The following is a 57,671-nucleotide window of genomic DNA, read 5'->3' on the forward strand; positions in this document are numbered from 1 at the left end:
CGCGCCAGACCGCCCGCATCTCGTCGTGAACCTCCGCGGCCGGCTCGGCACCCGCGGGCGCGCCCAGTGCCCAGGCGCCTCCGCCGGCGGCGGAGAGAAAAGCGCGCCGACTCCACATCGCTGTCATCGCATGCTCCTCGTCTGATCCTCACGGACTCGCACGGTCACGCCGGTCCACGTGCGCCGGCCCTCACCTCACTCGACGTGCTCGCGGTAGCGCTCGATCACCTCCCGCAGCACCTCCGAGCCCTCACGGGCCCACAATCGCGGCTGGAAGATCTCCACCTCGATCGGTCCGCGGTAGCCCGCCTCGTCCGTCAACGCGCGGAAACCCCGAAGATCGACACAGCCGTCGCCCAACTGCCCCCGTCCGCACAGCACCCCCTCGGGCAGCGGGGTCACCCAGTCGGCCACCTGCACGGACACGATCCGGCCGGTCGCGCCGGCCCGCCGCAACTCCGCGGGCAGCCGCTCGTCCCACCACAGGTGGTAGGCGTCCACCACCACCCCGACCCGCTCCGAGGGGAACTGCTCGGCGATGTCCAACGCCTGACCCAGGGTGGACACCACGCACCGATCCGACGCGAACATCGGATGCAGCGGCTCGATCCCCAGGCGCACCCCGTGCCCGGCCGCCCAGGGTGTGAGTTCCCCCAGCAGATCGACGATCCTCCCGCGCGCCCCCGACAGGTCCCGATCGCCCGCCGGCAGACCCCCCGAGACCAGGACCAACGTCTCCGCACCCAACGCGGCCGCCTCCTCCACGGCCCGCCGGTTGTCTTCGAGTGCCGCCGCCCGCCCCGCAGGATCGGCGGCCGTGAAGAACCCGCCACGACACAGCGAGCTGACCCGCAGCCCCGCCCCGGCGACAAGCTTCGCGCTCTCGCGGACCCCGAACCGCCGCACGGGGTCCCGCCACAGCCCCACCGCGCCCACCCCGGCCGCCGTGCACCCCGCCACCAGTTCGGGCAGGGACCACTGACGGATCGTCTCCTGATTCAGGCTGAAGCGGGCGGGAGCAGGCGCCCGGCTCACGACGTCACCCCGTGCACCGCAAGCAACTGCCGCATCCGCGTCGCGGCAAGTTCGGGCTCGGGAAACAGCCCCAGCAGGTCCGCTCTCTCATAGGCCGTGGCCAAGTGGGGGAGCGATCGGGCCGATTGCAGACCGCCCACCATCGTGAAGTGATCCTGGTACCCGGCCAGCCAGGCCAACAACACCACCCCCGTCTTGTAGTGGTGCGTCGGTGGGGCGAACAGGTGACGCGCCAGCGCCACCGTCGGATCCAGCAACCGCCGGAAGCCCTCGGGATCGCCTCGATCGAGGGCGAGCGCCGCCCGCGCCGCGATCGGCGCGAGGGGATCGAACACCCCCAGAAGCGCGTCGCCGGTCCGCACCCCGTTCCCGGCGATCAGTTCCGGATAGTGGTGGTCGTCGCCGGTGTAGCAGCGGACCCCCTCTGGCAGCCTGCGGCGGATGGCGACCTCCCGGCCCGCGTCCAGCAGCGAGACCTTGATCCCGTCCACTTTTTTCGGACATTCCGCGATGATCTTCAACAGGACATCCGCGGCCTGGTCCACGTCTTCATGGCCCCAGTAGCCGACGAGCCGGCTATCGAACATCGGCCCCAGCCAGTGCAGGACCACCGGCCCGGCACTCTGGCGCAGCAGCCCCCCGTACACCTCCAGATAGTCCTCCGGGCCGCGGGCCGCGCGCGCCAAGGCGCGGGACGCCATCAGCACCGGCTGAGCGCCGCAGGCCTCGACGTGCGCCAACTGTTCCTCGTACGCCGCGGTGATCGCCGCCAGGGAATGGGCCCCGTCCGGGGACAACTGGTCCGTGCCGGCGCCGCACAGGATCCGACCGCCGACCGCCCGGGCCTCGGCGGCCGAGCGGCGGATGAGTTCCGCGGCCACCGGCCAGTCCAGTCCCGCGCCCCGCTGCGCGGTGTCCATGGCCTCCGCGACCCCGAGCCCCTGGGACCACAGCCGGCGCCGGAAGGCCAGGGTGGCGTCCCAGTCGACCGCCGGACCGGCTTCGGCCGACGCGGCGAGCGGATCGGCGACCACGTGGGCCGCAGCGTAGAACACCCTGCTGTGGGCCGGCCCGCAGACCAGCGGTTCGAGCGGGGCCGCGTTGGGACGGTGGAGGCGGATCCCGCCGTCCGCGGAAGGGAGTCGAACGGCGTTCACAGGGCCACCTCCGGCACCGGCAGCCGCCGGCCCTCCACGGCGGAGGCTCTCCCGAGTTCGGCGAGTTGCACCCCACGCGCCCCGGCCAGCAGGTCCCAACGCCAGGGCTCGTCCCGCACCACATGGCGCAGGAACAACTCCCACTGTGCCTTGAAGCCGTTGTCCGCAGGACTGTTGTCGGGGACTTCCTGCCACTGGTCGCGGAAGTCCCCCGTCTCCGCCAGATCCGGATTCCACACCGGCTTGGGCGTCGCGGCACGGTGCTGGATCCGACACCCGCGCAAGCCCGCGACGGCGGAGCCGTGCGTCCCGTCCACCTGGAACTCCACCAACTCGTCACGGTGGACCCGGACGGCCCAGGAGGAGTTGATCTGCGCCACCGCGCCGCCCTCCAGCTCGAAGATCCCGTACGCCGCGTCGTCCGCCGTGGCCTCGTACGGCTTGCCCTCCTCGTCCCAGCGGCGGCCGATGTGGGTACGGGTGAGGGCCTGTACGGTCTCCACCCGGCCGAACAGCTCGTGCAGCAGATAGTCCCAATGGGGAAACATGTCGGCGACGATGCCGCCCCCGTCCTGTGCCCGGTAGTTCCAGGAGGGGCGTTGCGACGGCTGCCAGTCGCCCTCGAAGACCCAGTAGCCGAACTCGCCCCGCACGGAGAGGATCTCCCCGAAGAATCCGCCCTCGATCAGTCGCTTCAGCTTCAGCAGGCCCGGCAGGAAGAGCTTGTCCTGCACCACCCCGTGCTTGACGCCGGCCGCCGAGGCCGACCGGGCCAGCTCCAGGGAGGAGGCGTAGGTGAGGGCGGTCGGCTTCTCGCAGTACACGTGTTTGCCTGCCGCGATGGCCTGCCGGATCGCGCTCTCGCGGGCGGCGGTCACCTGCGCGTCGAAGTAGATCTCCACCTCGGGATCGGCGAGCACGGCTGCCAGATCGGTGCTGACGTGCTCCAGACCGTGCCGGTCGGCGATGGCTCGCAGCGCGGCTTCCCGGCGCCCCACCAGGATCGGCTCCGGCCACAGCACCGTCCCGTCCCCGAGGTCCAACCCGCCCCGCTCGCGCAGGGCGAGCAGGGAGCGGACGAGGTGTTGCCGGTATCCCATCCGCCCCGTCACGCCGTTCATGGCGATCTTGATCGTCCTGCGTGAGGTCGTGCCGTCCATGGTTCCCTCCTGGGTTGTGTACGTGCCTCCCGCCGGCGAAAGGCGGAGAAAAAGCGCCGGAAAGAAAGCGCTTTCACTCCGATCAGGCTAGGACGGGAAGGCCGCCGGCAGCAAGACTCTTTCGAGTGATAGAAAGCGCTTGCTGAATCGGGCACTATGGAGATCCACACGACGGATGGGCCACCGGCCCGGGGCGAGAGCCCGAAGCAGAGGGAGGTGTACGACATGGCGGTGACCCTCGCCGAGGTCGCGGCACACGCGGGTGTATCGCCCGCCACGGTCTCGCGCGTACTGAACGGCGGATACCCGGTGGCCGGCGGCACCCGGACACGGGTGGAACAGGCCGTCGAAGACCTGGGATACATCGCCAACGGCCCCGCCCGGGCGCTCGCGGCCGCCACCTCGGACCTCGTCGGGGTCCTCGTCCACGATGTCGCCGACAGCTTCTTCGGGATCATCGCGGGATCCCTGCAAAGCGCCCTCGCCCCCACCGGCCGAGAGGGCGCCCGCCGACTCGCCGTCGTATGCAACACCGAGGGCGCGCCCGAAGCCGAACTCGCCTACCTCGCCCTGCTGGAGGGCCAGCGCGCCGGCGGGGTCGTCCTCACCGGCGGCGCGGTCGAGGAACCGGAACACACCACCGCACTCACCGCCCGGCTCACCAGGATGGCGGCCGCCGGAGCCCCGGTGGTGCTGTGCGGGCGCCCGCCCCTGCCCGTCGCCGCCGGACTCCCCGTCGCCACCGTCATGTTCGACGACCACGGCGGCGCGTTCCGACTGGCCGAACACCTGCTGACCCTCGGCCACCGCCGCATCGCCTACGTCGCCGGCCCAGCCGGGCTGAGCACCACACGCGAGCGGCTCGACGGGCACCGGGAGGCCCTGCGAAGACACGACCCCGCCCTGCCCGAGGCCTGCGCACCCCTCACCGTGCACGCCGGCTTCGAGCGCTCCGCCGGCTATGACGCCACCCGCGAACTGCTGCGCCGAGGCGAGCCGTTCACCGCCGTCGCGGCGGCCAACGACACCGTCGCCACCGGCGTCGTCGCCGCTCTCAGGGAGTCGGGTCTGCGAATCCCCGAAGACGTCTCCGTCGCCGGGTTCGACGACCTGCCGTTCTGCGTTGACACCGCACCCGCGCTCACCACGGTCCGGCTGCCGCTGCGCGATGCGGGGGTGCTCGCCGCCCACCTCGTCACCGGACGCCGGGCCCTGCCACCGGGGGGCATCACGACCCTGCCCGCCGAGCTCATGGTCCGAGGATCCACCGCCCCGCCACCGACCGAAGGGAGCCGCCCGTGAAATACGCCTTCTCCACGCTCGGCCTGCCCGGCACCCCGCTGGGCACGAGCGCCGCACTCGCCGCCGCCCACGGGTACGACGGACTCGAACTGCGCGCCCACCCCGAGGAGCCCCTGCATCCCGATACCCCGGGCAGCGACCGGGCCGAGGCCCTGCGCACCATCACCGCCGCCCGTGTCACCGTTCTCGCCGTCGCGGGCTACGCCAAGGTGGCCGCGGCGGGGGAGGACGCCCCGGTCCTCGCCGAGCTGAAGTCCCTGATCCGACTCGCCGCCGACGTCGAGGCCCCGTACGTGCGGGTCTTCCCCGGAGGGGGCGACCTGCCCGAACCGGACGCCGACGCCAACGCCGTCCGCCGACTGCTGAGTGCTGCTCCGTTCGCCGAGCGACACGGGGTACGGATCCTGCTGGAGACCCACGACTCGCACCGTACGGCGGCCGCCGTCGCCCGGGTGCTGGACCGAGTGGCGCGGCCGGGCGCGGGAGCGCTGTGGGACGTACTCCACACCTGGCTGGGACGGGAGCGGCCGGCCCGGTCGCACCGAAGCCTGGGCGGGCACTTGGGCTACGTCCAGGTGAAGGACGTGGCATCGGCGGAGGACCTCACCCCCCTCGGGCTGGGAGCCGGGGTGCTGCCCCTGGCCGAGGCGGTGGCCTGCGCACCGCCCGACGGGTGGCTGTGTTGGGAGTACGAGAGACGCTGGTACCCGGGTGCGGCCGAGCTCGCGGGACAGCTGGAGCAGGGGCGCGCGTACCTGGGGCGGCTGGTGGCCCATGGCGGTCAGGCGGAGTAGGCGAGGCGGGTCGGATCGACTGGGTGGCGGAAGCCGAGCCCGCGGGCGTACCGCTCCAACTCCTCGACGGCGGTGGCCGCGAGTCGGTCCAGCTCCCCGCCGAGGGAGCCCGCGATGTGGGGGGTGAGCAGCACGTTCGGCAAACTGAACAGGGGAGAGGAGGCGGGCAGGACCTCGGGCTCGGTGTGGTCGAGTACGGCGTGCAGCCGTCCGGCGACCAGTTCCTCGGTGAGCGCCGCGGTGTCGACGAGGGAGCCGCGGGCGGTGTTGACAAGGGTCGCGCCGTCCGGCATCAGGGCCAGCCGGGAGGCGTCGAGGAGGTGGTGGGTCCGGGGCAGGGCCGGAGCGTGCAGGCTCACCACGTCGCTACGGCGCAGGAGCGTGTCCAGTGCGCAGGTCTCGGCGCCGAGCGCGGCCAGTTCGACCGGATCGGCGTACGGGTCGTGGACGAGCACCCGGAGGTCGAAGGGGCGCAGCAGCTCCAGCACGCGGCGGCCGATGAGGGACGCCCCGACGATGCCGATGGTGCGGCGGTAGTTGCCGACGGCGGGGTAGCGGCGCAACAGGTCGATGGGCGCCCGGGCGGCGCGGTAGGCGTGCGCGGATTCGAGGACCCTCTTGTTGGTGAACAGGATCGCGGCCAGCGTGTACTCCGCCACCGGCACCGCGTTGGCGGCGGCGGCGCTGGAGACGAGCAGGCGACGTTCCCAGCAGGCGTCGGTGACATGGTGTTTGACGCTGCCGGCGGCGTGGACGACGGCCCGAAGTCGCGGCATCCGCTCCAGCGCGGCCGCGTCGAGGAGCGGACAGCCCCAGCCGGTGAACAGGACCTCGACCTCGGCGAGGCGCCGGTCCAACTCGGGATCCGGATGGGCGAAGTCCGTGAGGAGGAGTTCGGGGTCCACGTCCGCGACCCGGACGAGTTCGGGTAGGACCCGGCCGCTGAGGACGGCGGCACGGGTACCGGGGCTCATGGCGAGCACCGTGGTGGGGCGAGGGGGAGAGAGGGGGGTGTGGGTCACTTGACGGCTCCTGCGGTGAGACCCGAGCGCCAGAAACGCTGGAGGCCGAGGAAGGCCAGCACGAGCGGTATGACGGCGACGAGTGAACCGGTGATCACCAGGGGGTAGAGCTCGGGCTGCTGGTAGACGCTGCGGTTCCACATGAACAGACCCAGACTCACGGGGTAGAGCCGTTTGTCGTTCAGCATGGTCAGCGCGCCGTAGAAGTTGTTCCAGATCGCCGTGAAGGTGAACAGGAAGATCGTCACAAAGCCGGGCCACAGCATGGGGAACGACACGTGGGTGAACACCCGCAGTTCACCCGCGCCGTCGACACGGGCGGCGGCCAACACCTCGTCGGGGACGTACCCCTCGGCGAAGACCCGGGCCAGGTAGACGCCGAAGGGGTTGACGAGGGCGGGTACCAGATAGGCCCAGTACGTGTTCACCGCGCCGGCGGCCGAGGCCATCAGGTAGAGCGGCAGTTGGAGCACGGTGGCCGGGACGAGGACACCGGCCAGGACGACGCCGAAGAGCTTCTCCTTGTGCCGGAAGGAGTAGGCGTGGAAGGCGTGGCCGCAGGCCACGCTGATCAGGGCGGAGACGGTGGAACCGACCACCGTGTAGAGGAGGCTGTTGCCGAGCCACCTGCCGAAGATGCCGTCGTCGTGGGTGAAGACCTCGGCGAGATTGGTGAGGAGGTTGAACTCGCCGAAGGCGAAGGGGTCGGTGGCGAAGAGGTCCCGGCGGTTCTTGGTCGCGGCCAGGACCAGCCAGACGAGGGGCATCAGGGTGTAGGCGGCGACGAGGAGGAGAACCGCGTTGACGACGGTGCGGGAGAGCGTGGGGCGGGAGGGAGTGGTGCGGGAGGGGGTGGAGTGAGGGAGCGTCGCGCGGCCGGCCGGAGGTCGCCGGGTCGCGCGTGGGGAACCTTCGGCGCGCCGGGCGGGGACGAGGGGGGTGGTCATGCGGACCTCCAACGATTGCCGAGCTTCGTCACCACGTAGGAGGCGGCGCCGGCGACCAGGGCGAGCAGCAGGGCACTCGCGGCCGCGAGCCCGTAGTCGTGGCCCTTGAACGCGGCGCTGAAGATGTACATGGTCGGAGACCAGGACTCGCCCATCTCGGTGGCGCGGAGCTGCAGCAATTGCGGGGCGTCGAAGAGCTGGACGGCGCCGACACAGGTGAACAACACGGTCAGGACGAGGGTGGGGCGGATGCTGGGCACCTTGACCTGGAAGGCAGTGCGTACGGCGCCGGCGCCGTCCATCGTGGCGGCCTCCAGCGTCTCGCGGGGGATGGCCTGGAGCCCGGCAAAGAAAATGATCATGTTGTAGCCCATCCACTGCCAGGCCGAGATGTTGACCACGGACAGCAGGGCCTCGTCGCGGCCGAAGAAGTTCCACGACAGGTCGACGGTGTCGAGGGCGTCGACGACGGGGCTCAGTCCCGGTGTGTAGAGGTAGAGCCAGATCATCGCCGAGATGAGCCCGGGTACGGCGTGCGGGAGGTAGAACGCGATCTGGAAGAAGCGCTTGGCGTGGGCGAGCGCGGAGTCGAGGAGCAGGGCGAGGAGCAGGGCGCCGCCGACCATGAGGGGGATGTAGAGGAGGCAGTAGACGGCGACGTTGCGGAAGGACGCGAGGAAGAGGGGGTCGGCGAGGGCCTCCGCGTAGTTGCCGAGCCCGCTGAAGACCCGGCGGGTGCCGCCGAATCCGAGGCCGGACTGCTCGTCGCGGTAGAGGCTCAACCAGGCGGCGTAGCAGACGGGTGCGACGGTGACGAGGGCGAAGAGGACGAAGAAGGGGGCCATGAAGGCAGCCGCGGCCCGCCGGCCGGTGCGAGGAAGCTTCCCGGTACGGGAGCGGCGGTGCGCAGTGTTCGGCGGATGCGCGTCCGCGACCGTGCGCAGGTTCCGGGACGAGACCGGGGCCGCTGACGGAGGTGTGTCCGGACGGGCCGACGTTCTCGGGGGTGAGGACGCGTCCGCAGGGAGGGGCGTGTGCGGGCGGGGCATCAGTCGGCCAGGCCCAGGCCGCGGTCCTTGATCGCCTTCTCGGCGGCAACCTGCCCCTCGGACAGAGCCTTCACGAGGTCCGGCCCGGCGGCGTTCTGCGCCGAGTTGACCTGGAGGTGCGCGGGCCCCCAGGTCCAGCCCGGCAGGATCGTCGCCGCAGCCTCGCCCGCGAGGGCGTACGGGTTCTGCCCGTCGAAGTACGAGGCGTCGAACAGCTTGGCCGCCTCGGCCCGCATCTCCGGGTTGGCGGGCAGTGCGCTGCTCGGGGCTTTCAGCGAGCTGAGGCGGGCCTTGATCGCCTCCGGCTCGGTGGTCACCCACGTGATGAACTCGGCAGCCGCCTTCGTCTGCTTGCTGCCCTTCGGCACGATGTAGGAGGTCCCGCCGTACATTCCGGTCGCCGGTGTGCCGTCCCACGTCGGCAGTGGTGCCACGCCCCACTTGCCCTTCAGGTCGGGGTAGTTCGCGAGGAGCGTGCCTGCTGTCCAAGCGGCGCCGACGATGGTCGCGACCTGCCCGGACGAGCGTTCCTTGGCCTCGCCCTCGCCCCACAGCGGGGTCTTGGACGCGAGCCCGGACGCCATCAGGCCGTTCCAGTACTCCGCCACCTTCTTCGAGGCGGGGTCGTTGATGGCAACCTTCCACTGGTCGCCTTCGACCCCGTACCACTTCGCGCCCGCCTGCCAGGCGAGGCCGGCCAGCACGGCGGGGTCGCCGCCGCCGAAGTTCGTGATCCGCACGGAGGGATCGGCCCGGTTGATCTTCTCTGCGGCGGCCTTGTACTCGTCCCACGTCTTCGGCACGGTCACCCCGTGCTTCTCGAAGATGTCCTTCCGGTAGAAGAGTTCGAGGGGCGTCACGTCGAAGGGCACCGCCCAGGTCTTGCCGCCCAAGGTCACCAGGGACTGCACGGCCTGCGGGAACTTCTCCCCGACGAGCTTCCCGGAGGTCCCGGTGAGGTCCTCCAGATTCCCGCCGCTCGCGAACTCCGGGAGCGCGGAGTAGTCCATCGTGGCGATGTCGGGAGCGTTGCCGCCCTTGACCGCGTTCGCCAGTTTCGCCGCGCCGTCCGGCCCGCCGGGGATCGCCGAGAACGCGACCCGGATGTTCGGGTGCGTCTTGTTGAAGGCGTCGACCGTCTGTTGCGCGCCCGCCGACGAGGACCAGTACGTGACGGTGACCGGCCGGTCCGCCGTACCGGGCCCCCCCGCCGAACCGGCAGCGCCGGCGGCCCGCCCGTCACCGCCGCCACAGGCGGTGACGAGAAGGGCCAGGGAGGCGATCGAGGCCGTGAGGGCGAGTCGGGGCAGACGCGAACCGAGGCCGCGAGAAGCGGTACCACCGGAACCGGCCGCACCACCGGAACCGGCCGCACCACCGGAACCGGCCGCACCACCGGAACCGGCGGCCGCACCACCGGAAGCGGCGGCACGATCGGGAGCGGCCGGGTGACCCGAACGATCAGGGCGACCCGAACCCGAACGATCAGGGTGAGCGGAACGAGCAGGGCGGAGGAAGCTGCGCGACATGATTCGGCTCCTACGGGCACGACCGCCGGTGGCGGCGGATGGGCGAACGCGGCTCATCTTTTGGACGAACACGCACACCGTCAAGAGCGAACGCGCAACTCGATCGAAACGATCGTCAGAGGAGGGGTCGGTCGCCCTTTATGGGCGAATGGTCAGCCGGGGCAGCAGCTCCAGATGTTGACGAGGGGCCTCCTCGGCCCCGTCGGCTCCGCCCGCACCCACGCCCACGCCCGCACCCACGATCACCCCCGCACCCGCACCCGCACCCAAGTCCGCGCCCGTCCCCCTGACACCCCCCGCCGCTCCGAAGGCCAGCCGGTCCAGCAGCAACCCGGCTGCCCGGGCCCCCACTTCCCGCTTGGCCGGTGCCACCGCCGTCAGCGGTACGTCCGCCAGCCCCGCGACCTCGTCGTCGTACGTGATCACGGCCAGGTCCTCCGGCACCCGCACCCCCCGCGCCTGCAGCCTCGGGATCAGCATGATCGCGTCGGTGTCGCTGTGGATCAGGGCGGCGGTGACCCCGCGCGTCGTCACGGCCTCGTACAGGTAGTCCAGGGCCCGGGCGAACCGGTCGGCCACCGACAGGGGGTCGCTCGCGGCCGGCGGCCACGGCGGCGCCGGCTCCAGCCCGAGCGCGCTGACGGCGGCCTCGTACCCGGCGCGCAGGCGAGCCGTCGTCGGGGTCTCCTGGCAGGCCAGGGCGATCCGCCGGTGTCCCGAATCGACCAGGTGCCGCACCGCCCGGGCCGCTCCGTGCGCGTGGTCCGACACCACCCGGTCCAGCGCGGCCGCCGGATGGCCGGGCGGGGCCCACCGCTCCACCAGCACCGTCGGCACCGGCAGTTCCGCCGTCCAGGCCCCCTCGCCCGGCCCGGCCGAGCCGGTGTCCCAGTTCGGGGTCAGCAGCAGCCCGTCCGCGCCCGTGGAGAGCAGCCGGTCGGCCTGTGTCCGGTCCTCGCCCGGCAGGTACCGGGTCAGGCCCACGGTGAGCCGCGCCCCCCGCGCCTCGACCACCTCGCGGGCCCCGCGCACGACGTCGGCGTAGTAGTACTCGGTGGTCGGTACCACCATGCCGACCACCCACCCCTCGCCCCCGGCGGCAGCCAAGCCCTCCCGCCGACCCTCGCGCAACCCCTCGCGCCGGCCGGTGGGCGCCGGGGACTGCTCCACCCGACTGATCATTCCGTGCATCCGGTGGATCTCGCCCCGGGCGGCCATGGCCTCGATGTCCCGTCGCAGGGTCACGGGGGAGATGCCGAGCTCCCGGGCCAGGTCCGTGACGCGTACGCTGCCGCGCGCCCGGACGAGCGCGCGCACCTGGGCCTGGCGCTGGTCCACGTGTGCTCTCAAGGTGTCCCCCTGTATGCCGATCCGCCATCCATGCGTCACCTCATCATAGTGAGCCGAAACGATCGAATCGATCGCAAGCGTTCAATTGGTCATTGACGGCGTGCACAAGGCGTTCATATATTCGGCGGCGTTCCCCATCTCGCGTCATCTCGCGCTACGGCACCTCGCGTCACGGCATCTCACGTCACGGCATCTCGCCCCACCGCATCTGGCGCCCCCGGCCTCTCGCCCCTCGCCCGCCCTCTCGCCCGGCAATCCACCGCAGCATCTCGACACTCTCGGGAGTCAGCGCATGCTCACGTACGACCAGGACGGATTCCGACGCGCGGACCGCCCCCATCGCGTCATCTCGGGAGCCCTGCACTACTTCCGGGTCCACCCCGACCTGTGGAAGGACCGGCTCGTCCGGCTCCGCGCCCTCGGGGTCAACACCGTGGACACGTACGTCCCCTGGAACTTCCACGAGACGGCCCCGGGCAAGGCCGACTTCACCGGGTGGCGCGATGTCGGCCGGTTCCTGGGCATCGCCCGGGATCTCGGCCTCGACGCGATCGTCCGCCCCGGTCCTTACATCTGCGCCGAATGGGACTTCGGCGGCCTGCCCGCCCGCCTCCTCGCCCTGGACGGCCTCCATCTGCGGTGCTCGGACCCCCGTTTCCAGGCCGAGGTCGACGGCTGGTTCGACGCCGTCGTTCCCGCCCTGCTGCCGCACCTCGCGAGTCGGGGCGGGCCGGTGGTCGCGGTGCAGATCGAGAACGAGTACGGCTCGTACGGCAACGACGCCCGCTACCGCTCCCATGTGGAACGGGGGTTGACCGAGCGGGGAGTGGACTGCCTGCTGTTCACCGCCGACGGGCCCGAGGACGCCATGCTCCAGGGCGGCACGGTGCCCGGTCGCCTCGCCACCGCCACCTTCGGCGCCCGACCCGCCGAACGCCTGGAACATCTGCGCCGCTACCAGCGGACCGGCCCACTCGCCGCGATGGAGTTCTGGATCGGTTGGTTCGACCACTGGGGCGAGGAGCACCACGTCCGCACCGTCGAGGACGCCGCCGCCTCCCTCGACGAGCTGCTCGCCACCGGCGCCTCCGTCAACCTCTACATGGCGCACGGCGGGAGCAACTTCGGCTTCTGGGCCGGCGCCAACCACACCGGTTCACGCCCGGGTGACCCCGGCTATCAGCCGACCGTCACCAGCTACGACTACGACGCGCCCATCGGGGAGGCCGGCGAACTCACCCCCAAGTTCCACGCCTTCCGCGAGGTCATCGGCCGCTACGCGCCCCTGCCCGACGGTCCGCTGCCCGCCCCGCCGCCCCGGATGACACCCGCCCTGGCGACCCCCGCCGGCGGCGCTCCGCTCCTCGCGCACCTCGACCCGCTCGCCGGCCCGCCGGTGCTGCGCGCGGCGCCGGAGCCGATGGAGAAACTGGGTCAGGACCACGGTCTGATCCACTACCGCACCACGATCACCGGCCCCCGCTCCGCCATGCCCGTGCGGATCGACGGCCTCGGGGACCGTGCGTACCTGTTCGCCGACGGGAGTCCGCTCGGCGTCCTCGACCGCAACGCTCCCGACGAGGGGCTCGACCTGGCCGTCGGGGACGCCGGCGTGGTCCTCGACGTGCTCGTGCGGGCGCAGGGCCGCGTCAACTACGGCCCCCTGCTCGACGACCGCAAGGGCATCGGGCGCGGCGTCCGCCACGGTCACCAGCAGCTCTTCGAGTGGGAGATACGGCCGCTCCCGCTGACCGACCTCGGCGCACTGCGATGGTCGGACGTCCCGCCGGGAGAGGGCCCGCCGGGAGAGGGCCTGCCGGGGGAGTGCCTGCCGGGGGAGTGCCTGCCGACCTTCCACCGTTTCACCCACCACCTCGACGCGGCACCCGCCGACGGGTTTGTCGACGTGTCGACCTGGGGGACCGGCCTGATCTGGCTGAATGGGTTCCTGCTCGGTCACTACGACTCCCCGCGCGGTCCGCAGCGCACGCTGTACGCACCGGCCCCCCTGTGGCGGACGGGCGACAACGTGATCGTCGTCCTCGAACTGGAACGGCCCGGCACCGAACTGTTGCTGCGCGACCAGCCCGACCTCGGCCGCCCCACGGTGGTCACCCTCCAGTGAGAGAAGGTCCGCACGTGAAGCGCACCAGCGCCCGCCTCGCCGACGGTCGCGAGATCCTCTACTACCACGACGACGCAGACGACGGGGCGGACGACAGGGTTGACGACGGGGCGGAGGGTGGGGCGGGCGACAACGCGGAGGGCGGCCACCACGCCTTCCCCGACACCCGCCCCCTCGACGCCTCCGCGAGCGTCACCACCTCCGAGGTGCGCCGCGACCCGCTGCTCGGGGACAGCGTCGTCATCGCCTCCCACCGGCAGGGCCGCACCCACCTTCCGCCCGCCGACGCCTGCCCGTTGTGCCCCTCCACCGAGGACCGTGCGAGCGAGGTTCCGGCGCCCGACTACGAGGTGGTCGTCTTCGAGAACCGCTTCCCCTCCCTCGCGGGCGACACCGGCCGCTGCGAGGTCGTCTGCTTCACCCCGGACCACGAGGCCTCCTTCGCCGAACTCGACGAGCGGCGCGCGGCCCTGGTCCTGGCCGCCTGGACCGACCGGACCGCCGAACTCGCCGCCCGCGAAGGGGTCCGGCAGGTCTACTGCTTCGAGAACCGCGGCACCGAGATCGGCGTCACGCTCGCCCACCCGCACGGGCAGATCTACGCCTTCCCGTTCGTCACCCCGCGCACCACGCGCATGCTCGCCACCGTCGCCGCCCACCGCGCCCGCACCCGCACCGGCGACGGCACCCACACCCACACCCACACCCGCGATGGCGACGGTGGAGTCAACCTCTTCGAACAGGTCCTGGCCGAGGAGCGGGCCGACGGCCGCCGGGTGGTCCTCGAAGGGGAACACTGGACCGCCTTCGTTCCCTACGCCGCGCGTTGGCCGTACGAGGTCCACCTCTATCCGCACCGCAGGGTGCCCGATCTGCCGGCGCTCGACGAGGCCGCCCGCGCCGAGTTTCCCCGCGTGTACCTGGAGTTGCTGCGCCGCTTCGACCGGCTGTTCGGGCGGGCCGACCCGACCCCGTACATCTCCGCGTGGCACCAGGCCCCGACGGGCGAGGGCCGGGACGACTTCGCCCTCCACCTGGAACTGTTCACCGTCCGGCGGACCGCCGACAAGCTGAAGTACCTGGCGGGGACCGAGTCCGGGATGGAGGCCTTCATGAACGACGTCCGACCGGAGGACGCGGCCGCGCGGCTGCGGGAAGTGGCGAGCCGGTGAGCCGGGTGGCCCAGGAGTTCCTGGACCTGTACGGGTATCCGCCCGAGGGCGTCTGGGCGGCCCCGGGCAGGGTCAACCTGATCGGCGAACACACCGACTACAACGACGGGTTCGCCCTGCCCTTCGCGTTGCCGCACCGTACCGAGGTGGCGGTGGCCCGCCGCGCCGACGCGACCCTCGGGTTCCACTCCGCCGACGTCCCCTCGGGCGTGGTCGCTCTCGACCTCGCCGCCCTCGACCCGGCGCACCCGCCGCGCGGGCGGGACGGTTGGGCGGCCTACCCGGCCGGGGTGGTGTGGGCCCTCGTGGACGCCGGTTTCCCCGTCGGCGGCGTGGACCTGCACGTACGGTCCGACCTGCCGACCGGAGCCGGCCTGTCCTCCTCCGCCGCGCTGGAGGTGGCGACCGCCCTGGCCCTGGCCGAACTCCACGAACTCCCGCTCACCCGGCCCGAGGTGGCCGCTCTCGCCCGGCGCGCCGAGAACGCGTACGTCGGGGTGCCGTGCGGGGTCATGGACCAGCTGGCGTCGGCCTGCGCCACCGACGGTCACGCCCTGCGGCTGGACACCCGCTCGCTGGAACAGCGGCACATCCCCTTCGACTGCGCGGTGGCCGGGCTGCGCCTGCTCGTCGTCGACACCCGCGTCAAGCACGACCTGGCCGACGGGACGTACGCCGAGCGCCGCGCCACCTGCCACCGGGCGGCCCACTCCCTCGGGCTGCCCGCTCTGCGCGACCTTCCGTACGAGGACCTGGACCGGGCCCTGGCCGGCCTGGCCGATCCCTCGACGCGCGGACGCGTCCGGCACGTGGTCACCGAGAACGCACGGGTGCTGCGGGTGGAGGAGTTGCTGCGGGCCGGGCGCCTGCGCGAGACGGGGCCGCCGCTCACCGAGGGGCACGCCTCGCTGCGCGACGACTACGAGGTCTCCTGTCCGGAACTGGACCTGGCCGTGGCCACCGCGAACTCGGCCGGCGCGTACGGATCCCGGATGACCGGCGGTGGCTTCGGCGGCTCCGCCCTGACCCTGATCGACGCCGACGCGGAGGCGGAGGTGACCCGCGCGGTGACGGAGGCGTTCGCGCGGGCCGGCTTCACGCCGCCACGTGTCACCCGGGCCGTGCCGTCGGCGGGAATGAGCCGCGTGCTGTAGCGGGCCTGTTCGTCCGGCAGCGGCCGTCCGCGCAGGTCCACCACCGTCACGGCGCTCCTGGGGTAACTTCCAGTGGATCACGTGCAATCGCGAGAGTGGAGAAACGATCCCATGCGTCATGGCTCCCTGGGCAGTTCAGGTCTGCGGGTCTCCGCGGTCGGCCTCGGCTGCAACAACTTCGGTGGCCGCCTCGACGCCCGCGCCACCCGCGCCGTCATCGACGCCGCCCTCGACGCCGGCATCACCCTCCTCGACACCGCAGACATCTACGGAGGCCAGGGCGGCTCCGAGACCCACCTCGGCCAGGCCCTCAAGGGCCGCCGCGACCAGGTCGTGCTCGCCACCAAGTTCGGCTACGACGGCGTGGACATGGGATACGGGCCCGCGGCCGGGTCCCGCGGCGGCCGCGCGTACATCCGCCGCGCCGTCGAGGCGTCGCTGCGCCGGCTGGAGACCGACCACATCGACCTCTACCAGTTGCACAGCCCGGACCCCGACGTCCCCATCGCCGAAACCCTCGCCGCGCTCACCGAACTCGTCACCGAGGGCAAGGTCCGCTACATCGGACACTCCAACCTCAGCGGTTGGCAGCTCACCGAAGCCGCCCACGTCGCCCGGGAGATCGGCGCCGCGCCCTTCGTGTCGGCGCAGAACGAGTGGTCGCTGCTCCAGCGGTCCGCAGAACGGGAACTCGTACCGGCCGCCCTGCACCACGGCGTCGGTGTGCTCCCGTACTTCCCCCTGGCCAACGGCCTGCTCACCGGCAAGATCCGGCGCGGCGCGCCCGTCCCGTCCGGTTCGCGCCTCGAAGGCCGTGACGCCTACCTCACCGACGAACGCCTGGACACCGTCGAGGCCTTGGCCGCCCTCGCCGAGAAGTACGAGCGAACGGTCCTGGAACTCGCCATCGGCTGGCTCTGCGCCCAGCCGGGCTGCGCATCCGTCATCGCGGGGGCCACCTCCGCCGAGCAGGTACGGGCCAACGCGGCCGTCGCCGACCGTCCGCTGGAGGCCGCGCTGCTCGCCGAGATCGACGCCATCGACGCCATCGGCGCCACCGGCACGGGGGCGCGGTGAGCGCCACCGCGCTCCGCTGCGCCGTCCTCGACGACCACCAGGGCGTGGCGACCGCCTCCGCCGACTGGTCCACGCTCGCGGACCGGGTGGAGGTCGTCACCTACCCGGACCACCTGGACGACGAGGACCGGCTCGCGGCCCGCCTGGCCGACTTCGACATCGTCGTCACCCTGCGCGAACGGGTCCGCTTTCCGGCCTCGTTGCTCGACCGGCTGCCCCGCCTCGCCCTGCTCGTCGCGAGCGGCATGCGGAACTCGGTCATCGACTACGCCGCCGCCGAGCGAAACGGCGTGACCGTGTGCGGCACGGGCAGTTCCTCCGCCCCGCCCGTCGAACTCACCTGGGCCCTGCTGCTGGGCCTGGCGCGCGGCATCGTCCCCGAGAACGCCGCCCTGCGCGCCGCAGGACCGTGGCAGCAGACCCTCGGCGCCGATCTGTACGGGCGCCGGCTCGGCCTGCTCGGTCTCGGGAAGATCGGCGGCCGGGTGGCGCGGATCGGCCTCGCCTTCGGCATGGAGGTGACGGCGTGGAGCCAGAACCTCACGAGGGAACGCACCGACGAGGTGGGGGTGACCCTCGCCGCGTCCCGGCGGGAACTGCTCGCGGAGAGCGACTTCGTGTCCGTCCACCTCGCGCTGGGCGACCGCACCCGCGGCCTGGTCGGGGCGCCGGAACTGGCGTCGATGCGCCCGTCCGCGTACCTCGTCAACACCTCGCGGGCGGCCATCGTCGACCAGGACGCGCTGATCGAGGCGCTGCGCGAGGGGCGCATCGCGGGCGCCGGCCTCGACGTCTTCGACATCGAACCCCTGCCGCCGGAGCATCCCGTGCGCACGGCGCCCAACCTGTTGGCCACGCCCCACTTGGGCTACGTCACGCGGGGCAACTACGCGACGTACTACGGCGACGCCGTCGAGGACATCCGGGCCTACCTCGACGGCGCGCCCGTCCGGGTGCTCCGGTAGGTTCCGCGGACGCGGTCGGGCCCGGCGGGGAACGGGCCGCGGCGGCCCACGCGAACGGCCCGGGCGGTCCGCGAGGAGCGGACCGCCCGGGCCGTTCGTCCGGACGGCGGCGCGCTCAGGACACGATGTCCTTGCGGGAGAAGCCCCGGAACGCGAGCGCGAACAGCACCACCGCGTAGGACACCGACACGACCGTGCCCTTGATCATCCCGCCCCACTCCAGGTGTGGCTGGAGTGCGTCGGCCCACGCGAACTGCCAGTGCGCGGGCAGGAACTCGCGCCACGATCCGAGCGCGGTCACCGCGTCCAGGACGTTCCCGACGATCGTCAGTCCGACCGCCCCGCCCACCGCGCCGAGCGGCGCGTCCGTCCGCGTCGACAGCCAGAACGCCAGTCCGGCCGTGACCAGCTGCGACACGAACACGAAGGCGACGGCGATCGCGAGCCGCGGCAGCGTGTCACCGGCCGCCAACGTCCCGCCGGTGGGCAGCTTGAGCGGCCCCCAGCCGTAGGCGACCGTGCCCGCCGCCAGCGCCACCACCGGCAGCAGCACCATCGCCGCGAGACTGAACCCGAGGGCCACCACCAGCTTGCTCCACAGCAGCCGGGCCCGGGGCACCGGAGAGGCCAGGAGATAGCGAAGCGAGGACCAGCTCGCCTCCGAGGCGACGGTGTCACCGCAGAACAGCGCGACCGGTACCACCAGCAGGAAGCCGGCCGACACGAACAGGCAGGTGGCCGCGAAGTTCGCGCCCGAGGCCGTCGCCGTGTCGATCAGGGTGATCCGCCCGTTGCCGCCACCCCGTTCGTTCGGGGTGCCGCCCACCGCGAAAGCGATGATCATGATGAAGGGGAGCGCCGCGAGGATCCCGCCCATCACCAGGGTCCGCCGCCGGCGCCACTGACGCAGCGCCTCCACACGCAGCGGCAACGTACGGCCCGCGCGGTAGCCGTCGGCCACCTCCGTCGTGGCCACCTCCGTCACGGCGCTCACGCCGAACCTCCGATCAGGGTGAGGAAAGCGTCCTCCAACCGGCGGTGCGGTCCCACCGCGGAGACCGGCACCTCCAGCCGCACGAGTTCCGCGATCAGTTCGGCGGCCGTCGCGCCTTCGAGCCGTACGAGCAGTCCGTCCTCGGCGGTCACCACCGAGCCGACCCCCTCCAGCGCCGCCACCTTCTCGACGAGGAGTTCGTCCACCGACCCGGCCAGGGTCACCAGCAAGGTGTCCCCGCCGCCGGTGATCTCCGCGACCTCGCCCGCCTGCACGAGCCGGCCGCGGTCCATGACGACCAGGTGCGTGCACGACTGCTCCACCTCGGAGAGGAGGTGGCTGGAGACGATGACGGTGCGCCCGGCCGCCGCGTACCGGATCATCACGTCACGCATCTCCCGGATCTGTGGCGGGTCCAGGCCGTTCGTCGGCTCGTCGAGGATCAGCAGGTCCGGCATGCCGAGCATGGCCTGCGCGATGGCGAGCCGCTGTCGCATGCCCTGGGAGTAGGTGCGCACGGCGCGTTCCAACGCGTCGCCGAGTCCGGCGATCTCCAGGGCCTGCGCCATGTGGGAGTCCGCCGCCGGCCGGCCGGTGGCCCGCCAGTACAGCTCCAGGTTGGCCCGACCCGTCAGGTGCGGGAGGAAGCCGGCGCCCTCCACGAAGGCGCCGACCCGCGACAAGACCGGGGAGCCGGCCCGCACCGCGTGCCCGAACACCCTGATCTCACCGGCGTCCGGGGAGATCAGGCCCATCAGCATCCGCAGGGTGGTGGTCTTGCCCGCGCCGTTGGGACCGAGCAGACCGAGCACCTGACCCTTCTCCACCCGGAACGACAGGTCCCGTACGGCGTAGCGGTCCCGGGCCTTCGCGTAGCGCTTCGTCAGGCCGGTGATCTCCAGCGGGACGTCGGCCGACGCGGGGTCGGGCGTCGCCGCCCCCGCCCGGTCCCCGGCGCGGCCCCTGCCGGTCCGCCGCAGCCCCAGCAGTGCCGCGGCGAGGGCGAGGGCGCCCAGGGGCAGCCCCCAGGTCCAGCCGGGCAGGCTCGTGGCCGCGGTGCGCACATCCGGGACGACGGGCACCGACAGCGGGCCCCGGGCCGAGACGGTGTACGTGGCGGGCGCGGCGGGTGAGGCGTACCCGAGGTCGGTGGCCGCCACCACCAGGCGCAGTCGGTGGCCGGCTTCGACGGCGTGGTCGACGGCCGGCAGCCGCACCTGGACGGTACGGCCCTGTGCGGCGTCCGTCACCCGGACCGGGGCGACGAGTTGGCTGGGCAGCACCTGCCCGCGACCGTCGGGTCCGACGTCGTACACCTTGCCGAACAACACGGCCGAACCGTCGCCGGCCGTCGACCTCACGTTCAGGGTGACGGTCGGGGTGCCGGTGATGCGCACCTCCTCGGTCATCGGCCGCGATTCGAAGCGGGCGTTCTGCCCGGGGAAGTCCAGCGAGATCCCGGCCCCGAAGGCGGCGAGCTGACCGCCGATCCCGGGCAACGAGGACAGCGAGGGCGGGGCGCCGCCCGCCGGATTGGCGAACGTCTGCTCGCGGCCGGTGAGCGCGAACTCCCGGGGCGTCGAGACGAGCCCGGGATAGCGGTCGTCGCTCGCACCGCGCACCTGCACGGTCCCGTCCGTGGAATCGATCCCGCCGGTGCGCGAGACCCGGAACGCGGGTCCCGTGTCGACCCGCTCGTCGCCCTTGAGATAGCGGTCGAACCAGGCCGTCACCCGCGACTCGACCCGGCCGGCCTCGCGCATCCCGCCGTCGTGGCCACCGCTCGCCCAGTCCACCGAGACGGGCGCGCCGTTCGCCGCGACGGCCTTGGCCATCGCGTCGGCCTGGTCGAGCGGGAAGAGCGAGTCGTCCTGCCCCTGCACGATCAGGGTGGGCACCTTGATCTTGTCGCCCACCGCCGAGGGGCTGCGCCCGGCCAACAGTTCACGGGCCTCGGCGTCGGGCTTCCCGGCGACCGCGACCCGCTCGTACATCGCGCACAGCTCCGGCTGGAACCGTCCGCAGCCGGGCGCGGCCATCGGATCGGCGGACCGCGCCGACGGCTGGAGGGCCGCCGCACCGCCGCCGGCACCGCCACCCTCGGCGCCGGCGCCCGCGGCGCCGGCACCCGTCAGGCCGCCGCCCGTCGCGCCGGTGGTGAAGAAGATGCCGGTCCACAGCTTCTTGAACACGTCGTTCGGGAAGAGGGAGTCGGCGAGGTTCCAGTACGTGATCTGCGGGGCGATGGCGTCCACCCGGCGGTCGTGCCCGGCGGCGAGGAGCGCCGCCGCACCGCCGTACGAGGCCCCGGCCACGCCCACGCGCGGATCGCCCGCCGCGTCGAGCCGCACCTCGGGCCGGGCCGCGAGCCAGTCGACGAGCCGGGAGACGTCCTTGCCCTCCAGCTCGGGATCGTTCAGCCCGATCCGGCCGCCCGAGCGGCCAAAGCCGCGCGCCGACCAGGTCAGTACCGCGTACCCCGCACGGGCCAGCCGTTCCGCCTGCGGGCGGACGTCCTCCTTGCTGCCGCCGAAGCCGTGGCCGAGGAGCACGGCGGGTCGGTTCCCCGTCGCCTCCCCGCCCTCGCCGGCCGTGAAGTACGAGATGTCGATCCCGGCGTCGGGCATCTGCAATACGTGGTCCTGGCGTTGCACGCCGGGCGGGTCGGCGGACGTCGCGGCGGTGGCCGTCAACGTACCGGCCCCCGCCACGACGACCAGCGCGGCCGCGCCGGCCAGCAGGCGGTCCCGGCGACGCCGGGGCAGTCGGAGCTTCATACAGGAAGCCTAGACGTCCGGGCGCCGACGCCGGAGAGCCCGCAGGGTGAGCCCGACACCTTCTCAAGGACTACCCGGGCGGCCCCCCGTACCGCGCCTGCCGTACAGGGGACGGCGCGCCCGCCGTACGCGGCCGGCCGCCCACCCGCCGTACACGCCGGAGCGCGGGGGCGGATCCGCGCGGTCGACCTGCGCGCGGGCACGAGCGGCGGCAGGATGGTCCGCATGCTGCTCGCCGAGGTCGCGCGCGTGTCCCGAGAGGTCTCCGAGACCTCCGCCCGCTCCGCGAAGACCGCCCTGCTCGCCCAGCTGTTCGCCGCCGCGCCCGCGGAGGAGGCCGCCGTCGTCGTCTCCTACCTCGCCGGGCGGCTGCCGCAGGGACGCCCCGGCATCGGAGCGCGCACCCTCGGCCGGGAGGTCACCCCCGCCCCCCGGCCCACCCTCACCGTCGGCGAGGTCGACGCGGCCGTCACCGAGCTCGCCGCCGTCGCGGGCGCCGGTTCCCGCGCGGAGCGGCACCGGATCGTGGACGCCCTGCTGGGCGCGGCCACCGAGGCCGAGCAACGGTTCCTGCGCGGCCTGCTCTTCGGCGAGGTGCGCCAGGGCGCGCTGGACGCGGTCGCGCTGGACGCGGTGGCCGCGGCCACCGGGGTACCGGCCGCCGCGCTGCGCCGCGCCGTGATGCTCGACGGATCCCTGCCCCGGGTCGCCGCGGCGGTCCTGGCCGAGGGGGCCCGGGCGCTGGAGGGCGTGACCCTGCGGGTCGGGCGGCCGGTCCAGCCGATGCTGGCGGGCACCGCCGCGTCGGTGACCGAGGCGCTGGCCGCGCTCGGGCCCTGCGCGGTGGAGGAGAAGCTGGACGGGATCCGCGTACAGGTCCACCGCGACGGACCGGACGTACGGATCCACACCCGCTCCCTCGACGAGATCACCGACCGGCTGCCGGAGGTGGCCGAGTCGGCCCTGACGCTGCCCGGTGAGCGGTTCATCCTCGACGGCGAGGTCGTCGGGCAGGGACCCGACGGGCGGCCGGTCCCCTTCCAGGAGGTCGCGAGTCGCGTGGGCTCCCGCGTGGACGTGGCGACCGCCCGGCGGACCCTTCCGGTCCGCGTCCACTTCTTCGACGTCTTGGCCGCGGGGGAGGACGTGCTCCTCGACCTGCCCGTCCGCGAGCGGTACGCGGTGCTCGCGGAGCTGGTCCCGGAGGCCTTCCGCGTCCGGCGTCTGGTGGTGGAGGACCCGACGGCCGACGGGGCGAGCGCCGCCGCCGAGGAGTTCGCGGCCGAGTCCTTGCGCCGGGGCCACGAGGGGGTGGTGGTCAAGGGCCTCGACTCGGTCTACGCGGCCGGCCGGCGCGGCACGCACTGGCTCAAGGTCAAGCCGGTGCACACCCTCGACCTGGTGGTCCTGGCCGCGGAATGGGGACACGGGAGGCGCACGGGCCTCCTGTCGAACCTGCACCTGGGCGCCCGCGCCGCCGACGGGACCCACGCCATGCTCGGCAAGACGTTCAAGGGCCTCACCGACGTGATGCTGCGCTGGCAGACCGAGCGGCTGCTGGAGCTGGCGCTGGAGGACGACGGTTTCACCGTCCGGGTCCGACCCGAACTCGTGGTGGAGATCGCCTACGACGGCCTGCAACGCTCCTCGCGCTACCCGGCCGGGGTGGCGCTCCGTTTCGCGCGGGTGCTCCGGCACCGCCCGGACAAGGACGCGGGGGAGGCGGATACCGTGGAGAGCGTGCTGGGCGCGCGTCCCACGTAGCCGACCACCGGCGCTTTTGCCTCAGAGGCAAGAGTGTTTGCCAGAGGGGTAAGAATCTGGCTCAATCGACGCATGACAACCGGTCCTGCCTCCGGCCCCGACGAAGCGGCCGAACCCGACGATCCGTCGAGTGAACTCCCCACCGTGGCACCCCGCCTGCGCGACCTGCGCCGCCGCGCCGGACTCACCCTGGAGGCCGCCGCGGCGAGGGCCCGACTCTCGCCCGCCCACCTCTCGCGGCTGGAGACGGGCCGGCGCACGCCCTCGTTGCCCCTGCTGCTGGAACTCGCCCGCACCTACGGTACGACGGTCTCCGAGCTGCTCGGCGAGACCCGGGCCGTGGCCGACCCGATCGTACGGGGCGGCGGGCCCGGTGCCCGCGAGGCCGACGGCTGGACCTACTGGCCGGCCGGTGGTTCGGGGCGGGGGATGCAGGCCCTGCGCGTACACGTGCCGCAGGGCCGGGACCAAGGCGAACTGGTCAGGATCCACCCCGGCGAGGAGTGGCTGTACGTCCTCACGGGGCGGCTGCGGCTCCACCTGGGAGAGGTCGAGCACCTGCTCGCCCCGGGGGACAGCGCGCACTTCGACTCGCTCACGCCCCACCGGATCGGCGCGGCCGACGCCGCCGGCGCCGACCTGCTGTTCGTCCACACGCTGCTGCAGAGCGGCCTCGCCGGGGTCTGCCTCGGCGGCGCGACCCAGCACCACCACTAGCCGAGGAGTCGCACCATGCCCCAGGGAGAGAACGTGACCGCCACCGCCTCCGCGAGCGCCCCCGCGAACGAGGTCCCGCACGTCCCCGCGAACGAGGTCCCGACGGGTCCGGCCGAGCAGGCCGAGCCGACCCGGCAGCCGGAGACCGGGGTCGCGCCGGACACGCTGCTCAAGCGCATCGAGTCCAAGTTCCCCCGCGGTCTGATCATCCGCCTGATCGCCTACCTCTTCGTCGGTCACCTCTTCGCCTTCTTCGTCTACCTGCTCTTCGTGCTGGGCGCCGAGAACCAGTAGGGCCCGCGGCCTCGGGGTGCCGGGCCGCGGGCCCGTCGCACGCGCGTCGCGCACGGTTCCGACGGGGGCGGCGCGCACGCCCGCCGTCGGATCCGCCGCCGCGCTCCGGCGCGCGGGGAATCAGAGCGCGGTCGGTTGCTGCATCGTGGAACAGTGGATGCCCCCGCCGCCGCCCATCAGCCGGTCCACGTCGAGCTGGACCACCTCGCGGCCCGGGAAGGCCGCCGCGAGCGCCTGGCGGGCGCCCGCGTCCTTCGCCCGGTCCCCGAACTGCGAGGTGATCACGGCGCCGTTGGCCACGTGGAAGTTCAGGTAGGAGTCGACGAAGTCGGGGTTGTCGGAGCGCGGGGTGTCCGGGCCGTCGACCTTGAGGACCTGGAGCCGGCGGCCCCTGGCGTCGGTGGCGGCGGACAGGATCGCGAGTTGCTGCCGGGCGTCCTTGGCCCAGATGTCGGTGCGGTCGGCGGGCGGTACCTGGACCATCACGACGCCGGGTCGGATGAACCGGGAGGTGACGTCGATGTGGTCGTCGGTGATGTCCTGCCCCTTGATCCCGGGGACCCAGAGCATCTTGTCCGCGCCGTAGGCGGCGAGGACCTCCGCCTCCACCTGGGCCCGGCTCAGTCCCGGGTTGCGGTTCTTGTTGACGAGGCTGCTCTCGGTCGCCATCAGGGTTCCGTCGCCATCGGTCTCGACCGAGCCGCCCTCCCCGACGAACGTCGCCGTGCCGAACGGAAGTGACTCGCGGGAGGCGATCAGCCGGGCCACGTTCTCGTCCTTGCGGTGGGTCTGCTTGTTGCCCCACCCGTTGAAGTTGAGCCCGATCGCGTCCACGGCGCCCGCGCCGTCGCGGCGGAAGACGGCGCCGCTGTCACGCATCCAGAGGTCGTCGACGGGGATGGTGGAGATGACGGTGACGGTGGAACCGCAGCGGGACCGGGCGGTCGCCGCCGCGCTCGCGTCCGCCGCGCACATCACGACGGGTTCGAAGCGGGCGACGGTCCGGGCGATGAGGGCGATGTCCTGCTGCACGTCGGCGAGGTCGGAACCCCAGATGGAGCGGTTGGAGGGCCAGGCCATCCAGGTGCGCAGGTGCCGGACGTCATCGAGCGGGACGGTCATCCGGCCGGCGGCGGCCCCGGCCCGGGGTGCCCGGCCCGCAGGTGCGGACGCCTGGGCGGACTGCGGGACGAGGCCGCCGAGGGCGAGTGCGGCGGCGCCGACTCCCGCCGAGCGCAACAGGGTTCTGCGGTGTGGATTCATTCGAACCTCCGGAGGAGGGGGATGAGGGGTAGGCGCACTGTGGCACTAACTGAAATTTCAGTCAAGGAGTCGGGCGCGCACCGAGAAGCCCGATGACGGACAAGCACCTGCAAGAACTCGACAATGTGGCGCAGATTCCCGCAGGACTCTTGCCGGGTTCCCGCGCGGAGCCCTACTGTCCGGGCCATGCCCCCTGGAAGCAGAACGGCCGCCGCGTTGGCGGCGCTCACCGTGTCCGCGCTCGCCCTCGGAGCCCTGGCCTCGGGCCCGGCCGCGGCCCGCCCCGCCCCGACCGGAGTCCTGGCGGGAGCCCCGACCGGAGCCCCGAGCAGCCCCGTCGTCACCCGGGCCGCCCTCGCCCCCGCACTGACCGAAGGGCGCGGCGCCCGCGTGGACTTCGTGGAGCAGGAAGCGGAGAACGCCCCCGGCACCGGCACGGTCATCGGCCCCGACCGCACCGCGTACTCGCTGCCCGCCGAGGCCTCCGGTCGCAAGGCGGTGAAACTGACGGCGGGCCGGTACGTGGAGTTCACCCTGCCGGCCAAGGCCAACGCGATCACCGTCCGCTACAGCATTCCCGACGCCCCGACCGGCGGCGGGATCACCGCTCCGCTCGATGTCACGGTCAACGGCAGGAGCAGCGGTCGCATGACCCTGACCTCGCAGTACTCCTGGCTCTACAACCAGTATCCGTTCAGCAACGACCCCCGGGCGGAACTGCTGCACCCCGACTGGTGGATCACCGAATGCGGCTGCGTCCCGGCGGCCACCACCCCGGCGCCGGTCATCACCAAGCCGTTCCGGCCCACGCACATGTACGACGAGCAGCGCCTGATGCTCGACCGGACCCACGGGGCCGGGGACCGGATCCGGCTGACCATGCCGGCGGGCGGGGCCGCCGCCTGGACGGTGCTCGACCTGTTGGACTCCGAGTTCGTCGGCGCCCCGCACGTCGAGCCGGTCGCCGCCGACGTGCTGCTCTTCGGCGCGGACCCGACCGGCCGCCGGGACTCGGCGGACGCGATCGACCGGGCCGTCGCCTTCGCCCGGCGACACGGGCTGCCGGTGTACCTGCCGCCCGGCACCTTCCGGGTCGAGCGGCACATCCTTGTGGACCGGGTCACCGTCACCGGCGCGGGCAGTTGGTACACCACCGTCAAGGGCAAGGGCGTCGGGTTCTACGGCAAGGGGGCGGCGGCCGGCGGCAGCCGGGATGTCCACCTGTCCCGCTTCGCGATCGAGGGTGATGTCCGCGAGCGCGTGGACACCGACCAGGTCAACGGCGTCGGCGGCGCCATGAGCGACTCCACCGTGGACCGGATGTACCTCCACCACACCAAGGTGGGTCTGTGGTTCGACGGCCCGATGAGCAACGTCGAGGTGACCCGGAACGTCATCACCGACCAGATCGCCGACGGCCTGAACCTGCACACGGGGGTCACCGACTCACTCGTCCGGGACAACTTCGTCCGCAACACCGGTGACGACGGGCTCGCCCTGTGGTCCGAGAAGACCGCCGACGCCCGCAACACCGTCGACCACAACACCGTCCAGAGCCCGACCCTGGCCAACGGCATCGCGATCTACGGGGGCGCCGACACCACCGTCACGGGCAACCTGGTCGCGGACCCCGTCCGCGAGGGCAGCGCCCTGCACGTGGGCGCCCGCTTCGGCGCCGAGCCCTTCACCGGGAGCCTGCGGATCGCGGACAACACGACGGCGCGGGCCGGTACGTACGAACTGAACTGGAACATCGGGCTCGGGGCGATCTGGTTCTACGCCCTGGACCGGAGCATCGACCGGGCCGACGTCCAGGTGGTCGGGAACGCCTTCCTCGACAACACCTACAACGCGATCATGCTGGTCGCCGACTGGCCGGTGAAGGACACGGTGCGCGTCGAGAACGTCCACTTCAAGGACATCAGGGTCGACGGCGCCGGCACCTCGGTGCTCAGTGCCCGGGCAGCCGGCTCGGCGAGCTTCGAGAACGTCGACGCCCGCAACGTCGGCGCCGTGGGGGTCAACAACTGCGGTTCCTTCAACTTCCCGGCGACCGGATCGGAGTTCGCCGTGACCGATCGGGGCGGCAACGACGGCGGCGGCGCCACCGGGCCGTGGCTGGCGGCATGGGAGCTGCCGAACACGCTCACCTGTGACGACCGGCCGCCGGTGGTCGCGCCGCCGGCGCCGAGCCCCTGGTGACGTTGCGCCGAGGACTCACCGCTGCGTCGCCCGCGGGGATTCGAGCGACGGAGCGGTGACCCCGCACTGGGTACGACACTGCGGTTGGAGGGCGTCGGGCGCCGGCTTGCGCACGGTCGCCCACGCCAGCGCCGCGCCGACGACGAGGATCCCCGCGCACCAGGGCATGGCACGGTCGAAGGCCGCGTCGAAGAGGTCGGCGGAGAGGTAGGCGTCGGGTCCCATCCCCGCGAGCAGCGGCAGCGCCGCCACCGCGAGGAGCCCGGCGACCCGGGCCGCGGCGTTGTTGACGCCACTGGCCAGGCCCGCCCGGCCCGGGTCCACCGAGGCCAGTACCGTCGCCGTCAGCGGGGCGACCAGGGCCACCATCCCCATCCCCATCACGATCAGGGCGGGCAGTACGTCCCGTACGTACGAGGACTGCGGCCCGACCCGCAGCATCAGCAGCATCCCGGCCGCGCAGAGCAGGGGGCCCACCGTCAGCGGGATCCGCGGCCCGATCCGCTCGGCCAAGGCCCCCGACCGGGCGGACAGCAGCAGCATCAGCGCGGTGGTGGGCAGCAGCGCGGCCCCGGAGGCCAGCGCGGAGTACCCGGCCACCACCTGGAGCTGGAGCACGGCCAGGAAGAAGAAGCCGCCGAAGGCCGCGTACACGCACAGGGTGACCAGGTTGACCGCCATGAACTGTCGGGAGGCGAAGATCTCCGGCGGCACCATCGGATCGGCCCGCCGCCGCTCCACGCAGACGAACGCGCCGGCCAGCAGCACTCCGCCCACGGCCGCCGCGATGACGAGCGCTCCGCCGTTGCGGGCCTCGATCAGCGCGTAGGTGACGAGTGCCAGCGAGGTGGCGCCCAGCGCGGCGCCGGCCACGTCGAAGGTGCCGTGCGCCTGCGGATCCCGGGACTCCGGTACGTGTCTCAGGGCCACCGGCACGCACAGCGCGGCCACCGGGATGTTGATCAGGAACACCCAGCGCCATCCCGGCCCGTCCACCAGCCAACCGCCCAGGAACGGGCCCACGGCCGCGCCCACCCCGCCGAACCCCGACCACAGGCCGACCGCCCGGCCCCGGTCGTCGGCGCGGATCGACCCCTGGATCAGCGCGAGCGAACCGGGCGTCAGCAGCGCGCCGCCGACGCCTTGGAGGGCGCGTGCGGCGATGAGCACGCCCGCGTTCGGCGCGATGCCGCAGAGCAGCGAGCCCAGCGCGAACCACACCACGCCGAGCACGAAGATCCGGCGCCGCCCGAACCGGTCGCCGAGCGCCCCGCCGACCAGGATCAGGCCGGCCAGGGTCAGCAGGTAGGCGTTGACCGTCCACTGGAGCACCGCGAGGTCGGCGTCCAGATCCCGGCCGATGGCGGGGAGGGCCACGTTGACCACCGTCGAGTCGAGCAGGGCCATGCCCGATCCGAGGACGGTGGTCAGCAGGATCCACCTGCCCCGGGCGGAGGCGAGCGGGACATCGGGTCGGGGCGGCGCGGGTGACGGCCGGGCGGGTGTGGTCATGTCCTCAGGCTGGCGCGGTCGGCCGACATGGGCCACCCGGCCGGGCCGTCCGTTTCGGAACCGGCCCCGCCGCGACCCGGCTCAATAGGCCCTCTTGTAATGCACATGACCCCTCGATCAACATGACCCGCGCACATCACGCACGCCCTCTCCGCACAACCTGCACACGGCGCCCGAGGAGATCACACGTGGCACAACGCGACAGACGACGACCCTTACGCGCGGCGCTCGCCGCCCTCGCCTCGATCCTGCTCCTGCCCATCGGCGCAGGGGTCGCCGCGGCCGCGCCGGAGCCCGGCCCCGCCCCCGGGGCCGCCGAGCGCAAGATCGAACCCAAGCTCCGCACCCAGCTCGACGGCTCCGCGAAGGCCGTCTTCTGGGTGTATCTCGACAGCGCCGCCGACCTCACCGCCGCGGGGAAGCAGCAGACTCGCGCAGCCAAAGCAGAAACGGTTCTGCGGGCCAAGAAGGACCACGCCGCGCGCAGCCAGGCCGCCGTGATCAAGGCCCTGGACGGCGCGAAGGCCGAGTACACCTCGTACTGGATCGTCAACGCCGTCCGGGTCGTCGGCAGTGAGAAGCTCGCCGGAACCCTCGCGCAGCGCCCCGAGGTCGCCCGGATCGACGCCGACGACAAGGTCTCCCTCCCCAAGCCCGCCGAGGGCAGCCGGGAGAAGACCGCCGCCGACGCCGTCGAATGGAACATCGACCGGATCAAGGCCCCCCAGGTCTGGGACCAACTCGGTGTACGCGGCGAAGGCATCGTGGTCGCCAACATCGACAGCGGCGTGGACTACACCCACCCGGCCGTCAACAACCAGTACCGCGGCAAGAGCGCCGACGGGACGTACGACCACAACTACAACTGGTTCGACCCGGCGGGCGTCTGCGACGGCGCCGCGCCCTGTGACAACAACGACCACGGCACCCACACCATGGGCACCATGGTCGGCGACGACGGCGGCGCCAACAAGATCGGTGTCGCCCCGGGCGCCAAGTGGATCGCCGCCAAGGGCTGCGAGACCAACTCCTGCTCCGAGGCCTCCCTGCTCGCCTCCGGCCAGTGGATCGTCGCGCCGACCGACCTGAACGGTCAGAACCCGCGGCCCGACCTGGCCCCGCACGTCGTCAACAACTCCTGGGGCAGCGCCTCGCACGACGACTGGTACCAGCAGATCGTCGACACCTGGCGGGCCGCCGGCATCTTCCCGGCCTTCTCCAACGGGAACGCCGGCCCGGGCTGCGCCACCAGCGGATCACCCGGCGACTACGCCAGCTCCTACAGCTCCGGCGCCTTCGACATCAACGGCGCCATCGCCTCCTTCTCCTCGCGCGGCGCGGGCCCCGGCGGCATCATCAAGCCGAACATCGCGGCCCCCGGCGTGAACGTGCGCTCCTCCGTGCCCGGCGGGGCGTACGAGGCCTTCTCCGGCACCTCGATGGCCTCGCCCCACACCGCCGCCACCGTGGCCCTCCTCTGGTCCGCCGCGCCCGCCCTCGAAGGGGACATCGCGCAGACCGAGGCCCTGCTGGACGGCACCGCGGCGGACACCGACAGCAGCCAGTGCGGTGGCACCGCCGCCGACAACAACGTCTTCGGCGAAGGCAGGCTGGACGCCCTCGCCGCGGTCAACGGCGCCCCGCGCGGTGCGATCGGCGCCCTCGGCGGCACCGTCCGCTCCGGTGACGCGCCCGTCGCGGGCGTGAAGATCACCGCCGACGGCCCGATCGACCGCACGACCACCACCGCCGCCGACGGGACCTACGGCTTCGGCTCGCTCTCGGTGGGCGCGTACACCCTGACCGCGTCGAAGTTCGGCTACGGACAGCAGACCGCGACGGCCACCGTGACCGAGAACGCCACCGCCACCGGTGACTTCACCCTCACCCGGGCCGCCTCAGCCAAGCTCACCGGCACCGTCTCCGCGGCCCACGGTCCGGCCGCGGGCGCCGTCGTCACCGTCGCCGACACCCCGGTCACCGCGACCACCGACGCGCAGGGCCGCTTCGAGGTCACCCTGCCGCACGGCACCTACGACGTGTTCGCCACCCACGCCTCCCGCTGCGTCACCGGTGGCAGCGCGCACGTCACCGTCGCCGGGGACACCACCGTCGCCGTGGACCTCCCCGAGCGGACCGACGCCTACGGCTACGCCTGCGCCACCACGAACGGCCGCCCCTACGCGGCGGGCGACCGGCAGCTCGCGCTGACCGGTGACAACACCACCGAGCGCGTCGACCTGCCCTTCCCGCTGCCGCTGTACGGCAAGACGTACGGCCAGGCGTGGATCGGCACCAACGGAACCGTCAGCTTCGGCGGCAACAACACCGGCGACATCAACGGCGACCTCCCGAGCACGGCCACCCCGAACGCGGCCCTGTACCCGTTCTGGGACGACCTGGTCGTCGGCGCCGCCGGCAGCGGATCGGGCGTCTTCACCGCCGTGACCGGCACGGCGCCGCACCGCACCTACGTCATCGAGTGGCGAAGCGTGTCGCACTGGTCGGCCCAGGCCGACACGTTCTCGTTCTCGGCCTCCATCGGCGAGGACGGCACCGTCTCCTACGCCTACAAGGGGACGGGCGGCACCGGCATCAAGGGCGGCTCCACCGCCACGATCGGCGTGGAGAACGCCACCGGCACCGACGCCTTCACGTACTCCTTCAACACCGCCGTCGTCTCGGACGGCCAGTCCATCGCCTTCCGGACCACCAAGAGCGGTGTCGTCGCGGGCCGGGTGCTCGACGCCAACGACGGCAACGGCGTCGCGGGCGCGACGGTCACCGTCGGCGCCGGCGACACGGCGGTCTCCGCCACCACGGCCGCGGACGGCGGCTACGTCGTCCAGACCCCCTCGGGCGCACGGACCGTCGCACTGTCGGCCCCGTCCTACGAGTCCGCCACGAGGACGGTCGACGTCAAGCCGGCCGACGTCACCTCCGTCACCCAGTCCCTGCGCACCGGCAAGGTCACCGCCGCCAAGGCGGCGGTGGAGGTCGTGCTCCCCGCGAACCAGAAGCGGACCCGCACCCTCGACCTCACCAACCCGGGCCTGGGCACCGCCTTCACGGTGACCGAGGACGCGCCCTGGCTGACGGCCACCCCCGGTTCGGGCACCCTCCCGACCGGCGGCAAGGCCCCGCTCACCCTCACGGTGGACACCGCCGGCCTGACCGCCGGAACGGTCCTCACCGCGGACCTCAAGATCACGTCGGCCAGCGGCCGCGCACCGGTCCTGACCGTCCCGGTCAAGGTCGTCGTCCCCCGCTACCAGGTCGCCCTGGACACGGGATCCGACTACGCGGGCACGGACGCCGTGGGTGACAGCTGGTCGCCGGACCGCAAGTACACCCCCGGGTCGTACGGCTACCAGGGCAACGCCACCGTCCAGTCCACCGGCCGCACCATCGCCGGAACGGAGGACCAGCGGCTGTACCGCAACGCCCGCGAGGGCATGTACGAGTACCGCTTCGACAACGTCCCGAACGGGACCTACACGGTGGAGCTGGGCTTCGCGGAGCTCTCCAACACCAAGCCGAACAAGCGGGTCTTCGACGTCATCGCCGAGGGCACCCAGGTCCTGCCGTCCCTGGACGTCTCCCTGGAGGCGGGCACCTACACGGCCCTGACCCGCTCCTACACGGTGACGGTCACGGACGGCGCCCTCAACGTCCGCTTCATCACGCACAACGGCTACGGCAAGCCGCTGCTGAACACCCTGCGCGTGACGGACCGGCCCGACCGGACCTGACGGACCGGACCGGCCCGGGTCGGACAGACCGGGCCGGGCCCGCACCGACCGACCGGCCCGCACCCGCCGGACGGACGCGTGAAAGGGGCGGGACATCCGCGGGACCCCCGCGGGTGTCCCGGCCCGTTCCGCGCATACGGCGGCGTCCCGCCCGGATTGTCGTACCGGCATACGGGTGGCGGACGGCGGCCGCGCCGGGGCGGGCACGGGAGCCGGGAGCCGGCGCCGTTAGCGTGGGCGACCATGACGGTGCTGGACGACCAGGCAGAGCAGCGGATCCACGAACTCGTACGGGCCGCCGACCCGGGGGCCCGCTGGGCGTTCGGCGGCCCGGACGGAGCCCACGCCGTCGGCGGGGACGGGGACTCCGAGTCCGACGTCGGCCCGATCGCCGCCGTACTGGCGATCTGGCCCGTCATCGGAAGCCTCGTCACGGCCGGAGAACTCGCCCTGCACACCCCGCTCGCGGCCTACGGCCCGGCCGCCGCCGGAACCTCCGGCAAGACCACCGCCCACCAGCTGCTCACCCACTGCGACGGGGTGCCCGCACTGACCCGGCTCGCCGAACACCTCTGCGGCGGCCCGCTCGCCGAAGCCGCCGCGGCCCGCGTCTGGCACCCCCTGCGCATGAACCGCACCCGCTTCGCCGGCGGCTCCCTGCACGCGTCCCTCGGCGACCTCGGCCGCTTCCTCGGACACCTCCTCTCCACCGCCGACCACCCCGTCAGCCGCTCCTGGACCGCCGAGTCCCTCCGGATCCGCACCGGGGAACTCACCCCCGCCCGGGGCCTGCTCTGGCACCCCGTCGCGGGCGGGGTATGGGCCCACGGCGACGGACCGTCCGTCTGGGTCTCGCCCCGGCACCACCGCTGGGCGGCCCTCCTGCCCGCACACGGCACGGGACCGCTGCGCACCGCCTTCCGCAACGCCGTGTTCACCGCGCCCACCGCGCCCACCGCGAAATGAGGCGGCGCCGCACGCCCCGCTCCGGATGAACGAGGCCGACTGCGCCCCCACCGCCCCGCCGGTCGAGAGGGCGCCGCCGCGCCCGAGGGACCCGATCCACTCCCGTAGAGCACTCGGAGCGCGCACCCCCCGGGCTCGACGTACGGTGATCCCGATGTCACCGACCGTTGCTTTCCGGCTGTGCGGAGGCACGGCGAGCCGCCCGCCCCCTCGGCGGCCCGCCCACCCGAAGCGCCTGTCCAACCCAGGCAAGGTGGTCCCGGCATGACCCAGTCGACCACGACCCGAGGCCAGGCGGCCCCGACCGAGGGCGGCCCGCCCGCACGGGCCGGCCGGGCCGTGGCCGTGCGCTTCGCCGCGACCCACACCCTGCCCGTGCTCGTACGCGACCTGGTGGGCCTGCGCCCGCGACCGCTCCGGACCGGGGCCACCCTCGGCAGGCCCCGCTGGTCCGCCGCCACCCTGCGCGCCCTGCGGGCCCGGCACGGCGGCGCACCCGTCCTGCTGCGCGGCCCGACCGGCCCCACCCTGGTCCTGCTCGACCCGCGGGACCTGCCCCGGTTCCACGAGTCGCCCGCGAGCGAACTCGCGGCGCACCCGCCGGACAAGTGCCGGGCCCCCGGCGCCGCGGCCGGCCGTCCCACCGGCGACGAGGACCACGACGACCTCCGCGCACGCCGCCGGGAGGTCAACGAGATCGTGCTGGCCTCGGGCAGCCCCGTACACCCCTCGTGCGGCCCCTTCCTCGCGGTCATCGCCGACGAGGCCGGCCGGCTGAACGCCCCCCGCACCCTCGGGCTCGCCCGCGCCCGGCAGGCCGTCACCCGGGCCGCCCGCCGCATCGTCCTCGGCGACACGGCCGCCGAGGACGAGGAACTCGCCGGCTGGCTCGACCGGCTCGACGCCGGCGGCGACCGCAGGGGGCCGCGCGGGACCGCCGAGACCCTCCACGAGAAGGCGGGCGCGCGCATCGCCCGGTACGCCGCCGCGGCCGAGCCGTACACCCTCGTCGGACGGGCCCGCCGGCACCCCGACCCCGCGGGCACCCTGGATCCCGTCGGTCAGGCCCTCCACTGGCTACGGGCCCTGGACACCGTCCCGACAGTCCTGCTGCGCACCCTGCTGCTCCTCGCCGCCCACCCCGCCGAACAGGACGCGGCCTGCGCCGAGGCCCGGTCCGCCGACGCCGCCAAGGGCGAACTGCCCCGGCTGCGGGCCTGCGTACAGGAGACGCTGCGGCTCTACCCGGTGGTGCCCGACCTGGTCCGGGTCACCGTGACCGAGACCGAGTGGTGGGGTGTGCGTCATCCGGCGGGGACCTCCGTGCTCCTGCCCGCGCTGTTCCATCAGCGCGACCCCGAGCACGTGCCCGCCGCGGACGTCTTCGTACCCGCGAGATGGACCTCCCCGGCGTCCCGCGCGGACCTCCGGATGGCCCCCTTCGGTCACGGAGCCGGCCGCTGCCCCGGCGACCGGTTGGGCCTGCTCGTCGTGGCCGGCTTCTGCGCCGAGGTGCTGAGGGGGCATCGGATCCGTGACGGCAGACCGGCCCTGGACCCGGTGGGTCCGCTGCCCGCGGCGCTGGATCCGAGGCGGATCCGACTCACTCTCACCCGCCGCTGACCCCCACCGGCCGCCCCACCGGCCGCCCTCCGTCGAGGATCCGCCCGCCGACGCCCGCCCGCCGCATCGACCCCACGAGGAACCCATGTCCGACGCCGCGACCACCGCGTCCACCGACCCGGATCCCGAACTGCTCCACGCCGTGTGCCGCGAGCTGGCGGAGGCCGCCGACGCCGTCGGCGAGGCCGCCCGCCACGCCTCCGAACTGGCCCTCGGCGGGCGCCTGACGGCCGGCGCGCTCGGCCGGGGCGGCGCCCGCCGGCTCGGCTGGCGCACCCTGCTGCGTACCCTGACCGATCCGGCGGGGCTCGGCTGGGCGCCTCGCGGCCGGGGCGTCGCCCGGGCGGGGTGGCTCGCCGGGGTCCTCACCGGCCGGGAGAGCCTCGCCGTCAGCCTCGCCGTCTGCGGTCTCAAGGCGCGGATCCGGGCGGCCGGCGCGGGCCGCCCGGAGCTGCTCGCCGATCCGGACGCGGCGGGAATCCTCACGGCGGTCGAGGAGGGTCGGCAGGCGGAGGCCGTCCGACTGTTCCGCGAGGTGATGCGGGTCCGGGGCGCCGAACACGCCTTCGCGCTGCTCTCCCCGTCCTTCGCGGACCTCCTCGCCTGGCACGCGCTGACCGACGAGAACCCGTTCAACGACCACGCCGGCTGGCAGATCGCCACCGGGCGGGCGATGCCCGCCGAACCCCTGCTCGGGCTGGGCGCCGCCACCCGCGCCTTCTTCGACCGGGGCCCCCGTCGCGTCGAGGCGCCCGACCGTCCCGACGGGCTCCTCGACCGGCTCGACACCAGCGGCACCGTCGCCGGATGCGTCCGCAACCTCGCCTCGCTCGGCACCGACGGAACCCTCCTCGTCCAACAGGTGATCGGGCCGGACGGAGTCCTGCGGTACGTCATCCACCTCGCCGAACCGCCCGGGACGCCCGGTACGTGCGTGACGCCCGCCGGGGCCGGCCGGCCGGTCACCGACGACGCCCACGCGGTGGCCGACGGACCGCAGACGTCGCACGCGCGCGCGGTCGCCCGCGCGGTGCGCGCCCTCGTGCCCTCCGGAACCGAACTCGCGCTGTTCGGCCGGGGCCTGGGCGGGAGCACCGCCCTGCACCTCGCCGGGAGCCGGGACTTCACCACCGTCTACCCGGTCACGCACGTCTTCGCGGTGGACTACCGGGGGGCCGCGCGACGCCCCGTGGATCCCCGGACCCGGGTGTTCCGCCTGACCGGCGCGTACGGGCAGCGCTCGCGCCGCACCGCGTACACCGCGCCGGCCCGCTTCCGGAGCCGGATCACGGACAGCCGGCTGGTCCGGATCCACGACGGCGAGGAGTGGTCCCGATGACCGACACCACCACCCTGCGCTCGCACTGCGCCGTCCTGCGCGCGCACGCGCGGCGTTTGCGCGCCGCCGCCGAGGACCTGCGCGACCAGGGACCGGCGGCCGAGGCCTTCCGCGTCGAGGTGGCCGCCCTCGCGGAGCGCTGTGCCACCGCCGCGGGCGGGTTCGCCCTGGCCGCCGCGCAGCTCGACGGCCGGACCCACGCCTGAACCGGCCGGGCCCGACCGCCCGCCCGGTTCAGAGAACGAGGGACAGCAGGAGGACGAAGCCCAGGCCGACCACCGAGATGATGGTCTCCATCACGGACCAGGTCTTGACGGTCTGTCCCACGGTCATCCCGAAGTACTCCTTGACCAGCCAGAACCCGGCGTCGTTGACATGGCTGAAGAACAACGAGCCCGCCCCGATCGCCAGGACCAGCAGGGCGGTCTCCGTGGTCGACGCGCCGGCGGCGAGCGGGGCCACCAGGCCGGCGGCGGAGATCGTGGCCACCGTCGCGGAGCCGGTGGCGAGACGGATGACCACCGCGATGAGCCATGCCAGGAGCAGCGTGGGGATGGCCCAGCTCTCGGACAGCTCCAGGATCATCTGGCCGACCCCGGCGTCGATGAGCGTCTGTTTGAAGCCGCCGCCCGCGCCCACGATCAGCAGGATGCCCGCGATCGGCGCCAGGGACTTCTCCACCGTGGAGGAGAGCCGCTCCTTGGTGAAGCCGGCCGCCCTGCCGAGGGTGAACATGCCCACCAGCACGGCCGCCAGGAGTGCGATCAGCGGTGAGCCGGCCACGTCCGTGACGCGCTGGACGGCGTTGTCGGGGTCGTTGACCACGATGTCGACGAGCGCCTTGATCAGCATCAGGGCCACCGGGAGGAGCACGGTGAACACGGTCGCCCCGAAACTCGGTCGGTGCTCCAACTCGGCCGACGGGCGCTGCGGGACCATGTGCTCCGGCGCGGGGATGTCCACCCAGCGGGCGGCGTACCGGGAGAACAGCGGCCCGGCGATGATCACCGTCGGGATGGCGACGACCACGCCGAGGGCGAGGGTGACGCCGAGGTTCGCGTGGAGCGCGTCGATGGCGACGAGCGGGCCCGGGTGCGGGGGTATCAGCCCGTGCATCACGGACAGCCCGGCGAGTGCCGGGATGCCGATCCGCATCAGGGAGTAGTTGCCGCGTTTGGCGACCAGCAGCACCACGGGGATCAGGAGCACGATCCCGACCTCGAAGAAGAGCGGCAGCCCGATCACGGAGGCGATCAGCACCATGGCCCAGGGCATGGCCCGGCCCTTCGCGCGAGCCAGGATCGTGTCCACGATCTCGTCGGCGCCGCCCGAGTCGGCGAGCAGTTTCCCGAGGATCGCGCCGAGCGCGATGAGTACGCCGACACCGGCGACCGTCGCGCCGAGGCCGACGGTGAAACTGGCGATGGTCTTCGCCGGCGGGGCGCCCGCGAAGGAACCGAGGGCGAGCGAGCCCACGGTCAGGGCCAGGAAGGCGTGCAGCTTGAAGCGGGTGATGAGCAGGACGATGACGGCGATGCCCGCGAGGACGGCCACGCCCAGCTGGGCGTGCCCGGCCGAGGTGATGGGTCCGGGGGCGGCCGCTGCCAGTGTCTCGACGCTGAGACCGGTCACGGTGACGGTTCCTTAACTCGTGGCTCTTCGGTGACGGTGTGGGGTGCTGCGGTGCTGCGGTGCTGCGGTGCTGCCTGGTGGTGACGGGATGCGCGGGGGCCGTGGTGTGGCGGCCGGGTCGCGGGCATGGCGGGGCCCGGGGGAGGCCGTGCGGGCCCGCGAGCGGGCCGTGCGGTGGCTCCGGGATCCCTCAGATGCGGTGCAGGGCGTCCAGCGCCCGTCGGGTGATCTCCTCGGGAGCGCCGCGGACGTCGACGGCGACGCCGAGTTCGTCCGGCTGGAGGCGTTCGAGCGTGGCGAACTGCGAGTCGAGCAGGGTGGTGGGCATGAAGTGCCCCTTGCGCTCCGCCATCCGCCTCTCGATCAGGGGGCGTTCACCGGTGAGGTGGACGAAGACGACGCCGGGGGCGAAGCTCCGCAACCGATCGCGGTAGGAGCGTTTGAGGGACGAGGCCGCGACGATCCCGCCCCGCAGGTCCGCGCCGCGACGGATCCACTCGCCGATGGCGTCCAGCCAGGGCCACCGGTCGGCGTCGTCCAGCGGGGTGCCCGCCGACATCTTGGCGACGTTGGCCTCGGGGTGGAAGGCGTCGCCCTCGGCGTAGGGGACGCGGAGGGCCTCCGCGAGCAGCCGGCCCACGGTCGTCTTGCCCGTGCCGGCCACGCCCATCACCACAATGACGCGCTGGGAGCTCACGTCGTACCTCGCTGTCCTCGTCGACATCGGTTCGTGCGGCACCACTGAAGCCCATTAAGTAGTACTTATTCAAGAGGGTGGGGGGATACATCACATCTATTGTTCGATCGGCGGTCACCGTACGCTTACGCCATGACCACTGAAGGCAGTCCTGTGCAGGGGCTTCACTCCCGTGTCCTGGACGCTCTCGGTCTCGCGATCACCGCCGGCGAATCCCCGCCGGGCAGCGTCCTGCGCACCGACGAGATCGCCGACCGGTTCGACGCCTCCCGCACCGTGGTCCGCGAAGTCGTCCGCGTCCTGGAATCCATGCAGCTCGTCGAGTCGCGTCGCAGGGTCGGCGTCACCGTGCGCCCGGCGGACCAGTGGAACGTCTACGACCCGCGCGTCATCCGCTGGCGGCTCGCCGGCACCGACCGACCCCGCCAACTGCGCTCCCTGACCGTGCTGCGCTCGGCCGTCGAACCGGTCGCGGCCGCACTGGCCGCGACGCTCGCCACCCCGGAACAGTGCGCGCGGCTCACCGAGGCCGCCCTGGGCATGGTCCGCACCTCGCGCGGCCATCAGTTGGAGGGATACCTGCGCCACGACATCGCCTTCCACCGGATCGTCCTCAACGCCTCGGGCAACGAGATGTTCGCCCGCCTGGGTGACGTCGTCGCCGAGGTGCTGACCGGCCGTACCGAACACGCCGTGATGTTCCACGACCCCGACCCGGCCGCGGTCACCCTGCACGTGCGGGTGGCGGAAGCCGTACGGGAGGGGGACGCGGTCCGCGCCGAGGCGCTGACCCGGCAGATCGCGGTGGGCGCCCTGGAGGAGCTCGACGTACTCGCTCCGTGAGTCACCTCCCGGCCGTGCCCCCGACGGGTTCGAGGAGCCCGCACCGTGCGCCACACCGGGGGCGTGTGGGGACATGCCGAGAGGAACGCCGGCGGACCCGCCTCCCTCGTGGGGCGGGACGACGAACTGGCCGCGTTGGAAGCGGCCTTGGTCGGGAGCCGGCTGATCACCCTCACCGGTCCGGGTGGCGTCGGCAAGAGCCGTCTGGTCCGTCAGGCGCTGGAGACGGGAGTCGGCGACTCCTTCCCCGACGGGGTCCACCGAGCCGACCTCTCGCCACTGCCCGACGACCGTCTGCCGGTGGACACCGCCGCCGACGCGCTCGACCTCGCCGACCACACGCCCCCCGCACCTTCGGCGAAGCCGTCCGGCAGTGGATCGGCGAACGCCGACTGCTCCTCGTGCTGGAACTCGCCGCCGCGCAGTTGACGGACCACGGCGTCGAGGAACTCGCCGAGCGGCTCGCCCGTCGGATCGGCTCGCTCGACGGCGGCCGGGCCGTCCGGCCGCCCCGCCACCGCGCCCTGCGCACCGCCATCGGCTGGAGCCACGCATGGTGCGAGCCCCGCGAACGACTGCCGCGGCTACGGCTGTCCGTGTTCGGCGGCGCCTTCGACGAACCGGCCGTGCGCGCCGTGTGCTCCGCCGCCCCGCTGACCGAGGCCGCCCGGCCCCCGATCAGGCTCCCGCGCGCAGGGCGATCAGCTCGCCGAGGGCCGACTGGTCGGCGGCCGGCAGGCGTCGTTCGGCGTGCAGCATGCGCAGGGCGAGCGTCAACCGTTCCTCGTCCTCGGGACGGTCGAGCGAGGCGAGGTACGGCGGCAGCAGCACGCCCAGTGACTCCAGGTCGCGACGGGAGCACAGCCGCTTCAGCAGCGGCCGTAGCGGATCGGCTGTCTCGGGGGCGGTGGCGCGCAGGCCCCGCGCGATCCGCAGGCGGAGCCAGTCGGCGTACGCTCCGGGCGGCAGGTCGGCCAACCGTGCGGCGGCCGCCTCGAAGTGCGGGCGGGCCTCGTCAGGCCGGCCCAGCTCCAGGTGCGCGCGAGCGATGGCCCCGTGCAGCGACGGGTAGAAGGCCCGGACCCGCTCGTCGCCCACCCGGTCGGCGCGCGCCAGGCAGACGCGGTTCCAGTACAGGGTGTCCTCGGGCGTCGGCTGCCGGCGGGCCAGGTAATGGGCGGCCACGCAAGCCTCGTAGTCGTCGGTGGCCGCGTCCCACGCCTGGCGGAACAGGGCCTCGGCGTCGGCGTCGCGGCCCTCGCCCTCGGCGGTCATGCCCCGGGTGCAGAGCCGTACGACGGTGTTCTCGGGGTTCACGCGGGCGTCCTCGGGGGTGTCGGGGCGGCGGGCGGGAGGGCGACCGGCATCACCAGGGTGGTGAAGCTGCCCTGGTCGGCCGAGCGGACCAGTACCGGGCCGGTGACCTCGGAGAACTCCAGCAGCACGTCGGGCCCCACACCGGCCTCCAGGGCCGCGCCCAGTACGGCGGGGTCGAAGCCGATCCGCACCGGCTCCGGCTGCTCCCGCACGGCGGCCGGCCGGATCGGCGCCGGGGTCCCGTCCGGGAGGGTGACGAGGAGCCGGTCGCGGCCGAGTTCCAAGGCGACGGCGGGAGCGTCCCCGCAGGCGCCGAGCGCGGCGATCAGCGCCACCCGTTCCACGACCACCCGGTGCGAGGGGCCGGGGAGGGCCGCGAGCACCTCCCGATAGGCGGGGAAGGCGCCGCCGGCCACCGGGACCTCGCGCGCCCCGCCCGGGTGGCGGACGGTCAGGGGGGCGCCGGGCCGTGCCACCAGGGTCACCTCGGCGGCCCGAGCCGCCCACGCCCCGAGCTCGACCAGCGTGTCGGCGTCGATCAACAGCCGCCCCGGCGGCCCGGCCGCGGCGCGGGGCCGCAGGGTGCGCAGCGAGAGCCGGTAGCGGTCGGTGGCCACGAAGCGGACCTCGTCCCGGTCGAACTCCACGAGCACGCGTCCGAGCACGGGATGGGCCGGGTCCCGTCCGGCGGCCGGCGCGACCTGGCGGGCCGCGCTCGCCAGTTCGGCCCCGCCCAAGGTGAACTCGCTGCCGCCCGGTCCGGGCGGCAGCCCCTCCAGTGCCGCCCCGAGCGCGGCGTCGGTGGCGCGCCGGGCCTCCCGTACGGCCGCGTGGTGGCGTTCGAGTACGGCCCGTGCCTGCTCGGGGGTCCCGTCGAGTACGGCGACCACGTCGGCCAGCGCCAAACCCGCCTCCCGCAGCCCGCGCAGGAGCGTGGCGCGCGGCTGCTGGTCGGGGGAGTAGGAGCGGTAGCCGGTGACGGGATCGACGTGGGCGGGGAGCAGTACGCGGCAGTCGTCGTAGAAGCGCAGGGCGCTCGGCGCGAGCCCGACGCGACGGCCGAAGGCGCCGATGCCCAGCAGATCGGAAGTGCTGTCGTCCATGACCGAGATCATCGACGTTCATCCCACTTGAAGGTCAACCCTCGTCGTGCAGGTCCACCTCGTCGCCGGCTCAGGCCCGTGTGATTCGCCGCGCCGTGCATCGCCTCGCTGTCGGTCGCGGCGTCGCCCCCGGTCGTCGATCCCGGCGGGCTCGATCCCACGGCTGTGGTCGCGCGCGCCCTCAACCGGGAGCGCATACACCGGGCCGCCTCCCCGACCCCGGACGGGCCCGCCCCGGAATCGACCGGAAGCCGCCCGTCCACGCCCCGTCCGCGCCCCGAGTGCGCCCGGACCGGTCCCGCACGATGAGGGCAGAGGGCCGGAACCGGCTTGTAGGGGGCGCGGGGCGGTGCGATCCTTCCGCCATGTCGCTCACACAACTGCCGGACTACGGGGCGGTCCTCGCGGAGGTGAGGGAAGTGCGGCGCGCCGGGATCGTCCGATTGCGGGAGCTCGGGCTTCCCGTGCTGACCGGCATGTCGGCCGGGCCGGGGGAGGGGAGCCCCGGCGAGCCGCGCTTCCCCGCCGTCGAACGGCTGCTGCGCACCGCCGTGGCCGCGATGGGCGGCGGAACCCTCCAGGAGGCCGCGGAGTACAGCCTCGGTCTCGCCCGCGGCACCCGGGACTGGCCGCCCGCCGACCGGCGCAGACGGGCCGCCCAGGTGTACGGGGTGAGCGTGGAGCGGTTCCGCAAGCACCAGGAGCTGATGGTGCTCGGCCAACTCGCCGAGCAGCTCGTGCGCGGCGCGGCCGGGGGAGAGGACGAGCCGGCGGGCGCCGCCCCGCCCGGCCCCGCGCGCCGACTCGCCCCGAGCCACCGGCGGATCGAGGTCACGGCCGGTGACTACACGCACCACGTCACCCTGCACGTACACGCCGTCGACCTGCTGCGGGACATCGACGTGATCGTGTCCCCCTCCAACACCCACTTCGCCCTGCCCGAGCCGTACAAGTCCTCCGTCGCCGCGTCCCTGCGGCGCGCCGGCGCCCACCGGGACCCCGCCGGCCGGCTGGTCGAGGACCGGATCCGGGACGAACTGCGTTCCTGGACGGACCGGTTCGCGCCCGGCGCCCTGCCCGTCGCGCCCGGAACGGTGGCCGTGACCGGCGCCGGGGCCCTGGCCCACCAGGGCATCCGGCGCATCCACCACGCCGCGGTGGCCGTGCCCCGTCCCGGAACCAACGACTACGACGTACTGCCCGCCGACGTCACGCGGGCCGTCACCCGGGTCTTCGCCCTGCTCGCCGAGTCGGGCGGACCGAAGGCGCGAGCGGCGCAGGGGATGCCGGAGGAGCCCCTCAGGTCCGTCTGTCTTCCCCTCCTGGGCGCCGGGCGCGGCGGCCTCACCCCGACCGAGAGCTTCTCCGCGCTCTGGGCGGCCGTGGAGGCGGAACTCGCGCGCGGCGGCGGCTGGGACATCCACATCCTGGTCCGTCGCACCGAACGTGCCGCACTGGTCGCCGAGTTACTCACCGGCGTCGGCGTGCCCGCCGACGCCTCCCCGGGCGCCCTGCCCCTCGCCGCCCCGCCCCTCGCCGCCCTGCCGCTCGTCGCCCCGCCCGCCGGACGGCCGTCATGAGCGACGCCCGCATCCGGCTGGCCACCGTCGCGGCCGAGTGGGACGAGCTGCGGCCCCGCCTCGAACCGGCGGCCCTGGACACCCTCTCCCTCCTGCTCGCCCGATGGCGCGGGACCACCGGCGAAGCGGCCGAGCACGCCGCCCGGCACGCCGCCCGGCTGCTCGCCGAGCAACTGCCCGACCGGTTCCCCGACGGCGGTCGACTGATCGCCGCCCCCTCGCGCCCCGACGCCCGCCACCTCGGCTTCAGCGCCGACGACCTGGCCGTCCTCGTACTCGACGGCCACCGCATGGTGGGGCCCGTCCTCGGCGAGGTGCGCGAACGGTTGCTCGCCGCGCCCTCCCTCGACGCCGCCGAAGCCGCCGGGCGCGGCTGCGACCCGTACGCCCCCGTCCTGATCAGGCTGCGCGGGCCGGGCGGCCCGGTCCGGCTCCCCGCCTTCCAGTTCGACCGCGACGGCCGAGTCCTGGAGGTGGTCCGCGAGGTGAACCCCCTCCTCGATGCGGACCTCGACCCCTGGGGCGCGGCGGACTGGTGGCTGTCCCCGAACGCCTGGTTGGACGAGGTTCCCGCCCGGCTGCTCGGGACGGCCGCGGAACTCCAGGTGCTCATGGCCGCCCGGTTCCTCGGCGAAGGGGAGTGACCCGTGCCGCACTACCGGCCGCCCGCCGAGCCCACCGCCACCCCGGCCAAGGTGACCCTCGCCGCGGGCACCACGCTCTACCGGGTGCACTCGGAGCGCCGGGCCGCCACCGGCTTCAACCCGGTGCCCGCGCACTGCCTGTACGGCGGAGGCCGCTTCGACGCCACCGCCTGCGATCCCTACGCCTACCTCTACGCCGGACTCACCCCCGAGGCCGCCGTCAGCGAGAGCGTCCTGCACTCGCTGCCCTTCGACCCGGCGGGCGGGGCGCGACTGGTACCCCGGGCCGCCGTCAACGGCCGCAGGCTGTCCGTCCTTCGGCCGACCGTCGACCTCGACCTGGTCTCGCTGGTCACCGGCCAGGACCTCGCCGCCGTGCACCAGGACAGCTGGCTGGTGCAGACGGAGGCCCGCGACTACCCGTACACCCGGGACTGGGCGCACTGGATCCGCGCCCACACGGACCCTTGGGCGCGGGGATTCCTCTGGTCGTCCAAACGGGACCCGGGAGCACGGGCGTTGGTCCTCTTCGGCGACCGCTGCCCGCCCGATGCCCTGGTCGCCACCGCCGACACGCCGATCGACTTCGCGACGACCGACGGACGGCACTGGCTCGACGAGGTGTTGTCGCCCTACCACGCCCGCCTCGCCCCCTGAAATCCCCGGCTGAACCCGCCCCCGGAACCCGACCCTTGAACCCCCCTCCGAACAGGAGCCGCCATGGAGGACGTGGACCGGTTCGCCGCCTGGCGGATCGAGCGAGAACAGGCCCTGGAAGCACTCGCCGGCCTGGCCCCCGGCGACCCGCGCGCGGTGGAACTCCACTGCAAGGCGGGCGAGGCGAGCTACGCGCTCCACGAGGCATCGGGCGGCCGTGCAGACCGGAGGCTGGCGGCCGAGGCCTTCGCGCACGCGTTCCGGCACCCGGCCGGCGGCCCGATCCCGGCACGTCACCGGATCATGTACGGCCACCTGCTGGCCCTCGACCACGACGAGGAGCCCGGCCCCGTACTCGCCGCCCGCGTCCACTCCCTCCTGACGCAGGGCCTGGCAGGGTTGCCCGACGACCACGACCACCAGGACATGGCCGTCTTCGCCCGCCGGCTGCTCGCCTTCATCACCAAGATCCGCTTCCTGGAGACCGCCGACGACCCCGCCCTGCTCGACCCCGCCCTGCTTCACGAGGCCCTGGAGGCCAACCGACTCGCCCTCGACGACGTCGACGGCCCCGACCCGGAACTCGACGAGGTCCTCGGCGGGCTGTGGCAGTACCACGGCGGCCTGACGAACGAGGCGGCCTCCTACGCGACCTCCGCGCGCCACTACGCCCAGGTGCCGGCCGGCGGTGGACCGGACCGGGACCTGCCACTGATCCGCCAGGCCCGTTCGGCCTCCCTGGTGATGTGGGGCCACACGGCCGCGGACCGCGCCGCGCTGGAGGAGGGGTACGAGGAGGGGCTGCGCGCCCTGGCCGCCGTGCGCGGCGCCTCGCCGGAGCCGACGTGGGCGCGGGACACCCGACTGCGCGTGACGTTCGCGCGCACGCTGATCGCGGGCACCTGGGCCGACGAGGAGGAAGGGGCCCGAGCCGAGGCGGAGATCGCCGAACTGCTGTCCACCGAAGCGGAGATGGACGCCCTTCCGGTGCTGTACCTGGGCATGTTCGGCCGCCTGCTCTGCGTCCGGGGCCACGCGCGCCTCGACGCCGCGCTGCTCGATCACGCCGTCGCCCTGCTCACGCGGGCGTTCGACCGGTGGGACACCGCGAACGACGGTGCGATCACCGAGACCGCGCTCGCCCTGGCGGCGGTCCAGCACCTGAGGTTCGACATGGACGGGGACACCGAACGCCTACGGGTCGTCGTGCGCGCGGTGCGACGGGTCCGCCAGGGCGAGCGACTCTCGCCGGAGGTCACCGACATGGCGCTGGGCCTGCTCGGGGCGGCGCTGGTCGGGCTGCCCGAATCCGCGCGGCCCGACGCCGGCCCGGACGTGGTGTCCGACGAGGAGCTGGCGCGCGCGTACGAACGCTTCCAACGGACCGCGATGGAAGGGGAGTTCGACTTCGGCATGGACAATCACCTGCTCGCCGACGACCCGCGGTCGCGGGAGCGGTGGGAGCGCCGCTTCTCGGTGCTGTTCGAGGGCTGGGAGCGGACCGAGCCGGGCAGCCTCTCCCGCGCGGAGCGCGCCGGGACGCTCCTCGCGGCGATGCCCATGCTCGACCCCCACGGGGACCGGATGGGCGCGGAACGCGAGGAGCGACTGGTAGGGGCGATGTCGTCCTACGCCGACGCCCATCCCGAATGGCGCGCCCGGGGCCATGCAGGCCTCGCCGGCTGGCGGTTCGCCCAAGGCATGGCGGGTTCGCCTCCCCGACTGACGCAGGCGCTGGAACACTTCGACCTCGCGATCGCCGCGGGGAACACCAGCCCCTGGTTGCGCTACGGACGACACCAGGCCATGCGTCAACTCGCCCAACTGCGCGGTGTGACCGAGGGATCGGCGGCCGGCGGCGCCGAATGGGACGCGGTGGTGGGCGCCTTGGGTCTGTCCCCGCACATGGACGAGCTGCTGAAGTGTCAGGACGCCGCGGCCCAGGTGCGTCTCGCGGCCAGACGGGGAGATCTCGCGGCGGCCGACCGCGGCCTGGGCCTCGTCGCCGGGGTCGTCGGGCGACTGGAGCCGGGAAGCACCTCCCACACCGAGGCATGGGTGCTGCTGGAGACCGCCCGGATGTCCCGGGAGGACCTCGCGGACCGGCTCGGCGCACCACCCGCCCCGACGCCGGCCGGCCGGCCGTCGATCGCCGAAATGCGCCTGCGGACCGCGAAGTTCCCGCGACAGCACCACGCCCACCTGCTGGGCGCGATGGCCCTCGTGTGGCAGCGCGAAGCGCTGCAGCGCGCGGACGTGCCCGGCATCCGGGAAGCCCTGGCGGTGGTGGAGGAGGCGCTCGCCCTGTCGGCGCCGGGGAGCGAGGCCTGGATCCGCTTCGCCTCGAACGCCGGCAGCGTCCGCAGCGCCCTGGTCATGGCCGATCCCCGGCCCGGATCCCCCGACCGGGCCCGGGACCTGGAGCGTGCCATCACCCTGCTCGAAGGAGCGGCGCGGGCCATGGAAGGACCCGAGCACCGGTTGTGGGCCGTCACCACGCAAGCCCTCGGCCGCTGCCACCGGGTCCGCGCGGACCCGGCCCGCCGCGACCGGGAGAACGGCCGACGCCTCGGCCTCGAATCGCTGCGCGGGTTCGTCTGGTCCTCCCTGCTCCAGTCCGGCAGCCAGGACGCTGCCGAGGCCGGCCGCCTGGCGACGGAACTCTCGGGGGAGGTGGTCGGCTGGTGCCTCGCCGACGGCGCGCCGGACGACGCCGTGCGGGCCCTCGACGCCTGCCGGGGCCTGGTCCTGCACGCGGCGACCACCAGCCGGTCGGTGCCCGAACGGCTCATCGCCGTCGGCCGGGAAGACCTGGCCCGGGAGTGGCTGAGCCGGGGCGCCGACGAGGCGGCCGACGACGTACCGAGCACACTGCGCCGCAGTGTCGTCCTCGCTCTGACCGAGGGCGACACCCGGCTCCTCGACCCGCCCTCGCCCACCGAGATCGGGGCCGGACTGCGCGCCCACCGCAAGGACGCCCTGGTCTACCTCGTGCCGTCCACGAGCGACTGCCCCGGGACCGCGCTGGTGGTCACCTCGCGCGGCGAGACGCGGGAGGTGCCGCTGTCGAGCCTGCGCGAGGACGCCGCGCCGCTGCGCCGCTACCGGCCCGCCGCCGCGGGACGCGACATGCAGCCGGTCCCCGGGTACGGCGGGCCCCGGCCCGAACCGGCCCCGCCGCTCCGCGACCAGCTCGACCGGCTCTGCTCGTGGGCCTGGCGGGTCGCCGTCCGGCCGCTGCTCGACGTCTTCCAGGTGTCCGACCGGCCCGGACGCGTCCCCCGTCTGGTGCTCGTCCCGATGGGTTCGCTCGGTCTGGTCCCCTGGCACGCCGCCTTCGCCGCCGACGCGAGCGGCCGCCGCGCGTACGCGATCGAGCGCGCGGAGTTCTCGTACGCGGCCTCCGCACGCCTGCTGTGCGAGGTCGCCGGCCGGCCGCGAGCCCGGCACGAGGGGACCGCGCTGGTGGTCGGCGACCCCACCGGGGACCTCCCGTACGCGGGGGAGGAGGCCGACGCCGTACGACGGGTCTTCTACCCCGACGGGCGGTACCTGGGGCTGCGCACCGGGGACGGCAGCCCCGACCAGGTCGCACGGTGGCTGCGCGAGCACGGCGACGAGGGCGCGGTCGTGCACCTGGCCTGCCACGGCACCGTGACGGAGAACCGGCCGCGCAGCTCCTACCTTTCCCTCAAGGGCGGCGAGTTGACCGCCGAGGAGCTGGCCGACGCCGTGCACGGGCGGCTCGGCCTGGTCGTCCTCGCCGCCTGCCGCAGCCAGGTCTCGGGACGCGGCCACAACGAGGCGTACAGCCTGTCCTCGGCCTTCCTGGTGGCGGGCAGCCGCTCGGTGATCGGCTCCCTCTGGCCGGTCCCGGACGACGCGACGTCCGTGCTGATGTTCATGACCCACCACTTCCTGCGCCGGGAACAGGAGCCGCCCGCACGGGCGTTGCGGCGGGCCCAACTGTGGATGCTGGACCCGGGACGGCAGGTGCCGGACGGGCTGCCGCCGGCCCTGACGGCCCGGCTGGCGCACCTCGACCCGCACGACCTCAGCGCCTGGGCCGGCTTCACCCACCTCGGGCAGTGACCCCCCCCAGGCCTTCCGGGCGCTACCCGGGGCCCGAGGTGCGCAAGGCCACCGTGCTCGCCGCCCACTGCCCCGCCCCGGCGGGCCGCGCGGCCACCATGTCCCGCGCACCGGGCGCGGCGAGGCGCAGCAGGGCCTCGGCCGGCGGACCCGCCGCGGACCGGTGGGACCCGGCGAGGGGGTCCCACCGGTCCAGGTGGAACGGCACCGTGTTCAGTTCCCCCTCGGCCACCACCAGCGTCAGCCAGTCCCGCGCGAACGCCCCCGGCCGGCCCGTCCGCGAGGCGGGCAGCACCATCCGGATCGGATCCCCGTCCAGCGCGTGCCCGGTCATCCCACCGCCGATGAACTGACCGGGGAAGAGCGTCGAACCGGCGCCGTAGCGGTCGTCCAGGTTGATCAGTACGCACCACAACGGCCGGGGACCGGTGTTGCGCAGCCGGACGGTCACCCAGGGCGCGCGCGGGCCGTCGTAGGCGAGGGCGATCTCGCCGTTCCCGTCGGGCCGCAGCGGCTCCTCCTCCCCCCAGGGGACCACCTCCACCCGAACCCGCCCGGCCAGCGGCGAGAGCCCCGCGTCCAGATCGCGGATCCGGTGCCAGTGCGTCAGCCGGGCCAGACAGTCGGTCAGCCGCGCCGCGCCGGCGGCGCCGGCCAGTGGCAGCGGATCCACGTACGGGGAACCGTCGCGCCGCAGCACGTGGGCCCGCGCGCCGCGCACCTCCACGCGGAACCAGACCCGAGCCGACCGGGCCTCCACCGAGTCGGCGACGACCGGCCGCAGCAGCGGCGACGGGGGCAGGGTGACGCCGTCCCCGTCGAGCACCACCGCGGCCGGGGGCAGTGCCAGGGCCGACAGGGTCACGGGCCGCACCGATCCGGGCTCGGGGGTCCAGCCGTCCGGATCGACCAGGGACCGGTCCGCGCGCACCGTCCGGACCCGTAGGACCCCCTCCGCCGCCGCGAACTCGGTGCCGGCCCCACCGGTCAGCCCGTGCACCCGCCCGCAGTCCACCTCCCAGCCCTGCGGCCCCTCCCGCAGCAGGTACGGGCTCGCTCCGGCGCCCCCGTCCGCGGGCCCGGACAGTACCGGCCGGTCCGCGAGTCCGCCCGGCTCGGCCGGGAACAGGACCGGCTGCTGCCCGGAAAGCACCCGCCGCACCCCCGCGTCGGCCGCGGCGAGCAACTCCCGGCCGGTGACCGAGGGCCGGGCCCCGCGCAACGCCTCCAGCAGGGCGTGGGAGAACACCCCGTGCACGACCGCCCCGCCCGGAGCGTCGAAGCGACGCTCGTGGGAGAGCTGCCCGATCCGGCTCGCCGCCAGCAGCAGGTGGCGCGGCCGGGTGTCGGGCCCGACCGCGTCCCGGGAGACCGGGGGCGGCTCCCAGCCGGGCAGGGGCGGGAGGTAGCGGACGGTCGTCCCGTCCGCACGGCTCGCGCCGCCGGAGAAGCAGCAGTCCAAGGCCGCCACCACGTGCCCGCCGCCCGTCGCCACCGAGTCGAGCAGGGGGCCCAGCCGCTTGTCCGGCAGCGGCCCGTCCGCGCACACCACCGCCTGGCACCGGCCGGTCGGCTCGATCCTCAGCTCCTGCGGGGTGCTCGCCCCGTACTCCGTGCCGTGCCCGCTGAACCAGAACAGCGCGGTGTCCCCGGGGCCGGCCTGCCCCAGGTGCGTGCGGACGGCCTCCTCCACCGCCGCGACCGTGGCCTCCCCGTTCAGCAGGGTCAGCGCCCGCAGCCGGCCCGGCGCCCGGCGTTCCAGCGCCGGGCCGGCCGCGGCGACGTCGTTCACACAGCCGCGCAGCCGCGCGCGGACCCCGATCCGGTACTCGTCGATGCCCACGAGCAGGGCGTAGACCGTCCCCATGCGCCCAGTCTTCCAGCGGACCGGTCCGGCGGGTGGCCGAAGTCCGGGCGAATCGGGGTCACTTCACGGCAAGGGTGGGGCGCGGCGTCGGGTCGGGTGCCCGGGGAGAGTCGCCGGCGGCGATCAGCCGGCGGCCGTACGGGGCTTCGTCTGCTGGACGGCCCAGCCGTTGCCGTCCGGGTCCGAGAAGTACACGAAGGACCCCCAGGGCATGTCCTGGACCTCCGTGACCTCCACGCCCCGTCCCCGCAGGTCGGCGTGGGCCGCCTCGATGTCGGCCACCACCACCTGCATGTTGTCCAAGGAGCCGGGGACCATCCGGGTGAGTCCCTTGCCCAGCGCGATCGAACAGGCCGATCCGGGCGGGGTCAGCTGGACGAAGCGGATCTCCTCGCTGACCGTGACGTCGTGGTCGGCGTGGAAGCCGATCTTCTCGTAGAAGGCCTTGGCCCGGTCGACATCGGTGACGGGGACGGCGACCAGCTCCAGCTTGATGTCCATCACGACCTCCACGATCGGCGGCGGCCCCGGACCGCGGGCCTTCCGGCATCATGCGCCCGGGGCGGCCGTCCCGCCGCCCGGCGCGACCGCGACCGCCCTGCCGGCCTCGGCCGCACCGCCGGCCCCGATGGACGCGGTGGGGCCGCCGGACCCGGTGTCGCCGGCGCCGCCGGTGTCCTCGGCGTCCCCGGTGTCCTCTGAGGCGAACTGGGTCCGGTACAGCTCCTCGTACCGCCCGCCCGCCGCCAGCAGCTCGGCGTGCGTACCCCGCTCCACGATCCGACCCTCCTCCACCACCAGGATCTGATCGGCGGCCTGCACGGTCGACAACCGGTGCGCGATCACCACGGCGGTCCGACCGGCCAGTGCTTCGGCGAGGGCCTCCTGGACCGCCGCCTCCGAGGTGGAGTCCAGGTGGGCAGTGGCCTCGTCGAGGATCACCACCCGCTGACGGGCCAGCAGCAGCCGGGCGATGGTCAGCCGCTGCCGTTCACCGCCCGAGAGCCGGTAGCCGCGTTCACCGACGACGGTGTCGAGGCCGTCGGGCAGCGAGGCGACGAGCCCGTCCAGTCGGGAGCGGCGCAGCGCCTCCCAGATCTCCTCCTCGGCGGCCTCGGGCCGGGCCAGCAGCAGGTTGGCCCGCACCGACTCGTGGAAGAGGTGGCCGTCCTGGGTGACCATGCCGAGGGTCGCCCGGATCGAGTCGGCCGTGAGGTCCCGTACGTCGATGCCGGCGAGCCGCACGGCGCCCGCGTCCGCGTCGTACAGGCGGGGCAGCAACTGCGCGATCGTCGACTTGCCGGCGCCGGAGGAACCGACCAGGGCGATCATCTGCCCGGGCTCCGCCCGGAACGACACCTCGTGGAGCACCTCGGTGCCGCCCCGGGCATCCAGGGTGGCGACCTCCTCCAGGGAGGCCAGCGAGACCCGCTCGGCGGAGGGGTACCCGAAGGACACCCGATCGAACTCCACCGCGACCGGGCCCTCCGGCACGCACACGGCGTCGGGCTTCTGCTCGATGAGGGGCTTCAGGTCGAGGATCTCGAAGACCCGCTCGAAGCTGACCATGGCACTCATGACCTCGACGCGGGCGCCGGCGAGCGCCGTCAGCGGGGAGTAGAGCCGGGTGAGCAGCAGGGCGAGGGCGACGACGGAGCCGGCCTCCAGGGTGCCGCGCAGCGCGTAGTACCCGCCGAGCCCGTAGACCAGCGCGAGGGCCAGGGCCGAGACCAAGGTGAGGGCGGTGATGAACGCGGACTGGGCCATCGCCGTGCGGACGCCGATGTCCCGCACCCGGGCCGCGCGGGCGGCGAACTCGGCGGATTCGTCGGCGGGCCGGCCGAACAGTTTGACGAGGGTGGCGCCGGGCGCGGAGAACCGTTCCGTCATCTGGGTGCCCATCGCGGCGTTGAGGGTCGACGCCTCGCGCTGCATGGCCGCCATGCGCGTGCCCATCCGACGGGCCGGCAGCACGAACACCGGGAGCAGGACCAGCGCCAGCAGGGTGATCTGCCAGGAGATGCTCAGCATCACGACGAGGGTCAGCAGCAGGGTGACGGTGTTGGACACCACCCCGGAGAGGGTGTTGCTGAAGGCCCGCTGGGCCCCGATCACGTCGTTGTTGAGGCGACTGACCAGGGCTCCGGTCCGGGTGCGGGTGAAGAAGGCGACCGGCATGCGCTGTACGTGGTCGAAGACCGCCGTCCGCAGGTCCAGGATCAACCCCTCGCCGAGGGTGGACGACAACTTGCGGGTCAACAGCCCGAGCCCCGCCTCGGCGACCGCGATCACCGCGATGAGCAGGGCGAGCCGGGTGACGCGGGCACTCTCCCCGCCCCCGACGATCGTGTCCACGACGCGGCTGGCGAGCAGGGGAGTGGCGACCGCGAGCAGCGCCGTGACGACGCTGAGCAGCAGGAAGAGGGTCAGCCCGCGGCGGTGCGGGCGGGCGAAGGCGGCGACTCGCCGCAGGCTCGCCCGGGAGAGCGGGCGACGGTCCTGCTGGGCGTTGATCGCGCTGTGGAGCGAGGTCCAGGCGGTGACTTCCATGTCCATGACGCGAACGTTATGACCTCAACCAAACTTGAGGTCAAGCCGTCGTCCTTCACGTGCCCTGGATGGGCGCCAACCTCCCCTCACACGAGGGACTTTGGAGACCCTCGTGCGTTGTCGGAGGGCGGTGGCATCATCGGGGGATGACGCAGGGATCAGAGTCCGTTCCGTCCGCCCGCCCCTCCCGCCCGGCAGCCGACAGCGTCCTCGACCACTTCGAACAGTGGGCCCGGGACACCCCGGACGCCCGCGCCGTCACCGCAGTCCCCGGCGCCCTCACGTACGGGGAACTCGACGTCCGGGCCAACCGGTTGGCCCGCCATCTCCTGGCCGCCGGTCTGCCGCCCGGCGGGCTCGTGGCCATCGGCACGGCCCGGCAGAGCGAGATCCTCGTCGCCCTGCTCGCCACCCTGAAGGCAGGCGGCACGTACGTCGTCCTCGACGTGGAGACCTCGGGCAGCGGACCGCGCCGGCTCGCCACCCTGGAACCCTTCGCCGTCCTCGCCCACGCCGCCCACCAGGCCCGCCTCGACGACGGCCGTGGCCTGCGGTTCATCCGCCTCGGCGCGGAAGCCGGCGCGATCAACCAGCGGTCCGGCGAACCTCCCGCCCGCTCCCGCGCCCGGGACGCGCTGCTCCAGTTCACCGGCGCGGCGGAGCCGCGCGCGGCGGCCCTCACCCACGCCCTGCTGCTCGCCGCCCACGAGGCCTGGAGCGCGGTGGCCCGGCCGACGCCCGAGGACCGGCACCTGATCACCAGCGGGTCCGACGTCACCCCCTTCACCACCGGCTGGACCCGGGCCCTGTGCTCGGGCGGCTCCCTCGTCCTCCCCGACCGGGGCCCGTGGACGCCCGACACCATCCGGGCGGCCGTCGGGGCCGAACGGGTCACCGTCGTGCACACCGATCCGGCGGGCGCGACCCGCCTGCTCCTGCCCGAACGCGAAACCCTCCTCGTCCCCCGCCCCGGGGTGCCCCTGCCCCGCCAGGACGACGACGCGGCGCGGTCGGTGCGCCTGCTCCACGTCACGGGCGACCGGCTCCACCTCGACCAACAGGCCGACTTCCAGGCCCGGTTGCGCCCCGGCGGTCGGGTGCTCAACGTCTACGGTTCCACCGAGACCGCCGGCATCGGCACCTGGTTCGAACTGTCCCAACTCCCCGGCCCGCTGGACGCGCCCGAGGAACTCTCCCTGCTCGGCACCCCGTTCCCCGGCTGCCGCGCCGAACTCCGGGAGGGGGAGCTGTACCTCGGTCCGCCCGACGGCGGCGACGCGGTCCCCACCGGCGACCTCGCCCGCGCGCGCCCCGACGGGCTGTGGGAGTTCCGGGGCCGGCTCCGGGACCGGATCCCCCTCGACGGCCGTCCCTTCGACCCCCACCCCCTGGAAGCCCTGATCCGCTCCCACGCACACATCGGCGCCGCCCTCGTGGCCGAGATCGAGGTCGGCGCGGGGGCGCGACGACTCGTCGCGTACATCAGCCCACCGCCCGGCGGGGGCACCTGGCTGCCGGGCGGCGACCTGCCCGACTCCGATCAACTCCGCGACCACCTGCGGGGGAAGGTGCCCGAGGAGCGGATCCCGCGCACGGTGGTCAGGCTGCGCGCCCTGCCGCGCAACCCGGCGGGGCAGGAGGACCGGACCGCCCTGCCGCGCCCGCCCCGGCTGACCGACCCGGCGACGCCGATCCGCAGGACGGGCGGCAAGTACGCGGCCCCGGCGGGCGGCACGGAGTGCCCGACCGGCTGCGCCACCGGCTGCGGAACTCTCGTTCTCGGCGTCATGGCGCTCATCTTCACCGATGTGCTCTGGCCCGGCTCGACCGAGCTCGGCGGCGTACCGGCCCCCTGGGCGCCCCTGTTCTTCATCCTCTACCTGTGCGAGTGCCTGGCCTTCGGCGCGGGCCTGATGTTCCTGTTCACCGGCCGTCCGAGGATGCGGGAACAGGGTCGCGGTGCGGGCATCACCACCGCCGCCCACCTGGCCGTGGTCTACCTGCTCGTCGCCTGGTGGCCCCAGGACAACCTCTACCGCCTGGCGGCCAAAGGCGACCTGCCCCGCCAGGCCGCCCTGGTCTACGCCTTCAACGTCCCCCTGATGATCGCCGCGGCGATCGTCGCCGCCTACGTCATCCGCAAACCCGCCTCGGCGTTCGACTTCGACGACTGAACCACATACCCGACCGTTCGGCCGACGCGGACCCGTCCGCGTCGGCGGCCCATCCGGGCCCGGACGGCGGCCCGTCGGGCGCGTCGAGACCCAGCGCCTTCCCGATCCCGCGTGCCTCGGCCCGCACCAGCGCCTCCGCCGCGTCCAGCGCCTCCCTGCCGTGCGCGGCCACCAACACGCCCAGCCACGGCGCCGGATCGCCGGCCCCGGTCGGGATCGCCGGAACGAACACCGCCCCGAGCGCCGCGCACCCGCGCGCCAGGTCCGCGCACAGTTCGTCCGCCTGCGCCACCGGCAGCCTGGCCCCCAACTCCACCCGGTCCACGATCCGTACGAGGTGCCCGGCGCCGCGCAGCGCGTCGAGCCGGGCCGCCACCATGAAGGCGGCCGACGGCCCGGTCAGCCGCAGATTGGTCTCGGTCGGCGCCAGCAGCCCCGCCCCGTCGACGACGAAGTCCACGTCGAACCAGCCCCGGTAGCCGGCCTCCGCCAACTCCCGACCCACCGCCGCCCCGAACCGCGACAGGGGCCCCCGCGCCGCCGCGGGCACCACCCCGGGGCCGACCGTCGCACCCCGGTAGCCCCCGCCGACGACGTCCATCACCGCCCCGCCGACCGTGTGGACCCGCCCCGCGCCGTCCACGAATCCGTCGTACGTCAGATCACCCGGGCCGTCCGCCCCCGCCGGACCGGACACGTACTCCTCCACCAGGAGCGGGCCGCGGGGCAGCCCGCGGACCAGCGCACGGACCCCGCCCGCGGCCCGCACCCGCTCGGGCGAGGCGTACGTGGTGCCCGACCCCCCCACGCCGTGCTCCGATTTCAGAACACTGCTCTCGCCGCGCGCCACCCGGGCCGACAGCAGCCGCACCGCCTGCCGGCGGCCCGCCGCCCGCCACTGCCCGGGCAACCTGATCCCCGGATGGCCCCCGGCCGCGAGGATCCGGCCGAACAGGGCGTGCGCCGCGGACTTGGACTCGTAGCGCAGGTCGCGGGCCCGCCACGGCCGCCCCGACAGCCGCCCGAAGGGTTCCGTCAGCCCCCACGGGACGAGCACCGGCGCGCCCCGCGTCAGCCGCGCGGCCAGCGCCGGCCGGGACCGTACGGCGTCCGACAGACCGGGACCCGCCTGCGCGAGCGCGTCGTACACCTCCACCTCCCCCCACTCCAACTGCCGTCCGACCAGGCGCGCCCAGCCCGCCGACACCGCGAGCGGCAGCACCAGCGCGGCCGGCCGCGGACCGTAGAAGGCGGCCAGGCAGGCGTAGTGGTGCGCGGCCCGCTGCTCCCGGTCCAGCGAGGGGTCGCCGAACTGCGCGTTGAACTCGGCGACATTGCCCACGTGCACCGAAGGCCCCCCGCCCGTCCACGCCCGCGCCCAGTCCGCGAGCGGGACGGGCGCCACCTCGAAGCGGACCAGCCCCCGCGGGGCCCCCGGCCCGGGCACCGCGCCCATCGCCCGGTAGAACCCGGC

General features: G+C 73.8%; 44 protein-coding genes (2 of these 44 cut by a window edge). 23 read left to right on the forward strand and 21 right to left on the reverse strand.

Annotated features, from left to right (window positions below):
- The 4 genes from ACIRO3_RS19315 to ACIRO3_RS19330 all read right to left on the reverse strand — a co-directional run.
- Positions 1-127, reverse strand: partial view of a polysaccharide lyase 8 family protein gene (locus ACIRO3_RS19315; protein WP_404138114.1) — the beginning only. It extends 2,258 nt beyond the left edge of the window; the window shows 127 of its 2,385 coding nt (coding positions 1-127); the start codon lies at positions 125-127; its stop codon lies off the left edge, out of view.
- A 68-nt stretch (positions 128-195) separates the two neighbouring features.
- Entirely contained in the window at positions 196-1,035 is an 840-nt protein-coding gene (locus ACIRO3_RS19320; RefSeq protein WP_404138117.1) for a sugar phosphate isomerase/epimerase family protein, read from the reverse strand.
- On the reverse strand, positions 1,032-2,192 hold the full coding sequence (locus ACIRO3_RS19325; protein WP_404138120.1) for a dihydrodipicolinate synthase family protein: 1,161 nt from the start codon (positions 2,190-2,192) through the stop codon (positions 1,032-1,034). The genes ACIRO3_RS19320 and ACIRO3_RS19325 overlap by 4 nt, the downstream gene beginning before the upstream one ends.
- Entirely contained in the window at positions 2,189-3,352 is a 1,164-nt protein-coding gene (locus ACIRO3_RS19330; protein WP_404138123.1) for a Gfo/Idh/MocA family protein, read from the reverse strand. Before ACIRO3_RS19330 ends, ACIRO3_RS19325 begins: the two co-directional genes overlap by 4 nt.
- 225 nt (positions 3,353-3,577) lie before the next feature.
- On the opposite strand from ACIRO3_RS19330, the gene ACIRO3_RS19335 reads away from it, so the two are divergent.
- Entirely contained in the window at positions 3,578-4,654 is a 1,077-nt protein-coding gene (locus ACIRO3_RS19335) for a LacI family DNA-binding transcriptional regulator (protein WP_404138126.1), read from the forward strand.
- Positions 4,651-5,448 (forward strand): sugar phosphate isomerase/epimerase family protein, encoded by a 798-nt coding sequence (locus ACIRO3_RS19340; RefSeq protein ID WP_404138129.1) that lies wholly within the window; start codon positions 4,651-4,653, stop codon positions 5,446-5,448. The genes ACIRO3_RS19335 and ACIRO3_RS19340 overlap by 4 nt, the downstream gene beginning before the upstream one ends.
- On the opposite strand, the gene ACIRO3_RS19345 is transcribed toward ACIRO3_RS19340, so the two are convergent.
- The 5 genes from ACIRO3_RS19345 to ACIRO3_RS19365 form a co-directional block, all read right to left on the reverse strand.
- Entirely contained in the window at positions 5,436-6,422 is a 987-nt protein-coding gene (locus ACIRO3_RS19345; RefSeq protein ID WP_404138502.1) for a hydroxyacid dehydrogenase, read from the reverse strand. The genes ACIRO3_RS19340 and ACIRO3_RS19345 overlap by 13 nt on opposite strands.
- A 44-nt stretch (positions 6,423-6,466) precedes the next feature.
- Entirely contained in the window at positions 6,467-7,417 is a 951-nt protein-coding gene (locus tag ACIRO3_RS19350) for a carbohydrate ABC transporter permease (RefSeq protein ID WP_404138132.1), read from the reverse strand.
- Positions 7,414-8,262, reverse strand: coding sequence for a carbohydrate ABC transporter permease (locus ACIRO3_RS19355; RefSeq protein ID WP_404138135.1), 849 nt, complete (start codon positions 8,260-8,262; stop codon positions 7,414-7,416). Before ACIRO3_RS19355 ends, ACIRO3_RS19350 begins: the two co-directional genes overlap by 4 nt.
- Positions 8,263-8,465: 203 nt before the next feature.
- Entirely contained in the window at positions 8,466-9,995 is a 1,530-nt protein-coding gene (locus ACIRO3_RS19360; protein WP_404138138.1) for an ABC transporter substrate-binding protein, read from the reverse strand.
- Between the two features lie 138 nt (positions 9,996-10,133).
- Positions 10,134-11,345, reverse strand: a complete 1,212-nt coding sequence (locus tag ACIRO3_RS19365) for a substrate-binding domain-containing protein (protein ID WP_404138505.1) — start codon at positions 11,343-11,345, stop codon at positions 10,134-10,136.
- Between the two features lie 292 nt (positions 11,346-11,637).
- On the opposite strand from ACIRO3_RS19365, the gene ACIRO3_RS19370 reads away from it, so the two are divergent.
- The 5 genes from ACIRO3_RS19370 to ACIRO3_RS19390 all read left to right on the forward strand — a co-directional run bounded on the left by ACIRO3_RS19370 (position 11,638) and on the right by ACIRO3_RS19390 (position 17,838).
- On the forward strand, positions 11,638-13,470 hold the full coding sequence (locus tag ACIRO3_RS19370) for a beta-galactosidase family protein (RefSeq protein ID WP_404138141.1): 1,833 nt from the start codon (positions 11,638-11,640) through the stop codon (positions 13,468-13,470).
- Positions 13,471-13,484: 14 nt separating this feature from the next.
- Positions 13,485-14,642 (forward strand): galactose-1-phosphate uridylyltransferase, encoded by a 1,158-nt coding sequence (gene galT / locus ACIRO3_RS19375; protein WP_404138144.1) that lies wholly within the window; start codon positions 13,485-13,487, stop codon positions 14,640-14,642.
- Complete coding sequence (galK, locus tag ACIRO3_RS19380) at positions 14,639-15,796, forward strand: galactokinase (RefSeq protein ID WP_404138147.1); 1,158 nt, start codon at positions 14,639-14,641, stop codon at positions 15,794-15,796. The genes galT and galK overlap by 4 nt, the downstream gene beginning before the upstream one ends.
- A 111-nt stretch (positions 15,797-15,907) precedes the next feature.
- Complete coding sequence (locus tag ACIRO3_RS19385) at positions 15,908-16,873, forward strand: aldo/keto reductase (RefSeq protein WP_404138149.1); 966 nt, start codon at positions 15,908-15,910, stop codon at positions 16,871-16,873.
- Entirely contained in the window at positions 16,870-17,838 is a 969-nt protein-coding gene (locus ACIRO3_RS19390; protein ID WP_404138152.1) for a D-2-hydroxyacid dehydrogenase family protein, read from the forward strand. Before ACIRO3_RS19385 ends, ACIRO3_RS19390 begins: the two co-directional genes overlap by 4 nt.
- 115 nt (positions 17,839-17,953) lie before the next feature.
- On the opposite strand, the gene ACIRO3_RS19395 is transcribed toward ACIRO3_RS19390, so the two are convergent.
- Together ACIRO3_RS19395 and ACIRO3_RS19400 are read right to left on the reverse strand one after the other, a co-directional pair.
- Positions 17,954-18,832: an ABC transporter permease gene (locus tag ACIRO3_RS19395; RefSeq protein ID WP_404138155.1), complete on the reverse strand. Its 879-nt coding sequence runs from the start codon at positions 18,830-18,832 to the stop codon at positions 17,954-17,956.
- Positions 18,829-21,609: an alpha/beta fold hydrolase gene (locus tag ACIRO3_RS19400; protein ID WP_404138158.1), complete on the reverse strand. Its 2,781-nt coding sequence runs from the start codon at positions 21,607-21,609 to the stop codon at positions 18,829-18,831. The genes ACIRO3_RS19395 and ACIRO3_RS19400 overlap by 4 nt, the downstream gene beginning before the upstream one ends.
- Before the next feature lie 225 nt (positions 21,610-21,834).
- Here ACIRO3_RS19400 and ACIRO3_RS19405 point away from each other — a divergent pair, with 225 nt between their 5' ends.
- From ACIRO3_RS19405 to ACIRO3_RS19415, 3 genes are all read left to right on the forward strand, one after another.
- Positions 21,835-23,373, forward strand: a complete 1,539-nt coding sequence (locus ACIRO3_RS19405; protein WP_404138161.1) for an ATP-dependent DNA ligase — start codon at positions 21,835-21,837, stop codon at positions 23,371-23,373.
- A gap of 72 nt (positions 23,374-23,445) precedes the next feature.
- Positions 23,446-24,090 (forward strand): XRE family transcriptional regulator, encoded by a 645-nt coding sequence (locus ACIRO3_RS19410; protein ID WP_365999812.1) that lies wholly within the window; start codon positions 23,446-23,448, stop codon positions 24,088-24,090.
- A 15-nt stretch (positions 24,091-24,105) separates the two neighbouring features.
- A complete protein-coding gene (locus ACIRO3_RS19415; RefSeq protein ID WP_404138164.1) occupies positions 24,106-24,384 on the forward strand; it encodes a DUF6126 family protein in 279 nt (92 codons plus the stop codon).
- 120 nt (positions 24,385-24,504) lie between these two features.
- Here the strand turns inward: ACIRO3_RS19415 and ACIRO3_RS19420 are convergent, their stop codons facing one another.
- Positions 24,505-25,647, reverse strand: coding sequence for an agmatine/peptidylarginine deiminase (locus tag ACIRO3_RS19420; RefSeq protein ID WP_404138167.1), 1,143 nt, complete (start codon positions 25,645-25,647; stop codon positions 24,505-24,507).
- A gap of 186 nt (positions 25,648-25,833) precedes the next feature.
- On the opposite strand from ACIRO3_RS19420, the gene ACIRO3_RS19425 reads away from it, so the two are divergent.
- Positions 25,834-27,849: a glycosyl hydrolase family 28-related protein gene (locus ACIRO3_RS19425; protein WP_404138169.1), complete on the forward strand. Its 2,016-nt coding sequence runs from the start codon at positions 25,834-25,836 to the stop codon at positions 27,847-27,849.
- Positions 27,850-27,864: 15 nt separating this feature from the next.
- Here the strand turns inward: ACIRO3_RS19425 and ACIRO3_RS19430 are convergent, their stop codons facing one another.
- Positions 27,865-29,361 carry an MFS transporter gene (locus ACIRO3_RS19430; protein WP_404138172.1) on the reverse strand — a complete coding sequence of 499 codons (1,497 nt, stop codon included), beginning with the start codon at positions 29,359-29,361 and terminating at the stop codon, positions 27,865-27,867.
- 188 nt (positions 29,362-29,549) lie between these two features.
- Here ACIRO3_RS19430 and ACIRO3_RS19435 point away from each other — a divergent pair, with 188 nt between their 5' ends.
- The 5 genes from ACIRO3_RS19435 to ACIRO3_RS19455 all read left to right on the forward strand — a co-directional run bounded on the left by ACIRO3_RS19435 (position 29,550) and on the right by ACIRO3_RS19455 (position 37,247).
- Positions 29,550-33,113 carry a S8 family serine peptidase gene (locus ACIRO3_RS19435; RefSeq protein ID WP_404138175.1) on the forward strand — a complete coding sequence of 1,188 codons (3,564 nt, stop codon included), beginning with the start codon at positions 29,550-29,552 and terminating at the stop codon, positions 33,111-33,113.
- Positions 33,114-33,356: 243 nt separating this feature from the next.
- A complete protein-coding gene (locus ACIRO3_RS19440) occupies positions 33,357-34,079 on the forward strand; it encodes a hypothetical protein (RefSeq protein ID WP_404138178.1) in 723 nt (240 codons plus the stop codon).
- A 264-nt stretch (positions 34,080-34,343) separates the two neighbouring features.
- A complete protein-coding gene (locus tag ACIRO3_RS19445) occupies positions 34,344-35,702 on the forward strand; it encodes a cytochrome P450 (protein WP_404138181.1) in 1,359 nt (452 codons plus the stop codon).
- A gap of 85 nt (positions 35,703-35,787) precedes the next feature.
- The gene (locus ACIRO3_RS19450) at positions 35,788-37,041 is read left to right on the forward strand and encodes a hypothetical protein (protein WP_404138184.1); all 1,254 of its coding nucleotides are present in this window, start codon (positions 35,788-35,790) and stop codon (positions 37,039-37,041) included.
- Positions 37,038-37,247: a hypothetical protein gene (locus ACIRO3_RS19455; RefSeq protein ID WP_361775888.1), complete on the forward strand. Its 210-nt coding sequence runs from the start codon at positions 37,038-37,040 to the stop codon at positions 37,245-37,247. Before ACIRO3_RS19450 ends, ACIRO3_RS19455 begins: the two co-directional genes overlap by 4 nt.
- A 28-nt stretch (positions 37,248-37,275) precedes the next feature.
- Here the strand turns inward: ACIRO3_RS19455 and ACIRO3_RS19460 are convergent, their stop codons facing one another.
- Both ACIRO3_RS19460 and ACIRO3_RS19465 read right to left on the reverse strand, forming a co-directional pair.
- Positions 37,276-38,673, reverse strand: a complete 1,398-nt coding sequence (locus ACIRO3_RS19460; RefSeq protein WP_404138189.1) for a gluconate:H+ symporter — start codon at positions 38,671-38,673, stop codon at positions 37,276-37,278.
- Positions 38,674-38,863: 190 nt separating this feature from the next.
- Positions 38,864-39,397: a gluconokinase gene (locus ACIRO3_RS19465; RefSeq protein WP_404138192.1), complete on the reverse strand. Its 534-nt coding sequence runs from the start codon at positions 39,395-39,397 to the stop codon at positions 38,864-38,866.
- A 105-nt stretch (positions 39,398-39,502) separates the two neighbouring features.
- Here ACIRO3_RS19465 and ACIRO3_RS19470 point away from each other — a divergent pair, with 105 nt between their 5' ends.
- Positions 39,503-40,213, forward strand: coding sequence for an FCD domain-containing protein (locus ACIRO3_RS19470; RefSeq protein ID WP_361775897.1), 711 nt, complete (start codon positions 39,503-39,505; stop codon positions 40,211-40,213).
- Between the two features lie 45 nt (positions 40,214-40,258).
- The gene (locus ACIRO3_RS19475) at positions 40,259-40,642 is read left to right on the forward strand and encodes an AAA family ATPase (protein WP_404138195.1); all 384 of its coding nucleotides are present in this window, start codon (positions 40,259-40,261) and stop codon (positions 40,640-40,642) included.
- A gap of 249 nt (positions 40,643-40,891) precedes the next feature.
- On the opposite strand, the gene ACIRO3_RS19480 is transcribed toward ACIRO3_RS19475, so the two are convergent.
- Entirely contained in the window at positions 40,892-41,530 is a 639-nt protein-coding gene (locus ACIRO3_RS19480; RefSeq protein WP_404138198.1) for a hypothetical protein, read from the reverse strand.
- Positions 41,527-42,633: a MerR family transcriptional regulator gene (locus tag ACIRO3_RS19485; RefSeq protein WP_404138201.1), complete on the reverse strand. Its 1,107-nt coding sequence runs from the start codon at positions 42,631-42,633 to the stop codon at positions 41,527-41,529. Before ACIRO3_RS19485 ends, ACIRO3_RS19480 begins: the two co-directional genes overlap by 4 nt.
- A gap of 365 nt (positions 42,634-42,998) precedes the next feature.
- On the opposite strand from ACIRO3_RS19485, the gene ACIRO3_RS19490 reads away from it, so the two are divergent.
- The 4 genes from ACIRO3_RS19490 (at position 42,999) to ACIRO3_RS19505 (ending at position 49,606) form a co-directional block, all read left to right on the forward strand.
- Positions 42,999-44,213, forward strand: coding sequence for a hypothetical protein (locus ACIRO3_RS19490; protein ID WP_404138204.1), 1,215 nt, complete (start codon positions 42,999-43,001; stop codon positions 44,211-44,213).
- Entirely contained in the window at positions 44,210-44,857 is a 648-nt protein-coding gene (locus ACIRO3_RS19495) for a hypothetical protein (RefSeq protein WP_404138207.1), read from the forward strand. The genes ACIRO3_RS19490 and ACIRO3_RS19495 overlap by 4 nt, the downstream gene beginning before the upstream one ends.
- Positions 44,858-44,860: 3 nt before the next feature.
- Positions 44,861-45,514, forward strand: a complete 654-nt coding sequence (locus ACIRO3_RS19500) for an RES family NAD+ phosphorylase (RefSeq protein WP_404138210.1) — start codon at positions 44,861-44,863, stop codon at positions 45,512-45,514.
- A 63-nt stretch (positions 45,515-45,577) separates the two neighbouring features.
- On the forward strand, positions 45,578-49,606 hold the full coding sequence (locus ACIRO3_RS19505) for a CHAT domain-containing protein (protein WP_404138213.1): 4,029 nt from the start codon (positions 45,578-45,580) through the stop codon (positions 49,604-49,606).
- A 22-nt stretch (positions 49,607-49,628) separates the two neighbouring features.
- Here ACIRO3_RS19505 and ACIRO3_RS19510 read toward each other — a convergent pair whose 3' ends face one another.
- The 3 genes from ACIRO3_RS19510 to ACIRO3_RS19520 all read right to left on the reverse strand — a co-directional run bounded on the left by ACIRO3_RS19510 (position 49,629) and on the right by ACIRO3_RS19520 (position 54,029).
- Positions 49,629-51,473 (reverse strand): caspase domain-containing protein, encoded by a 1,845-nt coding sequence (locus ACIRO3_RS19510; protein ID WP_404138216.1) that lies wholly within the window; start codon positions 51,471-51,473, stop codon positions 49,629-49,631.
- A 123-nt stretch (positions 51,474-51,596) separates the two neighbouring features.
- A complete protein-coding gene (locus tag ACIRO3_RS19515; protein ID WP_361775921.1) occupies positions 51,597-51,974 on the reverse strand; it encodes a VOC family protein in 378 nt (125 codons plus the stop codon).
- 48 nt (positions 51,975-52,022) lie between these two features.
- Positions 52,023-54,029 carry an ABC transporter ATP-binding protein gene (locus ACIRO3_RS19520; protein WP_404138219.1) on the reverse strand — a complete coding sequence of 669 codons (2,007 nt, stop codon included), beginning with the start codon at positions 54,027-54,029 and terminating at the stop codon, positions 52,023-52,025.
- Between the two features lie 140 nt (positions 54,030-54,169).
- Here ACIRO3_RS19520 and ACIRO3_RS19525 point away from each other — a divergent pair, with 140 nt between their 5' ends.
- On the forward strand, positions 54,170-56,197 hold the full coding sequence (locus ACIRO3_RS19525; RefSeq protein WP_404138222.1) for an AMP-binding protein: 2,028 nt from the start codon (positions 54,170-54,172) through the stop codon (positions 56,195-56,197).
- On the opposite strand, the gene ACIRO3_RS19530 is transcribed toward ACIRO3_RS19525, so the two are convergent.
- Positions 56,157-57,671, reverse strand: partial view of a GNAT family N-acetyltransferase gene (locus ACIRO3_RS19530; RefSeq protein ID WP_404138224.1) — the 3' portion only. 363 nt of this gene lie beyond the right edge of the window; only the last 1,515 of its 1,878 coding nucleotides appear in the window; its start codon lies beyond the right edge, outside the window; its stop codon occupies positions 56,157-56,159. The two genes, ACIRO3_RS19525 and ACIRO3_RS19530, sit on opposite strands and share 41 nt — an antisense overlap.

It is taken from the genome of Streptomyces sp. NPDC102278, assembly GCF_044766345.1.
GTDB lineage: Bacteria > Actinomycetota > Actinomycetes > Streptomycetales > Streptomycetaceae > Streptomyces.

Bases quoted from the DNA above. Each gene is read 5' to 3' on its own strand.
- ACIRO3_RS19440 (WP_404138178.1), top strand. From the start codon at position 33,357: ATGACGGTGCTGGACGACCAGGCAGAGCAGCGGATCCACGAACTCGTA.
- ACIRO3_RS19335 (WP_404138126.1), top strand. From the start codon at position 3,578: ATGGCGGTGACCCTCGCCGAGGTCGCGGCACACGCGGGTGTATCGCCC.
- ACIRO3_RS19455 (WP_361775888.1), top strand. From the start codon at position 37,038: ATGACCGACACCACCACCCTGCGCTCGCACTGCGCCGTCCTGCGCGCG.
- ACIRO3_RS19525 (WP_404138222.1), top strand. From the start codon at position 54,170: ATGACGCAGGGATCAGAGTCCGTTCCGTCCGCCCGCCCCTCCCGCCCG.
- ACIRO3_RS19470 (WP_361775897.1), top strand. From the start codon at position 39,503: ATGACCACTGAAGGCAGTCCTGTGCAGGGGCTTCACTCCCGTGTCCTG.
- ACIRO3_RS19415 (WP_404138164.1), top strand. From the start codon at position 24,106: ATGCCCCAGGGAGAGAACGTGACCGCCACCGCCTCCGCGAGCGCCCCC.
- ACIRO3_RS19495 (WP_404138207.1), top strand. From the start codon at position 44,210: ATGAGCGACGCCCGCATCCGGCTGGCCACCGTCGCGGCCGAGTGGGAC.
- ACIRO3_RS19410 (WP_365999812.1), top strand. From the start codon at position 23,446: ATGACAACCGGTCCTGCCTCCGGCCCCGACGAAGCGGCCGAACCCGAC.
- ACIRO3_RS19385 (WP_404138149.1), top strand. From the start codon at position 15,908: ATGCGTCATGGCTCCCTGGGCAGTTCAGGTCTGCGGGTCTCCGCGGTC.
- ACIRO3_RS19515 (WP_361775921.1), bottom strand. From the start codon at position 51,974: ATGGACATCAAGCTGGAGCTGGTCGCCGTCCCCGTCACCGATGTCGAC.
- ACIRO3_RS19430 (WP_404138172.1), bottom strand. From the start codon at position 29,361: ATGACCACACCCGCCCGGCCGTCACCCGCGCCGCCCCGACCCGATGTC.
- ACIRO3_RS19370 (WP_404138141.1), top strand. From the start codon at position 11,638: ATGCTCACGTACGACCAGGACGGATTCCGACGCGCGGACCGCCCCCAT.
- ACIRO3_RS19400 (WP_404138158.1), bottom strand. From the start codon at position 21,609: ATGAAGCTCCGACTGCCCCGGCGTCGCCGGGACCGCCTGCTGGCCGGC.
- ACIRO3_RS19490 (WP_404138204.1), top strand. From the start codon at position 42,999: ATGTCGCTCACACAACTGCCGGACTACGGGGCGGTCCTCGCGGAGGTG.
- ACIRO3_RS19345 (WP_404138502.1), bottom strand. From the start codon at position 6,422: ATGAGCCCCGGTACCCGTGCCGCCGTCCTCAGCGGCCGGGTCCTACCC.
- ACIRO3_RS19445 (WP_404138181.1), top strand. From the start codon at position 34,344: ATGACCCAGTCGACCACGACCCGAGGCCAGGCGGCCCCGACCGAGGGC.
- ACIRO3_RS19520 (WP_404138219.1), bottom strand. From the start codon at position 54,029: ATGGACATGGAAGTCACCGCCTGGACCTCGCTCCACAGCGCGATCAAC.
- ACIRO3_RS19450 (WP_404138184.1), top strand. From the start codon at position 35,788: ATGTCCGACGCCGCGACCACCGCGTCCACCGACCCGGATCCCGAACTG.
- ACIRO3_RS19360 (WP_404138138.1), bottom strand. From the start codon at position 9,995: ATGTCGCGCAGCTTCCTCCGCCCTGCTCGTTCCGCTCACCCTGATCGT.
- ACIRO3_RS19465 (WP_404138192.1), bottom strand. From the start codon at position 39,397: ATGTCGACGAGGACAGCGAGGTACGACGTGAGCTCCCAGCGCGTCATT.
- ACIRO3_RS19485 (WP_404138201.1), bottom strand. From the start codon at position 42,633: ATGGACGACAGCACTTCCGATCTGCTGGGCATCGGCGCCTTCGGCCGT.
- ACIRO3_RS19350 (WP_404138132.1), bottom strand. From the start codon at position 7,417: ATGACCACCCCCCTCGTCCCCGCCCGGCGCGCCGAAGGTTCCCCACGC.
- ACIRO3_RS19405 (WP_404138161.1), top strand. From the start codon at position 21,835: ATGCTGCTCGCCGAGGTCGCGCGCGTGTCCCGAGAGGTCTCCGAGACC.
- ACIRO3_RS19355 (WP_404138135.1), bottom strand. From the start codon at position 8,262: ATGGCCCCCTTCTTCGTCCTCTTCGCCCTCGTCACCGTCGCACCCGTC.
- ACIRO3_RS19330 (WP_404138123.1), bottom strand. From the start codon at position 3,352: ATGGACGGCACGACCTCACGCAGGACGATCAAGATCGCCATGAACGGC.
- ACIRO3_RS19510 (WP_404138216.1), bottom strand. From the start codon at position 51,473: ATGGGGACGGTCTACGCCCTGCTCGTGGGCATCGACGAGTACCGGATC.
- ACIRO3_RS19420 (WP_404138167.1), bottom strand. From the start codon at position 25,647: ATGAATCCACACCGCAGAACCCTGTTGCGCTCGGCGGGAGTCGGCGCC.
- ACIRO3_RS19425 (WP_404138169.1), top strand. From the start codon at position 25,834: ATGCCCCCTGGAAGCAGAACGGCCGCCGCGTTGGCGGCGCTCACCGTG.
- ACIRO3_RS19505 (WP_404138213.1), top strand. From the start codon at position 45,578: ATGGAGGACGTGGACCGGTTCGCCGCCTGGCGGATCGAGCGAGAACAG.